The organism is Pseudomonas sp. 1912-s, assembly GCF_029269205.1.
In the GTDB taxonomy this organism is placed as follows: domain Bacteria; phylum Pseudomonadota; class Gammaproteobacteria; order Pseudomonadales; family Pseudomonadaceae; genus Aquipseudomonas.
In genome coordinates this window covers 57,672-108,302 of the sequence record NZ_JARIXR010000025.1, presented here as the reverse complement: position 1 = coordinate 108,302, position 50,631 = coordinate 57,672, and the positions used below count along the sequence as shown (strand labels likewise).

Sequence of the window (50,631 nt, the reverse complement as noted above, 5' to 3'; positions counted from 1 at the left end):
ATGAACCGAAAGTTCGATTCTTGCAAACACCGAAAGCTATCACATACCCAATTTGCTGAAGCGAGGCCAGCTGGCCACGACTCAGTACCCGAATTTCTTGACGACCATAGAGCATTGGAACCACCTGATCCCATCCCGAACTCAGCAGTGAAACGATGCATCGCCGATGGTAGTGTGGGGTTTCCCCATGTGAGAGTAGGTCATCGTCAAGATTAAATTCCAGAACCCCTGATTGCTAACGCAATCAGGGGTTTTGTTTTGGGCGGTCGAAAAGCATGGCAAGCGGCCCCAGGTGCTCCTCACTTGCAGCCTACGATTGCCTTCAATGCTAAAGTCCATCCCTCGATTTTGCTTTTCCCAAGGAAGCCGTTATGCCGGATGCGACGTCCCTCAGTGCTGGATTCATGGTGGTTCACGGAAACCGCCTGGATGAACTGCGCAGCCTGGTCGTCAGTTGGATGCGCCGTTATCCGCTGGCTCCCCTGGAAAACGAAATCGCCCTGGTACAAAGCAATGGCATTGCCCAATGGCTCAAACTGGCACTGGCCGCAGACCCTGAAGATGACGACATGGGCGGCTGTGGCATCGCCGCGGCAATCGACGTGCAACTTCCTGGCAGCTTCATGTGGCAGCTCTATCGCATGGTCCTGGGCAAAGATGAGATTCCCCCCAAGTCCCTGCTCGACAAAGCCCCACTGACCTGGCGCCTCATGCGCCTGCTTCCCGAGCTGATCGACCAGCCCCACTTCGAGCCCCTGCAGCGTTTCCTGACGGATGACACTGATCTGCGCAAACGCTACCAGCTGGCGGAACGTCTGGCTGACCTGTTCGACCAATACCAGGTTTACCGCGCTGACTGGCTGGAAGACTGGGCTGCGGGCCGCCATCAATTGCGCAATGGCCGAGGCGAATCCAAACCCCTGAGCCCGGCCAACTGCTGGCAAGCCGAACTATGGCGGGCGCTGCTGCTGGATGTCGGGGAGGAGGGCATGGCCCAGAGTCGCGCGGGTGTTCACCAGCGCTTTATCGAGCGCATCAACACCCTTGAACAAGCACCCGCTGGCCTGCCTTCCCGAGTAATCGTTTTTGGCATCTCTTCCTTGCCAGCCCAAGCCCTGGAAGCACTCGCCGGCCTCGCCCGTTTCAGCCAAGTCCTGCTGTGCGTGCACAACCCATGTCGCCACCATTGGTCCGACATCGTTGCCGACAAAGACCTGCTCCGAAACGAGTACAAGCGCCAGGCCCGCAAAGCCGGAATGCCCGTCACCATTGATCCGCAGACCCTGCACCAGCACGCCCATCCGCTGCTCGCTGCCTGGGGCAAACAAGGTCGCGACTACATCAACCTGCTGGACAGCTACGACGACCCCAACAGTTACCGCTCGGCATTCCGCGACGGTCGCATCGACCTGTTCAGTGAGAGCGAGCCCACCACCTTGCTCAACCAGCTCCAGGACGACATCCTCGAACTGCGCCCGCTCAACGAAACCCGCGAACGCTGGCCAGGCGTCGACGTGAAGCGCGACACCTCCATCCGCTTCCACATTGCCCACAGCGCCCAACGCGAAGTGGAAATCCTCCACGACCAACTGCTCCAGCGCTTCAGCGCCGACCCTACGCTGCGCCCGCGCGACATCATCGTCATGGTCCCCGACGTCGATAGCTACGCGCCGCACATTCGCGCCGTATTCGGCCAGCTTGAAAGAAGCGACCTACGCTTCATCCCCTTCACGCTGACAGACCAAGGCCAGCGCGGCCGTGACCCATTGCTGATTGCCGTCGAGCACCTGCTCAAGCTTCCCGACAGCCGCTTCCCGGTCAGTGAAATCCTCGACCTGCTCGACGTCCCGGCGCTGCGAGAACGCTTCGCCATCAAGGAGCGCGACCTGCCGACCCTGCACCGCTGGATCGAAGGCGCCGGCATCCGCTGGGGCCTCAATGCCGAACAGCGCGCCGGCCTTGGCTTGCCCAATGAGCTGGAGCAAAACAGCTGGCGTTTCGGCCTGCGCCGCATGCTCCTGGGTTACGCCGTCGGCACCGGTGCTGCCTGCGACGGCATTGAGCCCTACGATGAAATCGGCGGCCTCGACGCGGCACTGATCGGGCCGCTGGTTGCACTGCTCGACGCACTGCACGACGCCCACCAGGCTCTTTCACAACCCGCCGCGCCGAGAGAGTGGGGCGAGCGCCTGCAAAACCTCATGCAGCTGTTCTTCCTCCCGAGCAACGAACATGACGACTACCTGTTGGGTCAGCTTGAGCAACTGAGAGAAACCTGGCTGGAGACCTGCGAGTCCGTCGGCCTGCACGACGAGTTACCCCTCACCGTAGTCCGCGAGGCCTGGATGGTTGGCCTCGACCAGGGGCGATTGTCCCAACGCTTCCTTGCAGGGGCTGTCAATTTTTGCACCCTGATGCCCATGCGCGCGATCCCGTTCAAGCTGGTGTGCCTGCTGGGCATGAACGACGGCGACTACCCGCGCGCTCAACCGCCGCTGGACTTCGACCTGATGGGCAGCGACTACCGTCCAGGCGATCGTTCACGCCGCGAAGACGACCGCTACCTGTTGCTTGAAGCCCTGCTTTCGGCTCGCGACCAGCTCTACATCAGTTGGGTCGGCCGCAGTATCCGCGACAACAGTGATCGCCCGGCGTCGGTCCTGATCGGCCAACTGCGTGACCACATCGCCAGCGGCTGGCACACCACAAACGGTGAGCCGCTCCTGGAAGCCACCACCCAGGAACACCCGCTCCAACCCTTCAGCGCCCGCTACTTTCATGAAGGTGACGAGCTGTTCAGCTACGCCCGCGAATGGCAGTTGCTCCACGCAACCCCGGACAGCCTCCCCGATACCGGCAGCCTGGCACCCTACACCCAGGAAGAACCGCTGAGCCTCGGCCAGTTGCAGGACTTCCTGCGCAACCCGGTCAAACACTTCTTCAGTCAGCGCCTGAAAGTATTTTTCGAAGCCGCTGAAGTCCCGTTGGAAGATGAAGAACCCTTCGTCCTCGACGCACTGCAGCGCTATAGCCTGAGCGATAGCCTGCTCGCCGCCGCGCTGACCTGGCCTGACAATCCCGACGAAGCCCTCAACGCCCAAGCCCTGCGCCTGCAAGGCAGCGGCTTGTTGCCAATGGTCGGTTTCGGCGAATGCCTGCGCAAAGAGCTCATCGAGCCGTTGCCAGATCTGCTGCAGCGTTACCAGCAACTCCTGGCGCTCTGGCCCACGCCCTATGCCAGTGCTGAACCGATCAGTTTTGAGCATCACGGCATTCAGCTGGAAGGTTGGATCAGCGGCCTGCATCAACGTAGCGACGGCGGTTTTCTAAGTGTCACCGCCATCCCCAACAGCATTGGCTCGATCAAGACCCGCAAGTGGCACCGCCTGATTCGCCCGTGGGTGAACCACCTGGTGGCCTGTGCTTGCGGGCTGCCGTTAAGTACCGGCCTGGTCGCCAGCGACGACACCCTGCTATTGGGCCCGCTGGAGCAAGCCACCGCCCAGGAACTCCTCGGTAACCTGCTGCTCGCGTGGAAAACCGGCATGAGTGAACCACTGCCAATTGCTGTTAAAACGGCGTTCGCCTGGCTCTCTCAAACCGACCCGGTCAAGGCCCACACTGCCGCCAGCAAAGCCTACGAAGGCGACGGCCAAACCACCGACGGCGAGCGCCGTGAAAGCCCCGCGCTCACTCGCCAGTTTCCCGACTACGCCGCGCTGATGGCCAGCGAAGAGTTCGAAGGCTGGTGTGAAACCCTGTATCGACCGTTGGTCAACGCCTCCTGGCGATCACTCACCAGCGCGGAGGCCGGCGCATGAGCAGCACAAAACCCCTGGCCCTGGCATTCCCGCTCAAGGGCAGCCAACTGATCGAAGCCAGTGCTGGCACGGGCAAGACGTTCACTATCTCGGCGCTTTACCTACGCCTGGTGCTCGGCCACGGCGGGGACGAAGCGGGCTTCGGCCGCGAGTTGCTGCCGCCGCAAATCCTTGTGGTGACGTTCACCGACGCGGCCACCAAAGAGCTGCGTGAACGTATCCGTATCCGCCTGGCTGAAGCCGCGCGTTTTTTCCGCGAAGAAATCGAAGAACCCGACGCGCTGATCGCCGAACTGCGTGCCCAATACAGCCCCGAGCAATGGCCAGGTTGCGCGAATCGCCTGGACATCGCCGCCCAATGGATGGATGAGGCCGCCGTTTCGACTATCCACAGTTGGTGCCAGCGCATGCTGCGCGAACACGCGTTCGACAGCGGCAGTTTGTTCACCCAAACCCTGGAAACCGACCACAGCGACCTGCTCGGCGAAGTGCTGCGCGACTACTGGCGACTGTTCTGTTACCCGATGCATGACGATGCGTTGAATTGGGTGCGCAACAATTGGGGCGGCCCGGCAGCCCTGATGCCACGGGTACGCGCGCTGTTCGGCAGTGAGCGGCCCACGGATGAAACTCGTGACCCCGCTGAGCTGATCAACGAATGCCTGCAGGAACGCCGCCAAGCTCTTGTCGCGCTCAAGGCCCCCTGGCAACAATGGGCAGAAGAGTTGCGCACTATTTGCCTGCAAGCCGTCGCGGCTAAAGCCGTCGATGGTCGCAAGATGCAAGCCCGTTACTTCGAACCCTGGTTCGAAAAAATCAGCGCCTGGGCCGCTGACGAATCACTCGAACAACTGGACATCGGCACCGGCTTCACCCGCCTGACGCCCGACGGCATGGCCGAAGCCTGGAAAGGCGAGCCGCCGCACCATCCGGGTATCGATGCCATGGCCGGTCTCAAGGCCAGCCTCGACGCCTTGCCCACCCCCGATGCTGCCGTACTGCAACACGCCGCCGGCTGGGTGGGAAAACGCTTCGAAGAAGAAAAACGCCGACGCGCCGAAATGGGTTTCGACGACATGTTGATCCGCCTCAACGCTGCGCTCCAGGCCGACGGCGGCGAGCGTCTGGCGAGCGTGATCCGCGAGCAATTTCCGGTCGCCTTGATCGACGAATTCCAGGACACCGACCCGGTGCAATACAGCATCTTCGACAGCATCTACCGCATCGAAGAAAACCACCTCGACAGCGGCCTGTTCCTGATCGGCGATCCGAAGCAGGCGATCTACGCGTTCCGTGGCGCCGACATCTATACCTACCTGCGTGCACGGCAATCCACTACCGGCCGCCATCACACCCTGGGCACCAACTTCCGTTCGAGCCACGCCATGGTCGAGGCGGTAAACCATGTGTTCCAGCGCGCAGAAAAAGGCCGTGGCGCATTCCTGTTCCGTGAACCGGACGGGACAAATCCGGTGCCGTTCCAGTCGGTATTGTCCCAGGGCCGCAAGGAACAATTGCAGGTCAACGGTCAGACGTTGCCAGCGCTGAACCTCTGGCACCTGCCCACCGACCAGCCCATATCCGGCGTGCTCTACCGCCAACAGCTGGCCGCTTCCTGCGCCAGTCAAATCGTTGCATTGCTTAATGGCGGACAGCAGGGGACTGCCGGATTCCTGAGCAAAGACGGTAGCTTCAAAGGCGTACTGCCGTCAGACATCGCCATCCTCGTGCGCGACGGCAAGGAAGCCCAAGCCGTGCGCGGTGAGCTGGCGGCCCGTGGTGTGCGCAGCGTGTACTTGTCGGATAAAGACTCGGTGTTCGCCGCCCAGGAAGCCCACGACCTGCTGGCCTGGCTCAAGGCCTGCGCCGAGCCGGACGTCGAGCGCCCGCTGCGCGCCGCCCTGGCCTGCGTCACCTTGAACCTGTCGCTGCCGGAACTGGAGCGTCTGAACCAGGACGAACTGGCGTGGGAAAAGCGCGTAATGCAGTTCCGCGACTACCGCACGATCTGGCGCACTCAAGGCGTGCTGCCGATGCTGCGGCGCCTGCTGCACGACTTCAAATTGCCGCAAACCCTGATCACCCGCAGCGATGGCGAACGGGTACTGACCAACCTGCTGCACCTCTGCGAATTGCTGCAACAAGCGGCTGCGGAACTGGACGGTGAACAGGCGCTGATTCGCCACCTGGCCGAACATCTTGCGCTCTCCGGGCAGGCCGGTGAAGAGCAGATACTGCGGCTGGAAAGCGATGAGCAATTGGTCAAGGTGGTGACGATCCACAAGTCCAAGGGCCTGGAATACGACCTGGTCTTCCTGCCGTTTATCTGCTCGGCAAAACCGGTGGATGGCAGCCGCTTGCCGTTGCATTACCACGACGCAAACGGTAAATCCCAGGTCAGCCTCAGGCCCACCGCCGAGCTGATCGCCCAAGCCGACGACGAGCGCCTGGCCGAAGACCTGCGCCTGTTCTACGTGGCGCTGACCCGCGCCAAACACGCTTGCTGGCTAGGCATCGCCGACCTGAAGCGCGGCAATAACAACAGCTCGGTGTTGCATCTGTCGGCCCTGGGCTACTTGCTCGGCGGCGGTGCTTCACTGGGCGAATCCGCTGGCTTGGCGCGCTGGCTGCTCGACTTGCAGGAAGGTTGCCCGGCACTGCATTACGCACAAATGCCCGAAGCCGAAGCGGTGGTATTTCACCCGCCGCGCAACGAAGCCACCTTGCTTGCGCCCCTGATGCCAAGACGCAAGGCGGCGGAAAACTGGTGGATCGCGTCCTACAGCGCCCTGCGTATCGGCGAAAGCATGAGCGCGGCCAGTCTCGAAGCGCCGGAAAGCCCACAAGCGCAGAAGCTGTTTGACGACGAACGCCTCGACCCGGATGCTCCGCGTGAAGTGCCGGCTTCCGGTGGTGATATTCACCGTTTCCCACGCGGACCGAACCCCGGCACCTTCCTCCATGGCCTGCTGGAGTGGGCGGGCGGTGAAGGCTTCAACGTCACCCCCGAAGCCATCGAAGATGCGGTCGCCCGTCGCTGCAACCGACGTGGTTGGGAAGGCTGGATCGGCACGCTGTCCGGTTGGCTTGGGCACCTGTTGCAGGCGCGGCTGCCCCTGGGCAACGGGCAGATGGCCCTCAGCGAATTGCAGCAGTACCAGATCGAAATGGAATTCTGGTTCGCCAGCCACAAGGTCGATGTCCTCGCGCTCGACAAACTGGTGTGCCAGCACACGCACAATGGCGTGTCGCGGGTGGCCGCCGAGCCGGTGCTGCTCAACGGCATGTTCAAAGGCTTTATCGACCTGACGTTCGAACACGAGGGCCGCTACTACGTGGCCGACTACAAATCCAACTGGCTCGGCCCCGATGATTCGGCCTACACACAACAGGCCATGGAACTGTCGATCCTCGATCATCGTTACGACCTGCAATACGTGCTTTACCTGCTGGCCCTGCATCGTCAGCTCAAGGCACGGCTGCCGGACTACGACTACGACCGCCACGTCGGCGGGGCGTTGTACCTGTTCCTGCGCGGCACCCATTCCGCGAGCCAGGGCGCGTATTTCACCCGGCCACCCCGGGAATTGATCGAAAGCCTGGACCTGCTGTTCCAGGGCAAACCGCTACCACCCAAGGCCGAGCCCGCCTGGGAACAAGGAGTGCTGCTATGAGCCTGTCGCCGTTACCGCTAGAGGAACTTACGCCTCTGAGCCGCGCCGCCGACCTGGTGCAATTGCTCGATCTCTGGGTGCAGCGTGGCTGGCTGCGGGCACTGGACAAGGCGTTTGTGGGCTTCCTCCACGAACTCGATCCGCAGGCCGATCCCTTGGTGTTGCTGGCCGCTGCCCTGACCAGCCACCAACTCGGTCACGGCCATGTGTGTCTTGACCTGTTCGAAACCCTCAAGGCTCCGGATTTCGCCTTGTCGCTGCCGCCCGAAGGCGATGCACACACCGGCGCCATGCTGCTGCCCTCGCAGTTGCTCGATGGCCTGGACGGCGCCCACTGGTGCCACGCCCTGGCCGCGAGCCGCCTGGTGGCACTGGCCGTCGATGGCAGCGAAGACGCGCAAAGCCGGCCACTGGTGCTGTCGGGCAAACGCCTGTACTTGCGCCGTTACTGGACTTACGAACGGCGCATCGATACCGCACTGCGTCTGCGACTCGCCACCCGCGAAAGCGTCGCCGATGATCTGCCCGAACGCCTGAATCGCCTGTTCGACCAGGCCCCGCCGGACGGTGTTGTCGACTGGCAGAAACTCGCCTGCGCCTTGGCGACGCGCGGTGCATTCAGCATCGTCACTGGCGGCCCGGGCACCGGCAAGACCACGACGGTGGTGCGCTTGCTCGCGCTGTTGCAGGCGCCAGCGGTGGAAGCGGGCAGCGCATTGCGTATTCGTCTGGCCGCGCCCACCGGCAAGGCGGCCGCGCGCCTGACCGAGTCCATCAGCCAGCAAGTGCTGTCGCTGAAAGTGCCTGATGCGGTGAAGGACAAGATCCCGACCCAAGTCACCACTGTTCACCGTTTACTCGGCAGCCGGCCCGGAACCCGACACTTTCGGCATCACATTGGCAATCCGTTACCCCTGGATGTACTGGTAGTGGACGAAGCCTCAATGATCGACCTGGAAATGATGGCCAACCTGCTGGACGCCTTGCCGCCCCATGCCCGTTTGGTGCTGCTGGGTGACAAGGACCAGTTGGCCTCGGTTGAGGCCGGTGCGGTGCTGGGTGATTTATGCCGCGACGCCGAAGCTGGTTTCTACAGCCCGCAAACCCGCCAGTGGCTGCAACAGGTCAGCGGCGAAGACCTAGGCTCCAGCGGGCTGCAGGAAGACCTGGACGGTAGCCACCCCTTGGCGCAACAAGTAGTGATGCTGCGTTACTCGCGACGGTTTGGCGAAGGCAGCGGCATTGGCCAACTGGCCCGCTGGGTCAACCAGCAAAACGCCGAGCAGGCCCGCAAACTGCTGGCCGCCCGTAGCCACGCCGACCTGTTTTGCGTCAGCCTCAAGGGCGAGCACGACCATGCCCTGGAGCGCCTGGTGCTGGACGGGCACGGCGAGGGTGCCCACGGTTATCGCTATTACCTGAAGCTGCTGCAGACCGCGCGCCCGTCCCTCGACACGCCCCGCGACGACGAAGCCTGGACCCTCTGGGCGCAAAAGCTGCTGAAAGCCTTTGATGCGTTCCAGTTGCTCTGCGCCGTACGCAAGGGGCCTTGGGGTGTGGAGGGCTTGAACCAGCGCATCACCGCCGCGCTGCTTAGGGCCCGGCTGATCGACAGCGACCAGCAGTGGTACGAAGGCCGCCCGGTGTTGATGACCCGCAACGACTACGGCCTGGGCCTGATGAACGGCGATATCGGGATTGCCCTGAAACTGCCGGAAAGCGACGGCGGGCCGCAGGTACTGCGCGTGGCATTCCCGCGCAACGATGGCCAGGGCGGTGTGCGCTTTGTGCTGCCCAGCCGGCTCAACGATGTGGAAACCGTGTACGCGATGACGGTACACAAGTCCCAGGGTTCGGAGTTCACCCACACTGCACTGATCCTGCCGGATGCCTTGAACCCGGTGCTGACCAAAGAGCTGATCTACACCGGCATCACCCGCGCCAAGGATTGGTTCAGCCTGATCGAGCCCCGGGGCGGGGTGTTCGAAGAGGCGGTGCGCCGCAAGGTGAAGCGCTTGAGTGGGCTGATGCTGGAACTGGGCACTTGATCGCTGAATAAGCTGACCGATGGGTTATCTAAATTTTCTGATCCAAATGTGTGATTTTTCTTAATAAAATGTCGGAATCCTCCCTGGTGTCGCCTCGGGGGTTTTCCGCCGTTGTGCTATCGTTGCGGCATCATCCCGAGAAGATCAAAGAGAATCGCTGCATGAACGTGGCTGTCTCGCCCACAGAGCGAAGTTTGAGCTGGAGACGAATGCTGCTGTTGGCGCTTCTGTGGGTATGCACGCCTCTCGCTTTTGCCCAGCCGCCTGCCGGCATCGCCGATCAACGGGCCAAGTCGGTCACTCAGGTCGTCCTGGGTATTCTCAGTTATGCCCGCTGGCCGGTAGAACCCGCGCAACTGCGCCTGTGCATTGTCGGGCCGACCCAATACACCGATGACCTGGTCAAAGGCACGACTCAGGCCACCGGCCGTCCGGTGGTGGTGCAACGGTTGCTGGCCGACCACCCGGACATCGCCAATGCCTGTGACGCCGTGTACATCGGCCAATTGACCAGCGACGAGCGCAGCCGCCTGTTCGCGTCACTGATCGGCCATCCGGTGCTCAGCATCAGCGAAGGCGGCGACCAATGCACCGTGGGCAGCCTGTTCTGCCTGCGGGTGGCCGATGAACAGGTGTCGTTCGAGGTCAACCTCGACTCTGTTGCCCGCAGCGGTGTGCGCATTCATCCGAGCGTACTGCAATTGTCCCGCCGTCGAGCGTCAGGGTCATGAGGTTCGGTAAAGCGCCGGTGCGCCCAACCTTGCGTTCGGTGATCGGTCGCGGGCACCTGAGCCTGGCACTGATGGCGGTCAGCATGGCCAGTATCTCCCTGACGCTGCTTGGCGTGCTGGCGCTGCGGGTGTATGCCGACCACAACCTGCACCTGATCGCCCGTTCCATCAACTACACCGTGGAAGCGGCCGTGGTGTTCAACGACAGTGCCGCGGCGACTGAAGCCTTGGCCGTGATTGCCTCGGAGGAAGAAGTGGCCGAGGCAGAAGTCTTCAACGTTGAAGGCAAGCAGTTGGCGCATTGGGAGCGCCCGGAAACCGGGATGCTGTCCATGATTGAGCTGCACCTGGCGCACGCCCTGCTTGAACAACCCATCAGCCAGCCGATTTTGCACCAGGGCCAGGTCATCGGCAGCGTGCACCTGACCGGCCACGGCGGCAGCCTGCTGCGTTTTCTGCTCAGCGGGCTGGCCGGGATCCTGGTGTGCACCGCACTCAGCGCCTGGGTCGCGTTGTTCCTGGCGCGACGGCTGTTGCGCGGCATCACCGGGCCATTGCACAGCCTGGCCTCGGTGGCCCACGCCGCCCGCAGCGAGCGGGCGTTTGACCGGCGCGTGCCGCCGGCGCAAATCGCCGAGCTCGACAGCCTGGGCAATGACTTCAACGCCTTGCTCGATGAGATGGAAGCCTGGCAAACCCACCTGCAAAGTGAAAACGAAACCCTCGCCCACCAGGCCAGCCACGACAGCCTGACCGGGTTGCCCAACCGCGCGTTCTTCGAAGGACGATTGATCCGGGCCCTGCGCAGCGCCGCCAAACTCAACGAGAAAGTGGCGGTGCTGTTCCTCGACAGCGACCGCTTCAAAGACATCAACGACAACTTCGGGCACGCCGCCGGCGACGCGGTATTAGTGGCCGTGGCGGCGCGCGTGCGTGCACAGCTGCGCGAAGACGATCTGGTGGCCCGCCTGGGGGGCGATGAATTTGCGATCCTGCTGTCGCCCCTGCACAAGCTGGAGGACGCCCAGCGCATCGCCGACAAAATCATCGCCAGCATGGATGCACCGATTCCTCTGCCCGGCGACACCCAGGTATTGACCTCACTCAGTATCGGCATCGCCGTCTACCCTGATCATGGTGCCACCCCGGGCACCCTGCTCAACGCCGCCGACGCGGCGATGTACCAGGCCAAACGGCTTTCCCAAGGTGGCCAGCAAACGGCGGAGTCGGAGTCCCTCGCCGTCAACATTCAACACAGGAGTTGATCCCTTGTTTTCGACCGCACGCGTTTTGTTTATCACCTTGCTCGTGGCCTTGCTTGCCCTGACGGGCTGCCAGACCCCGCCGCCCAAAGGCCTGACGCCCGCGCAAATTGCCGTGCTCAAGCAACAGGGTTTTGAACTGACAGACGAGGGCTGGGCCTTCGGCCTGTCGGGCAAGGTGCTGTTTGGCAGCGACGTCGAAAGCCTGAATGGGCCCAGCACCGAGATCGTCCAGCGCATCGGCAAGGCGCTGTTGGGCGTGGGCATTGAGCGCGTGCGGGTCGACGGCCACACCGACGCCTCGGGCAAGGAAACCTACAACCAGCAACTGTCCCTGCGCCGGGCGAAAAGCGTCGCCAAGGTGCTGACCAGTATCGGGATGAAAGAAGAAAACGTGCAACTGCGCGGGCTGGGCAGCAGCGAGCCGGTGGCCTCCAACGCGACAGCGGCAGGGCGCACCGAGAATCGCCGGGTGTCGATTGTGGTGATTGCCGACTAAGCCGGCGGCCTCGTTCGCTCTATGGAATGCGTTCAAAAATGTGGGAGCGGGCTTGCTCGCGAAGGCGGTGGATCAGTTGATAAATTCGGCGACTGACACACTGCTATCGCGGGCAAGCCCGGCTCCCACATTTTATTTATGGTGTGTTTGATCGCTTAATCCGCAAACCTCATGTCGCGGGTTTCCCCCATCAACAACGGCTGATTTTGCTCCGTCACCTCGCGGATGTAGTCCCACAGCAGGGTGATCCGTTTCAACTTCCTCAGGTCCTCGCGGCAGTACATCCAGAACTGCCGCGTAATGTTGATCTCCTTGCCCAGCACCGGCAGCAATCGCGGGTCCTGCGCCGCCAAAAAGCACGGCAGAATCGCCAGAGACCGACCTTGCTGCGCCGCCACGTACTGCGCGATCACGCTGGTACTGCGCAAGCTGGCGCTGGCGCCGGGCACCACGTTGGCCAGGTACAGCAGCTCTGAACTGAACGCCAGGTCGTCCACGTAACTGATAAACGGATGTTCGGCCAAGTCAGCTGCCCGGCGGATGGGCGGGTGCTGGTCCAGATACTCCTGGGTCGCGTAAAGCTGCAGCTTGTAATCGCACAACTTGCAGCACACGTACGGCCCGTGTTCCGGGCGCTCCAGGGCGATGACGATATCCGCCTCGCGCTTGGACAGGCTGATGAAGTGGGGCAGGGGCAGGATATCCACCGAGATCGCCGGGTAGGTGTCGACAAAGTGGCTCAGTTGCGGGGTGACGAAGAAGCTGCCGAACCCTTCGGTGCAGCCCATGCGCACGTGGCCGGACAGCGCCACTCCAGAGCCCGAGACCTGTTCGCAGGCCATGTGCAGGGTGCTTTCTATCGACTCGGCGTAACCCAGCAAACGCTGGCCTTCGGTGGTCAGAACGAAGCCGTTGGTCCGGGACTTTTCAAACAGCAGGGTGCCCAACGATCCTTCAAGCGAACTGATGCGCCGCGACACGGTGGTGTAGTCCACCGCCAGGCGCTTGGCGGCGACGCTGGCCTTGCGGGTGCGGGCAACTTCGAGGAAAAACTTCAGGTCATCCCAGTTCAGGGAGCCTAGCGACGTGATGTTTTTTTGCATATTGGACCGGCTTTTATGTGCGTTCTTATTAGAAGTTTGCACATCTATACTCCAAAAACAGTCCGAACGCCTCATCATCAAGGCGATTCAACGCCTTGGTTCTCTGCATACCTATAAGAATTGGAGACCACATGAACGCATCTGCCGATATTTCCGTGCAACAGGTCAAGCTGCTGATCAACGGCGAGTGGGTCGAATCCAAGACCACCGAATGGCAAGACATCGTCAACCCGGCCACCCAGCAGGTGTTGGCCCGCGTACCGTTTTCCACCCCCGAAGAAGTCAACGCGGCCATCGATGCCGCCCATCGCGCCTTCCAGACCTGGAAGCTGACGCCGATCGGTGCGCGCATGCGCATCATGCTCAAGCTGCAAGCCTTGATCCGCGAGCACTCCAAGCGCATCGCCGTAGTGCTCAGCGCCGAGCAGGGCAAGACCATTGCCGACGCTGAAGGCGACATTTTCCGTGGCCTGGAAGTGGTCGAGCACGCCTGCTCCATCGGCACTTTGCAGATGGGCGAATTCGCTGAAAACGTCGCCGGCGGCGTCGATACCTACACCCTGCGCCAGCCAATCGGCGTGTGCGCCGGCATTACCCCGTTCAACTTCCCGGCGATGATTCCGCTGTGGATGTTCCCGATGGCCATCGCCTGCGGTAACACCTTCGTACTCAAGCCGTCGGAGCAGGATCCGCTGTCGACCGTGCTGCTGGTTGAGCTGGCGCTGGAAGCCGGCGTGCCAGCCGGTGTGTTGAACGTGGTTCACGGCGGCAAGGATGTGGTGGATGCGCTGTGCACCCACAAAGACATCAAGGCCGTGTCCTTCGTCGGTTCGACCGCTGTCGGTACCCACGTCTACGACCTGGCCGGCAAACACGGCAAGCGCGTGCAATCGATGATGGGCGCCAAGAACCACGCCGTGGTGCTGCCGGACGCCAACCGCGAACAAACCCTGAACGCCCTGGTAGGTGCCGGTTTCGGCGCGGCCGGCCAGCGTTGCATGGCGACGTCCGTGGTGGTGCTGGTGGGCGCGGCCAAGCAATGGCTGCCCGACCTCAAGGCCCTGGCGCAAAAACTCAAGGTGAACGCCGGCAGCGAAGCGGGCACCGATGTGGGGCCGGTGATCTCCAAGCGCGCCAAGGCACGCATCCTCGACCTGATCGAAAGCGGCGTGAAAGAAGGCGCCAAGCTGGAACTGGATGGCCGTGGCATCAAGGTGCCGGGTTTTGAAGACGGCAACTTCGTCGGCCCAACCCTGTTCTCCGGTGTGACCACCGACATGCAGATCTACACCCAGGAAATCTTCGGCCCTGTGCTGGTGGTGCTGGAAGTCGATACCCTCGATCAGGCCATCGCGCTGGTCAACGCCAACCCGTTCGGCAACGGCACCGGCCTGTTCACCCAGAGCGGTGCGGCGGCGCGTAAATTCCAGAGCGAAATCGATGTGGGCCAGGTCGGCATCAACATCCCGATCCCGGTGCCGGTGCCGTTCTTCAGCTTCACCGGTTCACGCGGCTCGAAACTCGGCGACCTGGGCCCGTACGGCAAGCAAGTGGTGCAGTTCTACACCCAGACCAAAACCGTCACCAGCCGCTGGTTCGACGATGACAGCGTCAACGATGGCGTCAACACCACCATCAACTTGCGCTGATCAAGGAGACGACCATGAAGATTGCATTTATTGGCCTGGGCAACATGGGCGCGCCGATGGCGCGCAACCTGATCAAGGCGGGCCATGCGCTGAACCTGTTTGACCTGAACCAGACCGTGCTCCAGGAACTGGCCGACCTGGGCGGTACCATCAGCGCCTCACCACGCGCGGCAGCAGAAGGCGCCGAGTTGGTGGTAACCATGCTTCCGGCTGCAGCCCACGTGCGCAGCGTATGGCTGGGTGAAGACGGCGTGCTGGCCGGCATCGGCAAAGGCGTGCCGGCGGTGGATTGCAGCACCATCGACCCGCAGACCGCCCGCGATGTAGCAGCGGCGGCAGCAAAACAAGGCGTGGTGATGGCCGATGCCCCGGTGTCCGGCGGCACCGGCGGCGCCCAGGCCGGGACACTGACCTTCATGGTCGGCGCCACCCCGGAACTGTTCGCCACCCTGCAACCGGTACTGGCGCAGATGGGCCGCAACATCGTGCATTGCGGCGAAGTCGGCACCGGGCAGATCGCCAAGATCTGCAACAACCTGCTGCTGGGCATCACCATGGTCGGCGTCAGCGAAGCCATGGCCCTGGGCGATGCGCTGGGCATCGACACCCAAGTGCTGGCGGGGATTATCAACAGCTCCACCGGGCGCTGCTGGAGCTCGGACACCTACAACCCGTGGCCCGGGATTATCGAAACGGCACCGTCGTCCCGGGGTTATACCGGCGGGTTTGGTGCGGAACTGATGCTCAAGGATCTGGGGCTGGCCACTGAAGCCGCACGCCAGGCGCACCAACCGGTGATCCTCGGTGCAGTGGCGCAGCAGTTGTATCAATCGATGAGCCAGCGTGGGGAAGGGGGCAAGGACTTCTCGGCGATCATCAACAGCTATCGCAAGCCCAAATAGGGCGTTTGTGGCGGGGGGGACAAGCCCCCTCACCACAACGGCTGTCAGGCAAACACAAAATACTTACGCACCGTCTCGACCACTTCCCACGTCCCCTTCATCCCCGGCTCCACCACAAAGATATCCCCAGCCCGCAAATGGATCGGCTCCAGGCCATCCGGGGTGATCACGCAGTAGCCTTCCTGGAAGTGGCAGTATTCCCACTTCACATACTCCACCCGCCATTTGCCCGGGGTGCAGATCCAGGTGCCCATGATCTTGCTGCCGTCTTCGCTGGTGTAGGCGTTGAGGTTGACGGTGTGCGGGTCGCCTTCGAGTTTTTCCCATTTGCAGGCGTCCAGCACCGGCAGTGGGTGGGTGTCGCGCAGTACGGTGATTGGCTTGGACATGATGATTCCGAGGCAGAGGAAGGGAAGTCCGAACCCTATCGCCTTGGGCCGCCCGCCAATGGTCTGAACTCGACATCGGGATGCCCGGAAGCGCCGATGCGCTGATTGAAACATCCAATCACCAATCAGCCATTTCCTCGCAGTAAGTGCGAAAGATTTCCCACTTTGCGCTGGAATTCGCAAGAATATTTACAGCTGGCCCTCGTATCATTCACCCCAGTAACGACCGAGAGCCTTGAAATGAATCCAATAAAAACGTGGTGGGACATCAGCCCGCCCTTGAGCACCGCGACCCCGACCTGGCCGGGTGATACGCCGTTTCAGGAAGAGCGTGTCTGGCAGTTCGGCCCCGAGTGCCCGGTGAATGTCGGGCGCATTACCCTGTCGCCCCACACCGGCGCCCATGTGGACGCGCCGTTGCACTACAGCGCTGACGGTGCGCCGATCGGCGAAGTGTCCCTGGAGGTGTACATGGGCCCGTGCCGGGTGCTGCACTGCCTGGGCAGCGGCGCGCTGGTGCAACCGCATCAGTTGGAAGGCCGCCTGGAAAACCTGCCTGAGCGGGTGCTGTTGCGCACTTATCAACAGGCACCGCTGGAAACCTGGGATTCGAATTTCACCGCCGTCGCCCCGCAAACCGTCGAACTGCTGGCCAGCCTCGGTGTGCGCCTGATCGGTATCGACACGCCGTCCCTCGACCCGCAACAGTCCAAGACCATGGACTCCCACAATGCCGTCGCCCGGCATGGCATGGCGATTCTCGAAGGCATCGTCCTCGACGACGTGCCGGAGGGCGATTATGAGTTGATCGCGCTGCCGCTGCGGTTTGCCAACCTCGATGCCAGCCCGGTACGAGCCATTCTCCGCCCGCTCAAGGAGCCCACGCGATGAGCCAGTGTCCTTTCTCCCCCGATTACCAGCCGCCGGAAGAATGGCATAACGCCGAGCTGAATTTTTCCGAGTCCATGAGCTATGGCGACTACCTGGACCTGGGCAAAGTGCTCAGCGCCCAGCACCCGTTGTCGCCGGACCACAACGAGATGCTGTTCATCATCCAGCACCAGACCTCGGAGCTGTGGATGAAGCTGATGCTCCACGAGCTCAAGGCCGCTCGCGAACACGTGCGCCAGGGTGAGTTGCCGCCAGCGTTCAAGATGCTGGCGCGGGTGTCGCGGATCTTTGACCAACTGGTGCACGCCTGGGCGGTGCTGGCGACCATGACGCCGTCGGAGTACAAGTCGATTCGTCCGTACCTGGGCCAGTCGTCAGGCTTCCAGTCGTTCCAGTACCGGGAAATCGAATTCATCCTCGGCAACAAAAGCGCGGCGCTGTTGCGGCCTCACGCCCATCGCCCGGAGTTATTGAACGAGTTGAAAGTGGCGATTGCCACGCCGTCGCTGTACGACGAGGCGGTCAACCTGATGGCCAAGGCCGGACTGACGATTGACCCCAAACGCGGCGAACGCGACCCCACGGCGCCGACGGTTCACGATGACTCCGTGGAAGCAGCGTGGCGCGAGGTTTATCGCGACCCGAGCCGGTATTGGGACCTGTACCAACTGGCCGAAAAGTTTATCGACCTGGAAGACTCCTTCCGTCAGTGGCGCTTCCGCCACGTGACCACGGTGGAGCGGATCATCGGCTTCCAGCCGGGCACCGGCGGCACCGAAGGCGTGGGTTACCTGCGCAAGATGCTCGACACCGTGCTGTTCCCCGAGCTGTGGCGAGTGCGTTCCACGCTGTAATCAAGGCCCAGCAAAAAGCCCCGGTACTCATCGAGTGCCGGGGCTTTTTTACAGCTCAAATACGCCACCTGTAGGAGCCGGCTTGCCGGCGATAGCGGCCTTGAGGCTAGCGCAAGGCTACGGTCCTCATCGCCGGCAAGCCGGCTCCTACAAGGGTTAGCGTGCGGCGGCCAAGGCTTTACCCTTGCTCAACCGCAACCGGTACGCCACATAGATAATCCCGACCCAAACCGGAATCGCATACACCGACGCCCGCACACCCGGAATCGCCAGCATCACGCAGATGATCATCAGCATGAACGCCAGGCACAGGTAGTTGCTGAACGGGAACCAGAAGGTCTTGAACGACGGCACCACGCCTTGCTCGCCCATGGCCTTGCGGAACTTGATGTGGGTCAGGCTGATCAGCGCCCAGTTGATCATCAGCGAAGCAACCACCAGCGCGAACAACAGCTCCAGCGCGTCATGCGGCGCGACGTAGTTGATCACCACGCACAGCAGCGTCACCAGAGCCGAAATGCCCAGGGCACGCAGGGGCACGCCTTGCTTGTTCAACTTCATCAGCGCTTTGGGCGCATCGCCTTGCTCGGCCAGGCCGAACAGCATGCGGCTGTTGCAGTACACGCCGCTGTTGTACACCGACAGCGCCGCGGTCAATACCACGAAGTTGAGGATGTGGGCGGCGGTGTCGTTACCGATCAAGGAAAAGATCTGCACAAACGGGCTGCCGCTGTAGGCATCGCCCGACGCGCCGAGGGTTTGCAGGAGTTGGTCCCATGGATACAGCGACAGCAGCACGGTGAGGGCGCCGACGTAGAAAATCAGGATCCGGTACACCACCTGGTTGATCGCCTTCGGGATCACCTTGCGTGGCTCGCTGGCTTCAGCGGCGGTAATGCCCACCAGCTCCAGGCCGCCGAACGAGAACATGATGAACGCCATGGACATCAACAGCCCCATGCCGCCATTGGGGAAGAACCCGCCGTGGCTCCACAGGTTGCTCACCGAGGCTTGCGGGCCGCCGGTGCCGCTGAACAGCAGGTAGCAGCCGAGCACGATCATGCCGACAATCGCCACCACCTTGATGATCGCAAACCAGAACTCGGTCTCACCGAAGAACTTCACGTTGAGGGTGTTGATCAGGTTGACCAGCACAAAGAACACCACCGCGCTGACCCAGGTCGGAATCTCCGGCCACCAGAACTGGATGTACTTGCCCACCGCCGTCAGTTCGGCCATGCCCACCAGCACATAGAGTACCCAGTAGTTCCAGCCGGCGAGGAAGCCTGCGTAACCGCCCCAGTATTTGTGAGCGAAGTGGCTGAAGGAGCCGGCCACCGGTTCCTCGACGATCATCTCGCCCAGCTGGCGCATGATCAGGAACGCGATGAAACCGGCTACCGCATAGCCCAGGATCATCGAGGGGCCAGCCGACTTGAGCACGCCCGCCGAGCCGAGGAACAGCCCGGTCCCGATCGCCCCTCCCAAGGCAATCAGCTGAATATGCCGGTTCTTCAGGCCACGCTTGAGGCCCACCGGGTTAACCATGTCATCCGCCATTAACATTCCCTTCTACTTGTTTTTTTCAGGGTTGATCGCACACCGAACCAGCCCCTCATACCGCTGAGGGGTCAGATATTACTCTCGGTAAACTTTTCGTAATACAGCTGAACGTCATCAAGTGCCTGATCCAGCAGCCATTGTTTGATGGATTCGACCATCGGCGGCGGCCCGCACACGTACATATCTGCCGATTGATCCCGCAATTCGGCCAGGTCGAAATGCTCGGTGAGGTAGCCGCGTTTGCCGGGCCAGTCGGAGGGCGGGTCGCTGAGGACTTCGGTGTAGCGAAACCCCGGGATTTTTTCGGCGTAGGCTTTTATGCGTGCGGCCTCACATAAATCTGCCGCACCGCGTACGCCGTAATACAGGTGCACCGGCTGCTGGCAACCGTTGGCGGCCAGCTCATCGAGCATGCCCAGCAGCGCCGACAGTCCGGTGCCGCCAGCCACCAGCACCAGCGGTTGGGTGACGTGCCGCAGGTAAAAAGCGCCGAGTGGCGCTTCCAGCAGCAGCTCATCGCCGACCTGGCAGCGTTCGCGGATGTAGTTGCTCATGACGCCATCGGGCAGCAGGCGGATCAGGAACTGCAACCGGTTGCCCGGGCGGTTGGCGAAGGAGTAGGAGCGCCAACTGTCGGTGCCGGGAATCGACAGGCGGGCGTACTGGCCGGGCAGGAAGTCCAGCGGGGCTTCAAGCTGCACATGCAGGATCGCCGTGCTGGCCGAGACCTGCTGCACCTGGCTCACGGTGCTGCGGATCTGCACCGGCCCCGGCGCGTTGCAGAGGCTGGAATCGAAGTCGAAGTAAAACGCCGCGTCGGATTGGACCCGGGTCTGGCAGCTGAGCATTTTGCGTTGTTGCAGGTCGAGGCTGGAGAGGGCTTCCTCGTCCACGTAGTCCTGAGTGAACTCGCCCGACTCGCACCGGCCCTGGCAAGTGCCACACACACCTTCGCGGCAGTCGAGCGGGATCTTGATGCCGTTGCGCAACGCCGCGTCCAGCAGGATCTCATTGGCGCCCACCGGGAAAAACAGGGTCTTGCCGTCGGCAAAACTGAAGGCCACTTTGTGATTCATTCGCAGAGCTCCGCGAGTTTGATTGTTATGCCTGACGAGCAAGCTTTTGTGGTGAGGGGACAAGCCCCCTCACCACAGGATCGCGCTCGCCACAAAAGCGCGTTGTCACAGGTGATAGAAATCCAGCACCGAGTTGATGGTGTCGTTGAGCAACAACGCATGCTTGCGGGTGATCAGCCAACTGTCGCCATCGGGCTTGAGGCTGTAAGTGGCGCTCCCGTAGAACTGCTCCGACATCGCCAGCCGATAGAACAGCGTGTGCCAGTTCAGCTTCACTTCCAGCAGCCCGTCCGGTTGCTCGGCAATCCGCACGTTATTGATCAAATGCAGGGTTCTCGGCATCGGCGTGGCCGACGCCGCCTTGCCCGTGCGCAGGCGAAACACCCGATCCTCCAGCCCGGAACGGTTGGCGTAGTAGATCAGCGACATCTCGCGCTTCGGGTCGCGGGTGTAGACATGTTCCGAGTCCCATTGCGGCAGGTGGAACTCACTCTGCGGGTCGAACAGCTGCACGTAGGCGTCCCAATCCTGGGCATCGCACAGCTCGGATTTACGGTAAAAGAACTGCTCGATCCGGTACTGCAATTGCGCATTCATCATTCCACCTCCCGCAGTTTCAGGGCTTGGGCATCAAGCCCGTCCAGCAGGAACTTCTGCCAGTTGCGATGCTGGTTGACGTACAGCCCTTCGTGGGTGAATTCGGTGCCGGTCATTGCCGGCTGGATACCGATGGCTTCGCTGTTGGGCGTCGGCCCGGTTTCCCAGCGATGGCTGCCGCGGGAGATATCGCTCCAGCGTTCCAGGCGGCCCTGGAAGCCACGCTGGGCTTCGCGAAACTCCACCAGGTCATCCGGCGTGCCCATGCCCGAGACGTTGAAGAAATCCTCGAACTGGCGGATGCGGTTTTCACGGTCGGCGTCAGACTCGCCCTTCACCCCCAGGCACTGGCTGATGATCTCGGTCTTGTTCCAGGCGATAGGGCGGATGATCCGCAGCTGCGAGCTGATCTGGTCGAGAAAGAACAGGCTTGGGTAGATGTTCAGGTTGCGCAGGCGGTGCATCATCCACTCGGCTTTTTGCTGGCCGTGTTCTTCGACCAGGCGCGGCATGATGGTGGCGTAGCCCGAACGCACGGTGGGGTTGGGCATGTCGCTGAACAACAGGCTGTGGCCATTGTTGAAGGCGAACCAGCCGTCGTCGGTGTTGGCATCACCGGCGCCGAGCTTGCTGTAGTCCAGGGTCGTGCCGGAACCCGTGCCGTTCTCGGTATTGACCTGCTGGCGATGCTGCACCGTGGCCACGTAGTTGTAGTGCACGGTGCTGACGTGATAACCGTCCAGGCCGTTTTCGTTTTGCAGTTTCCAGTTGCCGTCGTAGGTGTAGGCGGATTTGCCCGGCAGTACTTCCAGCTCACCGGTGGCCGACTGGGCGACCATCATGTCGAAGAACACCTTGGCGTCGCCCAGGAAGTCTTCCAGGCGGTTAGTGCCGTTCACGTCCAGGCTGATGAACACGAAGCCCTTGTAGCTCTCGATCCGCGCCTTTTTCAGGCCGCGAGTGGCCTTGTCGAAGCCTTCCGGGTATTCCCCCGGCGCCTTGACCTTCACCAGCCGGCCGTCGCTCTTGTAGCACCAGGCGTGGAACGGGCAGGTGAACGTGGACTGGTTGCCCTTGCCGACCCGCGTCAGGGTGGTGCCGCGATGCTGGCAGGCGTTGATCAGTGCGTTGAGCTGGCCTTCGCCGTCGCGGGTGATGATCATCGGCTGGCGCCCGGCACGCATCGTCACGAAGTCATGCTTGTTGGCCAATTCGCTTTCGTGACAGGCGTAGATCCAGTTCTTTTCGAAGATCAGTTCCATCTCCAGATCAAACAGTTCCGGCTCGGTGAACATGTCCCGGGCGATGCGGAACACCTCATCCACCGGACGAAAGTCCAGGCAGCCTTCGATAAAACTTTTCCACTGCTCGACGCTTCTTGCACCACTCATGGGAGGCACCTTTTGGATAATGGCTAAACGGGTAGGCCATTAAGAGGCTGCGGCGGGGCGGCGGGCTATCCGGTTAATGGGGGAAGGTGGGCCACTTAGTTGGGCACGAAATACCCACGGCGGTGCAGGGTGGTGGCGGAATGGGCTACTGTCTTGCGAGGTGATTGTCGGAAAAGTCTGCTTGTTATCCACTTAGTCGACGGTTGCTATCCACCCAGTGGCGATCCCGCTGGCGTGGCGCAAAACTTGCTGTTGCTCTACCAGGACGCGCCGTCAGAGCGCGCCGGCCACAATTGCCGTGGGTGCCCCGTGATGAGTAGCAATAAACGCGATATACGTATCGAGCGCTTCGACCTTGAAGGCGCCTGCAGCTGGATGTCCGGCATTTGCGGGCCGCACCGGCTGCAAACCGCGACGCCGGAGCGCATCCGTTTTCACCACAGTGCCAATGTGTTCAAGTCCCGCGCCACGACGCTGGGGATTATCGAGTACGGCACCGACGTCACCATCGATATCGAAGACGCCGAGCACTTCAGCAGCTACAGCCTGACCCTGCCTCTGGTGGGTGAGCAGGAGCTGAGCAAAAACGGCGTGCGGCTCAGCTCCAACCGCGACCAGGGCGTGATCATCTCGCCCAACGAGCATCAGGTACTGGAGATCTCGGGTGACTGCCGCAAGCTGCAAGTGGTGATCACCCGGGCGGCCATGAGCGAATCCCTGGAAGGCTTGCTGCAGCGGCCGATTGAAGCGCCGCTGCGCTTTGAGTCGGCGATGGACGCGGTGGACGGCGCCTCTGCGTCGTGGTGGCGCATGGCGCGGTATTTCATCGCCGAGCTGGAACGCAGCAGCGAGCTGTATGACCAGGTGGCGTTTACCCGGGACCTGGAAAGCTCGCTGATCAAGGGCCTGATCCTGGCCCAGCCGAACAACTATTCCGAAGAACTGCGGGACGTATTGGGGGTGAAGCTGCCGCACTATCTGATCCGTGCCCGGCAGTACATCCACGACAACGCCCGGGAAGCGGTGCACCTGGAGGACTTGGAGGCGGCGGCAGGCGTGTCGCGGTTCAAGCTGTTCGATGCCTTCCGCAAATACTTCGCCCTGTCGCCCATGGCCTATCTGAAGAAATATCGCCTGGGTGCCGTGCGCCAGCAAATCCTCGAACACGGCTCAACCCGCACCATCTCCGAGATCGCCCTGGGCTGGGGCTTTACCCACCTGGGGCGATTCTCGGCCGAGTACCGCAAGCTGTTCGACGAGTCTCCCAGCCAGACCCTTCAGCGCAACGATGCCCGGCGCATGCGTGGCTGAACACATTACTCAAAAACAACGGAGATCAACTGTAGGAGCTGGCTTGCCTGCGATAGCGGTGGATCAGCTTGCATTTTCTTTTCTGAATCACCGCTATCGCAGGCAAGCCAGCTCCCACAGGGGATTTGTGGTGGTTGTGAGATCTCAGATCAACTCTTCGACCAGTTGCAGGCAATGACTGAGCCCCGGCGACTGGTCATTGATCCGCCGGCTGAGAATGATCGGCGAAGTGGCGGTGGCTTCCACCACCGGCGTGTAGCCGATGTCGGCGCGGTGCAGCACTTGCACCGAGGCTGGCACCAGCGTCACGCCCATGCCCGCACCGACCAGGCCGATGGCGGTCTGCAATTCGTTGGTCCATTGCGCAACCTTGAGGCTCAAGCCGTGGGCGTCGAACAACGCGATCACATGGTCGGCGTAGCTGGGGCGCGGGTTGCCGGGGTACAGCACGAAGGGCTCTGCGGCCAACTGCGCCAGGGTGGCCGGAGCACCCAGCAAGGGATGCCCGGCCGGCAGCACCGCCACCAGCCGGTCCTCCACCAACACCCGCTGCACGATGGCCGGGTCGTCGATGCGAATCCGCCCGAAGCCCACGTCAATCCGCCCGGCCTTGAGGGCTTCGACTTGTTGCAGGGTGGTCATCTCGGAAAGCCCCAACTCCAGCTCCAGGCCATCGTGGCTGCGCAGCCGGCGAATCAGTTCGGGCAGCACGCCATACAGCGTCGACGGCGCAAAACCGATGCCCAGCCAGGTCTTTTGGCCAAGGCCGATGCGCCGGGTGTTGTCGCACACCTTGCCCAGTTGTTCCAGCAGCACATTGGCGTGCTCATAGAAAAAACGCCCGGCCTCGGTCAGGCGCAACGGCCGCCCGCGCTCCAGCAGGACCACGCCCAGTTCGTCTTCCAATTGCTGGATCTGCCGACTCAACGGCGGCTGGGCAATGTGCAGGCGTTCGGCGGCGCGGGTGAAGTTGAGGGTTTCACCCAGCACCTGGAAGTAACGCAGATGGCGCAGTTCCATAAAGACTCCATTCATACCTTAAGGGTATTGTTCGAGACCCATTCTATATTGGAAGCCAGCAGAGATCCGGAACAGAATCAGGCCAAATCTATAAAGAACCCAACGGGTATTGCCATGCCGATTTGTGCCATCGAGTCGATCGAGACCATCATCGTCGACCTTCCTACCATCCGCCCGCACAAGCTGGCGATGCACACGATGCAGAACCAAACCCTGGTGATCATCCGCGTGCGCTGCGCCGACGGCATCGAAGGCATTGGTGAATCCACCACCATCGGCGGCCTGAGCTACGGCAATGAAAGCCCCGACAGCATCAAAATCAACATCGACCGGCACTTCGCGCCGCTACTGCTAGGCCAGGACGCGAGCAATATCAACGCGGCCATGTTGCGCCTGGAGCGCAGCATTCGGGGCAACACCTTTGCCAAGTCGGGCATCGAAAGCGCGTTGCTCGATGCACTTGGCAAGCGCCTGAACCTGCCGGTCAGCGAATTGCTCGGCGGCCGTGTGCGGGACGCCCTGCCGGTGGCCTGGACCCTGGCCAGCGGCAACACCGAAAAAGACATCGCCGAAGCCGAGAAGATGCTCGACCTGCGTCGCCACCGCATCTTCAAATTGAAGATCGGCGCCGGTGAAGTCAGCCAGGACCTGGCGCATGTAATCGCGATCAAAAAAGCCCTGGGCGACCGCGCCAGCGTGCGGGTCGACGTCAACCAGGCGTGGGACGAAGCCGTGGCCCTGCGCGCCTGCAAGGTGCTGGGCGACAACGGTATCGACCTGATCGAACAACCGATTTCGCGCAACAACCGTGGCGGCATGGTGCGGCTCAACCTGTCGAGCCCGGCGCCGATCATGGCCGACGAATCCATCGAATGTGTGGAAGACGCCTTCAACCTGGCCCGCGAAGGTGCGGCCTCGGTGTTCGCCCTGAAGATCGCCAAAAACGGCGGCCCGCGTGCGGTGTTGCGTACCGCAGCGATTGCCGAGGCGGCGGGTATCGGCCTGTACGGCGGCACCATGCTCGAAGGCGGTATCGGCACCCTGGCCTCGGCCCATGCCTTTCTCACCTTGAACAAACTGGCGTGGGACACCGAGCTGTTCGGCCCGCTGCTGCTCACCGAAGACATCCTGGCCGAGCCGCTGGTGTACCGCGATTTCCACCTGCATGTCTCCACCGCTCCGGGCCTGGGCCTGGCCATCGATGAAGAGCGCCTGGCGTTCTTCCGTCGCGACCAATAACAAGAGGACACCTGCGATGTTGTTCCACGTAAAAATGACCGTGAACCTGCCCGTCGACATGAACCCCGAGCGCGCTGCTGCCCTCAAGGCTGAAGAAAAAGCCTTCTCGCAGCGGCTGCAAGAGCAAGGCAAATGGCGCCACCTGTGGCGCATCGCCGGGCTGTATGCCAACTACAGCGTGTTCGATGTCGACAGCGTGCAGGAACTGCATGACCTGCTGATGCAACTGCCGCTTTATCCTTACATGGCCATCGAAGTGAATGCCCTGTGCCGGCATCCGTCGTCGATCCGTGAGGATGATCGCTGAGTCTGTTTTTTCACCTAATAATTACAAGATGAGGATTGCACCATGTCCATCCGACTTTCCCAGACTGCTCACGCCCAACAGTTTCTCGAAGAAGCCAGCGGCAACCTTAACGACGGCGGCAACCCACGGGCCAAGGCGCTGATCTACCGGATCCTGCGGGACACGGTGAACATCATCGAAGACCTGGAAGTGACCCCGGAAGAGTTCTGGAAGGCGGTCAACTACCTCAACGAACTGGGCAAGAACCAGGAAGCCGGGTTGCTCGCGGCAGGCCTGGGCCTGGAGCATTACCTGGACATGCTGATGGACGCGGCGGACGAGGAAGCCGGCAAATCCGGCGGCACCCCGCGCACCATCGAAGGCCCGCTGTATGTGGCCGGCGCGCCGCTGTCCAAATACGAGGCGCGGCTGGATGACGGGCTGGATCCGGGTGTGCCGCTGTTCATGCAGGGCCAGGTGCGCGACACCCACGGCAAGCCGCTGGCGGGGGCGATTGTCGATGTGTGGCAGGCCAACACGGGCGGCACGTATTCGTGGTTTGACGGCACGCAGTCGGAGTTCAACCTGCGCCGTCGGATCGAGACCGATGCCCAGGGCAACTATCGTTTTCGCAGCATCGTGCCGTCCGGGTACGGCTGCCCGCCGACCGGTCCGACTCAGCAATTGCTCGACCAGTTGGGGCGCCACGGGCAGCGGCCGGCGCATATCCACTTCTTCATCTCGGCACCGGGCCACCGGCACCTGACCACGCAGATCAACCTGTCGGACGATCCATACCTGCATGATGATTTTGCCTATGCGACGCGGGATGAGTTGATCGCCGAAATTCGCTTCAGCGAGGATGCGAACCTGGCGAAGGAATTTGGCGTGGAAGGGCAGTTTGCGCAGATTGATTTTGACTTTGAGTTGCAGTCGGCGGCGGCGCCGGTAGAGCAGAAGCGCATGCAGCGGGTGCGCGCTCTCGAAGACTGATCCCGATCCCTGTAGGAGCCGGCTTGCCGGCGATGACGGTGGTGACTGAACGACCGCTATCGCTGGCAAGCCAGCTCCTACAGGGGGTTGTAGTGTTCGTGCTATTTGCGAACAACCAGATCCAGCAAATCATCCCGATCCTTGATCTTCTGCAACACGATCTCCGAGCGAATATCCATCACCCCCGCCGTGCGGTTCAGGTGGTTCACGATAAAGTCCGAAAAGTGCTTGAGGTTGCGCGCCTGCACCCGCAACACATAGTTGCTCGCCCCGGTAATCACATACGCACTGGCCACCTCCGGCCAACCCTGCACCTTCTTGATAAACGTCTCGTGCCAATCCTCCACATCCTGGCGCAATGACAGGTGGACGATCGCCTCCAGCTCGATCCCCAGTTGCTCCGCGTTCAACACCGCCCGATACCCACTGATGATTCCCTCGCTCTCCAGCAGGCGCAAACGCCGCAGGCAGGCCGATGGCGACAGGGCGACTTTCTCCGCCAGTTCCTGGTTGCTGATACGGCCATCCTGTTGCAGGAAATGCAGAAGGCGCAGGTCGGTGGCGTCGAGCATCATGGTTAGAATAAATCCGCGTGTTTGGGGGTTAAATTCGAATTTCCTACAGCTTAATTAGCCTGTTGCCCACCACTTTGCACGAAAATTCTCTAAAGCTTCGTTCATTATTTGGCTCATTGTTACTACAAGAACAGGACTGACCATGACCACCCGCACCCATTGCCTGACCCTCGACGCCCAGGATCCGCTGGCGCCGCTGCGCAACCAATTCGCCTTGCCTGCCGGGGTGATCTACCTCGACGGCAACTCCCTCGGCGCACGCCCGGTGGCAGCGCTGGAGCGGGCGCACGCGGTGATAGCCGAGGAGTGGGGCAACGGGCTGATTCGCAGCTGGAACAGCGCCGGCTGGGCCGATTTGTCCCAGCGTCTGGGCAATCGCCTGGCGCCGCTGATCGGGGCCCGCGACGGTGAAGTGGTGATCACCGATACCACCTCCATCAACCTGTTCAAAGTGCTCAGCGCCGCGTTGACCGTGCAGCGCGAGCGGGCGCCAAGCCGCAAGGTGATCGTCAGCGAAGCGAGCAATTTCCCCACCGACCTGTACATCGCCGAAGGCCTGACCGAACTGCTGCAACAGGGCTACTCCCTGCGCCTGGTCAACAGCCCGGACGAACTGCCCCAGGCCATCGACCAGGACACCGCCGTGGTGATGCTTACCCACGTCAACTACAAGACCGGCTACATGTACGACATGCAGGCCCAGACCGCGTTGAGCCATGAATGTGGCGCGCTGGCGATCTGGGACCTTGCGCATTCGGCGGGCGCAGTGCCGATCGACCTGCATCAGGCCGCGGCCGATTATGCGATTGGCTGCACCTACAAATACCTCAACGGCGGGCCCGGCTCCCAGGCGTTTGTGTGGGTCAACCCGGCGCTGGTGGATGTGGTCACACAGCCGCTCTCGGGCTGGTTCGGGCATACCCGGCAGTTCGCCATGGAATCGCGTTATGCGCCGAGCCAGGGCATTGCGCGCTACCTGTGCGGCACCCAGCCGATTACTTCGCTGGCGATGGTGGAATGTGGCCTGGATATTTTTGCCCAGACCGACATGGCCAGCCTTCGTACCAAATCCCTGGCGTTGACTGACCTGTTTATTGCGTTGGTGGAGTCCCGTTGCGCCGCCCACGAATTGACCCTGATCACTCCGCGTGAACATGCCCGGCGCGGCAGCCACGTCAGCTTTGAACACCCGCAAGGCTATGCGGTTATCCAGGCCTTGATCGCCCGTGGCGTGATTGGTGATTATCGCGAGCCGCGCATCATGCGGTTCGGGTTTACCCCGTTGTACACCAGCTTTGTTGAGGTGTGGGATGCGGTGGAAATCCTCGGCGAAATTCTCGACCAGAAAACCTGGGACCAGCCGCAATTCAAAGTGCGCCATAGCGTTACCTGATACAACACAAAACCCTTGTGGGAGCTGGCTTGCCTGCGATGGCATCACTTTGGTTTAACTGACATACCGAGGTGTCTGCATCGCAGGCAAGCCAGCTCCCACAAGGTTCGGGGCAAGCAACAAACAGTGCAATCACAATAATAAAGGGGCACGCCACGTGACCACGCCAGACCAAGGCTTTGCCGAAATTACCAATCGCGAGTTGGGCCTCAGGCGCCAGCTCACTTCCGGCCAGATGAGCATGATCGCCATCGGTGGCGCCATCGGCACCGGGCTGTTCATGGGCAGCGCCTACGCCATCGGTTATGCCGGGCCCAGCGTGCTGGTCAGCTATGCCATTGGCGCGCTGATCACCTTGCTGTTGATGGGGTGCCTGGCGGAGATGACCGTGGCGCATTCCACCTCGGGCTCGTTCGGCGCGTATGCCGAGTTTTACGTCAGCCCGCTGGCGGGCTTCCTGGTGCGGTATGCGTACTGGGCGGCGATTGTGCTGGCGGTGGGCGCCGAGGTCACGGCGGTGGCGATGTACATGAAGTACTGGTTCGCCAACGTGCCGGAGTGGGTGTGGATCGTGTCGTTTTCCAGCGTGCTGATCGTGCTCAACGCTATCAGCGTCAAGACTTTCGGCAACTTCGAGTACTGGTTCTCCACGATCAAGATCAGCGCCATCGTCGGCTTCATCATCCTCGCGGTGTATGTGGTGTTCGGCTCCGGCAACCCGGATTACGGTGTGCAGCATTACACCGCCCACGGCGGCTTTTTCCCGAATGGGTTGAGCGGCATGTGGATCGCGGTGATCGTCTCGATCTTCAGCTACCTGAGCGTGGAAATGATCGCGGTGGCCGCCGGTGAAGCAGCCGACCCGGAGCAGGCGGTGAAGAAAGCTTTCCGCGCAACCATCGTGCGGCTGGTGGTGTTCTACCTGCTGACCCTGGCGCTGATGTTGGCCATCGTGCCGTGGAACCAGGCCGGGCATGCCCAGAGCCCGTTCGTCACAGTGATGCAGACCATCGGCATTCCTGGCGCCACCGGGGTGATGAACTTCGTGATCCTGATCGCCGCCTTGTCGGCGATGAACAGCCAGCTCTACATCACCACCCGCATGATGTTCAGCCTGTCCCGCGCCGGTTTTGCGCCCAAGTCCATGGGCGCCTTGAGCAAGAGCGGGATCCCCTTGAACGCCTTGCTGCTGTCCAGTTCGGGCATCGCCCTGGCGACGCTGCTGAACGTGGTGTACCCGGAAAGCTCGTTCACCCTGATGATGGCAATCTCGATGTTTGGCGCGATCTTCACCTGGTTCATGATCTTCCTTACGCACCTGTTTTTCCGCCGCTACCGCCAGCGTCATGGCGGGGCGAAGTTGTCGTTCCAGCTGGCGCTGTTTCCCTACAGCACCCTGCTGGGCCTGGTGTTGATGGGGGCGGTGATGATCACCACGTTCTTCACCGACGCGTTCAAGATGACGCTGGTGTTCGGCGTGCCGTTCCTGCTGATTCTGTCGCTGGTGTACTACGTATTTTTCCGCAAGGGCGCGGCCAAGGCGTCGAACAAGGCCCTGGCGTAACCCGGCAATCGCTCGAACTCGCGGGCGCATAACAGCAGCTTGCGACAGGCCCACTCCTCGGTCAGGGGTTGGGCCTTGAAGCGCCGCTCCAACGGCCAGCGCTCCAGCGCCGCCTGAGGCACGATCCCCAGCCCGGCGCCCCGGGCGACCATGCGAATCAACCCGTCAAAGCCGTCCGCGCGGATGCGTGTCTGCAAGCGAAAGCCGGCGTGCAGCGCCTGTTCTTCCAGGTACACCGCCAGCGCGCTGCCGGCGGCCAGGCCCACGTAGTCGTGCTGCAAGCTGTCGATAAAACTCACGGTGCGTTCGGCCAAGGGATGATCCAGCGGCATGATCAGCACCAGCGGGTCGTCGCGAAAGGGCAGGGTTTGCAGGCCGTGGGTGTCCACCGCATCGGAAATAATCCCGAGGTCTGCTGTGCCCTGGCGCAAGGCTTGGGTGATGCGCAGGCTCGGCAGTTCCTGCAGGTCGATGTCGAGGTTGGGGTGCTCGTGCAGAAAATCCGCCAGCAGTTCCGGCAGGTATTCGCTCAGGGCGGTGGTGTTGCACAGCAGGCGCACCTGGCCTTTGACGCCGTTGGCGTATTCCGCCAGGTCTTGCTGCAGGTGCTCGGCTTGCTGCAACAGCAGGCGGGCGTGACGGGCCAGGGCTTTGCCTGCCGGTGTCGGGGTGACGCCTCGGCGGCCACGCTCCAGGAACTCAATGCCCAGTGAAGCTTCCATCGCCCGGATCCGCGCGCTGGCGGCAGCCAGGGACAAATGGCTGCGGCCGGCGCCGGCGGTGATATTGCCGGTGTCGAGGATGTGCAGGTACAGGCGCAGGTCGATCAGGTCAAAGTGCATGGCGAGTTTCCAGGGTGGCTGTGCCGGCCTCATCGCGGCAAGCCCGCTCCCACTTTGGAATGCGATCACTGTGGGAGCTGGCTTGCCTGCGATGGGGCCATCAGCCTCAAACAAAACAAGAGGCAAGCTCAGTATATGGCGAATTTCAAATCCCACGGCAAGCCCGCAAAATCAACCCATGAATACTTTTCTCGCGTTCTACCAAAACCTCGGTCCGGCCCTGACATTACTGGTGATCGGCACGTTTATGCTGGCCGGCACGGTCAAGGGCGTGATCGGCCTGGGCCTGCCCACCGTCGCCATGGGCATGCTCGGCCTGGCTATGTTGCCGGCGCAGGCTGCCGCGCTACTGATCATTCCGTCCACCGTCACTAACCTCTGGCAACTGGCCTTCGGCGGTCACCTGGGCGCCTTGATCAAACGCCTGTGGCCGATGCTCCTGCTGATTTTCCTTGGCACCGGGCTGGGCTCGTTGTGGCTGGGCATGGACGGCGGGCATTGGGTGGTGCGGGCGTTGGGCGGGGCGTTGCTGGTGTATGCCTTGAGCGGGCTGTTGCTGCCGACGTTCAACGTGGGCCCGGCCACCGAGCGCTGGCTGGGGCCGCTGTGCGGGGTGCTGACCGGGGTCATCACCTCGGCCACCGGGGTGTTTGTGATCCCGGCGGTACCGTATCTGCAAGCGTTGGGCTTGAACCGCGACCAACTGGTGCAGGCGCTGGGGCTTTCGTTCACCGTATCGACCCTGGCGCTGGCGGCCGGGCTGTTCTGGCGCGGTAGCCTGGGCGGCGGCGAGTTGAATGCCTCGCTATTGGCGCTGGTACCCGCGCTGCTCGGCATGTGGCTGGGCCAGGCCCTGCGCCAGCGCATCAGCGCGGTGTTGTTCAAGCGCGTATTTTTTATCGGCATGGCCGCGTTGGGTGGGCATCTGCTGATCAGTGGTTAAGAATCTATTGTTGATTCGTGCTTTCCGGTCAAATGTATTTTGCCTGCCCGGCGCTTATTCCAAAGCCCCGACCTCTTTACCCTGCCTTCAGACATTTTTAATCTTTAGGCACCCCCATGAAGAAAGTTCTCCTGCTCAACGGCGGCAAGAAGTTCGCCCATTCCGACGGTCGCTACAACAGCACCCTGCATGAAGCCGCCCTGGCCGTGCTGGACCGTGGCGGCGTCGACGTCAAGGAAACCCACATCGACGCCGGCTACGACGTGGCCGAAGAAGTCGCCAAGTTCCTCTGGGCCGACGTGATCATTTACCAGATGCCCGGCTGGTGGATGGGCGCCCCGTGGATCGTCAAAAAGTACATCGACGAAGTCTTCACCGAAGGCCACGGCAGCCTGTACGCCAGCGACGGCCGCACCCGCTCCGACTCTTCGCAGAAATACGGCAGCGGCGGCCTGATCCAGGGCAAGCAATACATGTTGTCGCTGACCTGGAACGCCCCGCAGCAAGCCTTCGACGACCCTACCGACTTCTTCGAAGCCAAGGGCGTGGACGCGGTGTATTTCCCGTTCCACAAGGCCAACGAATTCCTTGGCATGACCGGCCTGCCGACCTTCCTCTGCGTGGACGTGATGAAGCGCCCGGCCATCGAAGCCGACGTGGCGCGTTATGAGCAGCATCTGGCGCAGGTGTTTAACCTGAGTCTGTAATGCGGCTAGTATCCGTGCAGCCGCTATAAAGAGGATTCACGTTGAAAGCCCGATCCGATGAGCTACAGATCTTTGTCTGCGTGATTGAATGCGGGTCGATTTCCGCCGCAGCCGAACAGGTCGGGCAGACGCCTTCGGCGGTCAGCCGCACCTTGTCGCGCCTGGAAGCCAAGCTCGACACCACCTTGATCAACCGCACCACCCGGCGCATGGACCTGACCGAAGAGGGCAAGTATTTCTTCGAGCGGGCCAAGGTGATCCTCGAACAGATGGACGACCTCGAAGAGCGCCTGTCGTCGCGCCAGCAAACCCCGTCGGGGCGCCTGCGGATCAACGCGGCGTCGCCGTTCATGCTGCACGCGATCGTGCCGTACATCGCCGAGTTTCGTGGCCTGTACCCGGATATCCAGCTGGAGCTGAACAGCAACGACCTGATCATCGACCTGCTGGAGCAGAGCACCGACATCGCGATCCGCATTGGTGCCCTGGCCGACTCGACCCTGCACGCCCGCTCACTGGGTTGCAGCCCGCTGCATATCCTCGCCAGCCCGGCTTACCTGGAACAGCACGGCACCCCCGGCACTGTTGCCGAACTGGCCGAACACACCTTGCTCAGCTTCACCCAGACCGAAACCCTCAACCACTGGCCATTGCGCCATGTGCACGGGGATCGCTGGCAGATCCAGCCGGGCGTCGCCGCCTCCAGCGGCGAAACCTTGCGCCAGCTGGCGCTGGAAGGGCAGGGCATCACCTGTCTGTCGGACTTCATGACCGCCCAGGACATCAAGACCGGGCGCCTGATACCGGTGCTGGCCGAGTTCAACAGCGGCTATCGCCAGCCGATCAACGCCGTGTACTACCGCAACTCGCAATTGGCCTTGCGCATCCAGTGCTTCCTGGACTTTATCCAGGGCAAGCTGGCCAGCTACGCCAGCTGATTCGTGACCCCTGCGCAAGATTGAATTGGGCAATACGGACTTATTCCGCATGGATAGGTCCGCAATACTGACGCCATCAATTACTCACGCAGGGAGACACCTCCATGAACGTATTCATTACCGGCGCTGCCGGTTTTATCGGCGGCTCCATCGCCACGGGCCTGGTCAAGGCCGGCCATAACGTCACCGGGTTGGTGCGCAGTGCCGAGCAAGCTGCCGAAATGACTGCATTGGGCATCACGCCGGTGACCGGCACGCTGGATGACAGCGCGCTGCTGACCGAGCAAGCGAAGAAGGCTGACGCGGTCATCAACGCCGCCAGCAGCGACCATCGCGGTGCTGTGGAAACCTTGCTGGCCGCCTTGCGCGGTTCCAACAAGCCGTTCCTGCACACCAGCGGTTCGAGCATCGTCGGTGATGCGTCCGGCGGTAAGTCGAGCGACGTCATCTACGTCGAAGACAACCTGCCGGAGCCGACCGTCGACAAGGCCGCCCGCGTGGCCATTGATAACCTGATCCTGGCTGCCGCCCAAGACGGCGTGAACTCGGCGGTGATCTGCAACACCCTGATCTACGGCCACAGCCTGGGCGTGAAGCGCGACAGCGTGCAATTGCCGCGCTTGCTCAAGCAGGCGGGCAAGAGCGGCGTAGTGCGTCATGTGGGCACTGGCCAGAACATCTGGTCCAACGTGCACATCGAAGACGTGGTGGCGCTGTACCTGCTGGCGCTGGAAAAGAATGTGCCGGGTACGTTCTACTTTGTGGAGAGTGGCGAAGCGGCGTTTGTCGACATGACCACCGCGATTGCCGAAGCGCTGAAACTGGGCAAGCCACAGGATTGGCCATTGGCGGATTCCGAGGCCGAGTGGGGCTATGAAATGGCCAACTATGGCCTGGGCTCCAACAGCCGGGTGCGTGGCAAGCATGCGCGGGAATTGCTCGGGTGGGCGCCGAAGCGGACCTCTGTAGTCGAGTGGATTCGCAACGAGATGGTGTGATGTTCGCTTGAAACCGAGTTGAGCCCATCGCGGGCAAGCCCGCTCCCACATTTGACCGCATTCCAAAGTTGGAACTCGGTTAAGTGTGGGAGCGGGCTTGCTCGCGAAAGGGGCGACTCGGTCCCATTGTCTTACCCAACACTAGCCCCACCTCGCCCAATTCCGTACCATCCCCAGCCTTATCCCCGCGACTCCCCGGTACTTCAATGAACCTCACCCGTCTGCGCGCCGACACCCTGGCCGGACTCACCACGTCTTTTGCCTTGCTGCCCGAATGCATCGCCTTCGCCCTGGTCGCCCACCTCAACCCGCTGATGGGCCTTTACGGCGCGTTCATCATCTGCACCCTCACCGCGCTGTTCGGCGGCCGGCCGGGGATGGTCTCCGGTGCCGCCGGCTCGATGGCGGTGGTGATCGTTGCACTGGTGGTGCAGCACGGCGTGCAGTACTTGCTGGCCACTGTGTTGCTGGGCGGCTTGATCATGGTCGCCTTTGGCCTGTTGCGCCTGGGCAAGCTGGTGCGCATGGTGCCGCACTCGGTAATGCTCGGGTTCGTTAACGGCCTGGCGATCATCATTGCCCTGGCGCAGCTGGAGCACTTCAAGAGCGGTGACACCTGGCTCAGCGGCACGCCGCTGTACGTGATGACCGGGCTGGTTGCGGCAACCATGGCCATCGTCTACCTGCTGCCGCGCCTGACCCGCGCCGTGCCGCCAGCCCTGGTGGCGATCCTCGGCGTGGGCCTGGCGGTGTATCTGCTCGGCCTGCCGACCCGCACCCTGGGCGACATGGCCCACATCGCCGGCGGCCTGCCGACCTTCGCGCTGCCGCAGATTCCCTGGACCCTCGAAACCCTGCACATCATCGCGCCCTACGCGATCCTGATGGCCATGGTCGGCCTGCTGGAAACCCTGCTGACCCTCAACCTCACCGACGAAATCACCGAAACCCGGGGCTACCCCGACCGCGAAAGCGTGGCCCTGGGCGCGGCGAATATGGTCTCGGGCCTGTTCGGCGGCATGGGCGGCTGCGCGATGATCGGGCAAACCGTGATCAACCTCAGCTCCGGCGGACGCGGGCGCTTCTCCGGGGTATTTGCCGGGGTGATGATCCTGTTGTTCATTCTGTTTCTGTCACCGCTGATCGAGCGCATTCCGCTGGCGGCGCTGGTGGGCGTGATGTTCGTGGTGTCCCAGCAGACGTTTGCCTGGGCTTCGTTGCGGGTGATCAACAAGGTGCCGCTCAACGACGTGCTGGTGATCATGGCGGTGACGGTGATTACCGTGTTCACCGACCTGGCGACGGCGGTGCTCTGCGGGATTGTGATTGCGGCGCTGAACTTCGCCTGGCAGCAAGCGCGTGAGCTGTATGCCGATGAGCATATGGAGCCGGACGGCAGCAAACTCTATCGGGTGCACGGCACGCTGTTCTTTGCCTCGACCACGACGTTTCTCAACCGGTTCGACCCGGCCAACGACCCGGTCCAGGTGACGCTGGATTGCCGTCACTTGAGCTTTGTCGACTATTCAGCGATTGCCGCCTTGATGACCCTGCGGGAGCGGTACACCAAGGCCGGCAAGCATCTGCGGGTGCTGCACCTGTCCGAACGCTGCCGCAAACTGCTCAAGCGCGCCCGGGTACAGCACGACTAGTATCACGGCCCGACCAGGTTTTCCAATTCCTGGGCGCGGGTCTGGGTCATGTCCAGCACGCAGCCGGAGCCGTTGACCTGGTCGATGGTGCCGCCGGTTGCCGAGCCGATGAAGCCGCAATTGGCATCGCGAAACTTGATCCACTGGCGCTGCACATCCTGCAATTGCTGCTTGCGGTTGCCTTCCATCGCCGTCATCGCGGTTTTGTAGGCGGTGTTCAGGCGCGCGTCCTGAACCTTAGTTTCCCTGGCATTGCAATCGACCATGTCGGCGGTGGTGTTGGCGCCGTCCATGCATTTTTTCAGCGCCGGGTTCTCGTCGGCCGAGGCCGTGCCGCACAGGGCGAGCAGCAGGGCGCCGGCGGCGAAGGGAACAAGCAGGTGTTGACGATTCATTCTGGGTTTTCCTGGTCATGAGTCGGTGTGCAGTCTAAGACTCGGCCTGCGCAGTTGAGTTTCCAGCCCCGGCAATCTTCATGTAAGAACGCCCCCCGAATTTTCATCCACTGACCCTGGGCATATCCCTGCGCGACAGGGCTTATCCGTGGGCGAAAATTACTTTCATAAAAATTGAAAATCCACCTCGGTAATGATTTATGAGTTTCACAACCTATTCGACGTGACCCTTTCCGAGGAGTACCGCATGGCCGCATCACCGGGGTATTGGCTGTTGATCTACGCCGCCATCGCCATCATTGCATTGATCGTATTGATCGCGCGTTACCGGCTCAACCCGTTTATCGTCATCACCCTGGTGTCCATCGGCCTGGCCCTGTTGGCCGGGATGCCGGCGGACACGATCATGGGCTCCTACGAGGCGGGCGTCGGCAAGACGCTGGGGCATATTGCGCTGGTGGTCGCGCTGGGGACGATGCTCGGCAAGATGATGGCCGAATCCGGCGGCGCCGAGCAGGTGGCGCGCACGCTGATCAACCGCTTCGGCGAGCGTAATGCCCACTGGGCAATGGTGTGCATTGCCTTCCTGGTGGGGCTGCCGCTGTTTTTCGAGGTCGGTTTTGTGTTGCTGGTGCCGATCGCCTTTACCGTGGCACGGCGAGTGGGCGTGTCGATCCTGATGGTCGGTTTGCCGATGGTGGCGGGCTTGTCGGTGGTGCATGCGCTGGTGCCGCCCCATCCGGCGGCCATGATGGCGGTGCTGGCCTATAACGCGTCGGTCGGTCAAACCGTGCTGTATGCGATTCTGGTGGGTATCCCGACGGCAATCATTGCCGGCCCCCTGTACGCCAGGTTCATCGTGCCGCACATTCACCTGCCGGCGGAAAACCCGCTGGAACGCCAGTTCATCGACCGCGAACCGCGCATCCGTTTGCCGAGTTTCGCCCTGACCATGGGCACCATCCTGTTGCCGGTGGTGCTGATGATGATCGGCGGCTGGGCCAACCTGATTTCCACGCCGGGCACCGCGTTCAACCAGTTCCTGTTGTTTATCGGCAACTCGGTGATCGCGCTGCTGGTGGCCACTTTAGTGAGCTTCTGGACCCTGGGCCTGGCCCAGGGCTTCAACCGTGAATCGATCCTCAAGTTCACCAACGAATGCCTGGCACCGACGGCCAGCATCACCTTGCTGGTGGGCGCGGGCGGCGGCTTGAACCGGATTTTGGTGGACGCTGGCGTCACCAATGAAATCCTTGGCCTGGCGCATGCCTTCAACTTGTCGCCGCTGGTGATGGGTTGGCTGTTCGCCGCGTTGATGCGCATCGCCACCGGCTCGGCTACGGTGGCCATGACCACTGCGTCGGGCGTGGTTGCGCCGGTGGCGATGGGCCTGGGTTATCCCCATCCGGAATTGCTGGTGCTGGCCACCGGTGCGGGGTCGGTCATCTTTTCCCACGTGAACGACGGCGGCTTCTGGCTGATCAAGGAATACTTCAATATGACGGTGATCCAGACCTTCAAGACCTGGACCGTGCTGGAGACCCTGATTTCGGTGGTCGCCTTCGGTCTGACTTATGGCCTGTCCTGCATTTTGTAACCCGGAGCCGAACCGATGGACATCCTCTACCAGATCCGCGCCCGCCAGGATTCCTTCAGCGCCGGCGAAGGGCGTATCGCCAAGCTGATGCTCGAGGATGTCGGCTTTGCAGCGTCCGCCAGCCTGGAAGAATTGTCCCAGCGGGCCGAGGTCAGCACCGCGACCTTGTCGCGTTTCGCCCGCAGCGTCGGGTGCCGCGACCTGCGTGACCTGCGCCTGCAACTGGCCCAGGCCAGCGGCGTCGGCAGCCGTTTTCTTGACCCGGCGGGCCTGCCGGAGCAGTCGGCGTTTCACCGGCAGATTCTCAGCGATATCGAGGCGACGTTGCGCCGGCACCTGTCCGGTTTCAACCAGCGCAGTTTTGTCGACGCTGTGAGCCTGCTGGGCCATGCGCGGATGATCCACGCGTTCGGCATGGGCGGGCCGTCGAGCCTGTGCAGTGACGAGTTGCAAGTGCGCCTGGTGCGCCTGGGCTACTCGATCACCGCCTGCCACGACCCGGTGATGATGCGCGTGACGGCCGCCACCTTGGGCCCGGAGCATGCGCTGATCGTCTGCTCGCTGACCGGCATCACCCCGGAGGTGTTGGGCGTGGTGGCGCTGGCGCGTAACTACGGCGCAAAAATCATCGCCATCACTCTGCCGGACTCCCCGCTGGCGCAGCTGGCCGATGTGTTGCTACCGCTGCAACCGGCGGAAACCAGTTTTATCTACAAGCCAACGGCGGCGCGCTACGGAATGCTGTTGGCCATCGACGTGCTCGCCACCGAGCTGGCCCTGGCCATGCCGGACGACAACCAGGAACGCCTGCGACGGATCAAGCTGGCCCTGGACGATTATCGCGGCGGCCCCGACAGCCTGCCGCTTGGAGATTGAGATGAAGTACCACACGCTGATCCGCCAGGCTTTGATCATTGATGGCAGCAACACCCCCGGCTATGTCGCCGATGTGGCGTTGCGCGAAGGGCGTATCGAGAAAATCGGCGACCTGTCCCTGGACACTGCCGAGCATGAAATCGACGCCACCGGGCGCGTGCTGGCGCCGGGGTTTATCGACGTGCACACCCACGATGACACCGTGGTGATTCGTCACCCGCAGATGCTGCCCAAGCTCAGCCAGGGCGTGACCACGGTGATCGTCGGCAATTGCGGCATCAGCGCTTCGCCGGTGAGCCTGCGGGCCGATCCGCCGGACCCGATGAACCTGTTGGGCAAGCGTGAGGCCTTCGCCTATCCGCGTTTTGCCGATTACCGAGCGGCGGTGGAAAACGCCCACCCGGCGGTGAACGTGGCGGCGCTGATCGGCCACACGGCGCTGCGCAGCAACCATATGGACGACCTGCACCGCACCGCCACGCCCGGCGAAATCGCCGCCATGCGCGTGCAGTTGCAGGAGAGTCTTGCGGACGGTGCCCTGGGTTTGTCCACCGGCCTTGCGTACGCCAGCGCGTTCAACGCCGAGACCGATGAAGTGCTGCAACTGAGTGAAGAGCTCACGGCGTTCGGCGCGGTGTACACCACCCATTTGCGCAGCGAATTCGAGCCTGTGCTGGAGGCCATGGACGAGGCGTTTCAGATTGGTCGTCACGCCAGGGCACCGGTGATTATTTCCCACCTCAAGTGCGCGGGCGCCGGCAACTGGGGGCGTAGCCCGCAATTGTTGGCTTCACTGGAACACGCAGCGAAGACTCATCCGGTGGGCTGCGATTGCTATCCCTATGCGGCCAGCTCTTCGACCCTGGACCTCAAGCAAGTCACCGATGCGTTTCGTATCACCATCACCTGGTCGACGCCGCACCCGGAAATGGGCGGGCGGGACCTGCAAGACATTGCCGCTGAGTGGGCGGTGCCGCTGATGGACGCCGCCCGTCGCCTGCAACCTGCCGGCGCGGTGTATTACGGGATGGATGAAGCCGATGTGCAGCGCATCATGGCGCATCCGTTGTCGATGATCGGTTCGGATGGTTTGCCGGAAGATCCGTTCCCGCATCCACGGTTGTGGGGCGCGTTTCCACGGGTGCTGGGGCATTTCAGCCGGGACCTTGGTTTGTTCCCGCTGCACACCGCGGTGCACAAGATGACCGGCTTGTCGGCCGCGCGCTTTGGCTTGGCCGAGCGCGGCGAAATTCGCGAAGGGCACTGGGCGGACCTGGTGTTGTTCGACCCGTTGCGGGTGCGGGATGTGGCGGATTTCAAGGCGCCCCAGCGCGCGGCGGAAGGGATTGACGGGGTGTGGGTCAACGGCGTGTTGAGCTACAGCGACGGCCAGCCCAACGGCCAGCGGCCCGGACGATTCCTGGCGCGCAGCGGGGATTTGCGTAAAGGGTTCGCGGCTTTATAGTGGCCGCTCTCAAACACGGAGCAATCACCATGCACTTAGGAAAAGTCACCCCCATTCTGCGCAGTTTCGACGAGGCCAGGACGCTGGAGTTCTACGTCGACTTCCTGGGGTTCAAGGTCGATTGGCAGCACCGGTTCGAAGACAATTTCCCGCTGTACCTGCAGGTGTCGCTGGGGGAATGCGTGCTGCACCTGTCCGAGCACCATGGCGATTGCACGCCGGGTGCGGCGGTGCGGATTCAAACCCAGGGGCTGGAGGCGTATCAGCGGCAGTTGCTGGCCAAAAACTACCGCAACGCCAAGCCCGGGATTGAAGACACGCCGTGGGGCAGTCGCGAAATGAGCATCAGCGACCCGTCGGGGAACCGGTTGGTGTTTGTCGAAGAAGTAGCGGTTTGAACCCGTTCTAATGTGGCGAGGGAGCTTGCTCCCGTTGGGCGGCGCAGCAGCCCCAAAACCAGGCGCCGGGTTTACCTGAACGGTCTCAGTTGTTTGGACTGGGGCCGCTTCGCGGCCCAACGGGAGCAAGCTCCCTCGCCACAGTATGAAGGTGCTTGCGTTGAAGGTGTGTTTACACCCGGAAATGGCTGACCATCTGCTGCAATTGCCCGCCCAGGCGCGCCAGTTCCACACTCGACTTGGCCGTCTCGTCACTGGCCGCCGCCGTCTGTTCCGACACGTCCCGCACGTTCACAATGCTGCGGCTGATCTCTTCGGCCACGGCACTCTGTTGTTCGGCGGCGGCGGCAATCTGCTGGTTCATCGACTGGATGTTCGACACCGTACGGGTGATGTTTTCCAGTGATACACCGGCCTTGCGGGTCAGTTCGACGCTGCTGTCGGTGAGGCTGCGGCTGTTGTTCATCACGGCGGCCACTTGCTGGGTGCCGTTCTGCAAACCGGCCACCAGGCCTTCGATTTCTTCGGTGGATTTCTGGGTGCGCTGGGCCAGGCCCCGGACTTCATCGGCAACCACCGCAAAACCGCGACCGGCTTCACCGGCACGGGCGGCTTCGATGGCGGCGTTGAGTGCCAGCAGGTTGGTCTGCTCGGCCACGGCCTTGATCACGTCCATCACGCTGCCGATCTTGTTGCTCTCTTGTTGCAGGTGCGTCATGGCGTCGGTGGAGCGCGCCACTTCGGCAGCCAGACGTTCGATCTGGGCGATGGCTTCGGCCACCACCTTGTCACCGGCGCGGGCTTCGCCGTCGGCGGCCGAGGCGGCCTGGGAGGCTTGTTCGGCGTTGCGTGCGACTTCCTGCACCGTGGCCGTCATTTCGTGCATGGCGGTGGCCACTTGATCGGTCTCGATCTTCTGGCTGTTGACCCCGGCGCTGGTCTGTTCGGTCACGGCCGACAACTCTTCGGCGGCGCTGGCGATCTGGGTCACGCCGTCACGGATGCCGGTGATCAGTTCGCGCAGCGTCACGCCCATCCGCTGGATGCCTTGTTGCAGTACGCCCAGTTCATCACGGCGGGTAACCTGCAGGTTGTGGCTCAGGTCGCCGGAAGCGATGCGCTCCACCACGGCCAGGGTCTCGCGCAATGGGCGGGTGATCTGGCGGGTGATGATCACGGCGGCCACGATGCCCACCAGCAAAGCCAGCAACGTGCTGATCAGTTGCAGGCTGCGGGCCTGGGCGCTCTCGGCGTCACGGCGTTGCAGCTGGATGTCGTACAGCTTGTCGCTGATGGTGACGATATCGGTGCCCTGGGTGGTCATTTCTGCCCGGGCCGAGACGATGTTGGCGTTGGCCGCCTTGTAGTTCTGCACCGCACTGCGATAAGCGCCGAGGGCGGTTTCCAGTGAGCCGAGGGCGGTCTGTTGGCTGGCGCCGAATACGGCATGCAGGCCTTTCAAACCGTCGATGGCTTTCTCGATCTGCGCCGCCGCGCGGGCTTCGGTTTCGGCGTTGACGTTGCCGGTGTAGCCGCGCACTTCGTAGCGGGCCAACTGGAACTGTTCCTTGGCGGAGGCCACCGCTTCGAACTGGGCGAAGCGTTCGGCGCTGTCGGACATCTGGCGCACGCTGGCGTCCAGGGCGCTGATCTGCGCGTTGGCGATGTCGGCCTTGTCACCCATGACTTGGCGTGAGGCGTTGCCGTTGCGATAAGCCTCGCGCATTTTGTTCAAGGACTGCTGGTAGGCGGTGATGATCGCCTTTTGCTCGTTGAGCAGCTTGAGGTTGTCCGGGCTCTTGAAGCTGTCCAGCAGCTTCTGTTGCTGGGCCGCAAAACTGTCGAGGTTGGTCTGTACGTTTTGCGCTACGGCTTCGTCACCGTTGGCCAGCATGTATTGCAGGCGCACGATCCGCAGTTTGGTCAGCGACGCGTTGAGCTGGGTGATGTCGCTCATCCAGTTGCTGCGGTCGATCAGGCCGCCCAGGCTGGTCCAGCCGGTGAGCGCGAGGATTCCGGTGAGCACCAGCACCAGGCCGAAGCCCAGGCCCAGTTTCATATTGACGCTGATATTGCCGAACCAACTATTCATCGAATTCCTCCAGGAACAGATTTGCGTGTGTGTGCTGGAAGAGCGCCCAGCGATGGGTTAGTACGGGTGTATCGGCAGCCCGGGCGAGAGCTGAAACGGTTTTTTCGTGGAGGCAGGATTCACTGATCGTGGCTGACGGACGGTCATTTTTTCGACGAGGGCACCCCCTCCAAGGAAGGGGTGCCCGAGGAGCATCAGTCGATTTTTCGCATTTGTTTGTGGGTTTCGATAAAGGTCATCAGGTGTTCCTGGGTGGCGAAGCGCAAGTTGTCGAAATGCCAGCGATTGACGTAATACCCTTTGACGTCGCGGCGTAGCGGGGTGTGGATCAATACGCGGTTGCGGTCCATGTGGACGATCTCCTTCGCGTCGTCCGTGGCGCCCTGTATCAGGTAATCGCCAGGGCGCCTCAGGCGCTGTTGCAAGCCGCTCAGCGGGGTGGCTGCTGCGCCGGCTTCGACTGTTTTCCTGAAGTCATAGCGCACCAGCGGCCACTTCTGCTCGGGCGGCAATGTCGCGACGTTGGCGGGCTCCGGCGCAAACCCTTTGCCCGAGCCGGGCGGTACATCCGCAAGCAGCAGGCTGATGCCTTTGTTGAGGTCGGCGACCCCCGGCACACCGTGGTAGGTGTGAAGGTGTGTCTCGCCCACCAGCGCCAGCCACTTGTGCGGGCCGGCGCGCAACTGATCGGCTTTGATCACTTGCGTCGCAAAGTAGTTGAACATTGAGGTTCGAGTCGGGCGCACCCCGTCCACCCGCAAACTGGCGATGCAGTCCAGGGCGCGGATGCGTACTTTGTGCTTGATGGCCACTTGCACCAGGCTGGAGAAGTTATGAGGGCTGCTGGCGGGCACGCCGTGGCCGGTGTCCAGTGCGTGCAGATAGGCCCTCAGCTCGTTCGTCAGGATCCCGGTGCTGTGGGCAATATCCAGGTCGGCCTGATGCAGCTCGGTGGTGAGTTGCTCCAGGTACAGCGTCTTGACGTTGCGTTGGCCCGTCATGTGCTCCATGTGATTGCTCAGGAACGCTTTGCTCGATGTCGCACCGTGGGACTCACCCACCACCAGGCCGTCGGCGCTCTCCAGTACCTGATCAATAAAGGCTTTTTCGTCGAGGGTTTCGGCGATCTCGGGCAGGGCGACGCGGGCAGGCGGGGTGTGCTCGCTGAAGAACTGCTGTGCGTCGTCCCGCAGTTTTTTGCGGGTGGTTTCGAAGGTCCTCTGTGCGTTTCGGCGTACGGCGGCAAGTTCGGGATAGGCGGTATTGAACATCGCTTCCTTGCTGCCCAGTGGCAGTGTGATCTCTTGGGCAAACAGTGGGAGGTGTTCCTCGGGCAAGTCAAAGCGATTGAAATGGCTGTGCTCCGCCGCCGGCCCGGGGCGCGGCGACGGCGGTTCCAGTGCTTGCACGGAGGTGCGTAGCGACAGTTTCAGATCACCCTTGGCCAACGAGTCTCCGGGAATGGCGCCGGCCACGTCGGTGACCAATCGCGTGGGCTGACCGAAGGCGTCATCGACCCGCAACGCAATGCTTTTTTGCAGGTCGGCCATACCCGGCGTGCCCCGGAAGGTGCTCATGCGTTTGTGTTCCACCAGTGCGATCCAGCGCTCACCGGGAGCCTTTTCGATATCGGCGTTGAGCACGGTGTGGGAGTAGTAATTCATCACCGATACGGGACGCGTCGCAGCGGGCCGCGAGTCGATCAGGCCGAGGACGTTTTCCAGGTCGTAGCAGCTGGAGGCATTCAGCGACCTGATCTCGATGCCGTTCTGCATTGCGGCCTCCACCAACTTCCAATAGCCATGCTCACTCTCAGGGTCCATGAAGTGGGCTCGGTCGGTGGACTTGAGATGTTTTTTGGCCTGTTTGGAAATGCCTTTGGAAAACCGCGAGTGGGTTTGCAGATGATGCACGTCGCGCCACAGGTGTTCGATGTAGATCGCCTTGACTTGCAACTCCTTGAGCAGCGGCATGTGTTCGATCAGCAGCTGTTTGCTGGCGATGGAAAAGTACGTTTCGCCAATCACCAGGCTCTGCGCATCGTCGAGCAGCCGTCGCAGGAGGTCGGCGGGGAGAATGTCTTGTGCCAGGTCCAGGGTCTCGACCCGCTTGACCAGGGGCGGCAGTTTTGCAAAAAAATCATCGGCATCACGGGTCAACAGCTGTACCTGGTTCAGGTGCGATTCGAGGGCGGGATGCAACTCGCGCCGCATTGACCAGATCATGTGGGTATTCATCGAGTCGTCCAGGTTTTGTGCCAGGAGGAACATCGCCGTGCGGTCTTCGGACGCCAGGACGCCGGCGACGTTCTCCCCCAGTTTTTCCGGTAGCTCGTAGGGTGTGCGGAGTTTTTCATACTTGGGCGCACCGCCGGCGACCCCGGCGCGCAGCCATTGCCCGTCGGCCTTTTTGCTCACCAGTTTGCCGGTGGAGCGCAGTTGGTCCTGGACGGCGTCATACCGAAACAGCAGGAACCGCCCAAGGCTGTCGGGCGTTTGCGCGGCCCACAACGCATCGCCGCCAAACGCCACCGGCTGCATGCCGCGCAGCGCTGTTGGTTCGGGCGGCAACTGTTGGATCAGTGCCATCGCCTTTTGCTCCCGGGGCAGGCGGGCGATATGGCGCAAGGGTTTGTTGGCGAGCTTGCTGGCCGACAACAGCACCGGCCTAAGGTCGGTCAGGACCGCGCCGCCCGCGTTGAGCAGCGCACTCAGATAGTGGTTCAGGGCCGCTTGGGTGTCGCCGCGATTGTAGGCATGCAGGGCCAGCATGGCGTCCTTGAAAACCAGCAGCGTACCCAGCGCCAGGCTCAGGACCGGAAACGGAATTGTGGCGATGGCTATGGTCAGTTCGGCGATCAGGATAACCAGCTCCATGATCATTTCGAGCCGGCTGGTGGTGGTGCTCCTGACGTCGTCGAGCACGTGCCGCAGAGGCTTGTCGTATACGTAGAAACGCAGGTCACGCAGGGGTTCGAAGGGGCGGGGTACGTCGAAGACCGGTTTTGAGTAAACGCCGCGCCGTTGGGGCTCCAGGCGGTTCAGCAGGTCGCGCAAGGTTGACTCGAATGCCCTGCGCTCAAGGCTTGCCACGCGCTTGGTGTAGTAGCTGGCCATGCCTCCGACGTTTTTCAGACGCTCGTTGAATTCTTTTTGCGCGCGAAAATCGATGCCGTCCGGTGATTGCGGGGTGTACAGCAAGGGCACGTCATTCAGGTGATGGAAGCGGTAGCAGCCGTCGATGACCTGCCCGCACAGCTCCAGCGGATATACCTGGTACAGCGCGCGCGTGGCAAGACGGCTGTCCCCCAGGCTGTCGATGCTCCTGATCAGCCAGGCCAGGTCGCTGCGCGCAAGATGACCTTGCAGGCAGCTGACCCAGGCGGCCTTTTTCATGCGCAATTGCGTCAGTTCCAGTGCCAGGTTGCGGCGCCACGGGTAGTGAGGCGCCAGGGGATCCAGCAGGGTTTTTTCCACCTGCATGATGTAGCGCGACCCGATCCAGGTACCTCTGACGGATTTGCTCACGGCCTCCGCGTTCAGCCGGCTCAGGTCTACGCCTGGGGGGCCCTTGAACTGCGCCATGGTGTCGGCGGCGGGGTTGAGGAAGCCAAGGCTGTAGTCATAACCGTTGCGGTAAAGGATGGTGTAGGAGACATGCTCGCGGGGCGTGATGACTTGTACCTGATTGGGATCGACCGCCGGTGTGGGGTTGCCGAGCAACGTGTTGAGCGCCTTGTGCGCCGCTTCATACAGGTAGCTGTCGAAGTCCGGAAACTGCTCCGGGCTGCCAGGGCTGGCGCTATAGGCCTGGGCCGCGCCGGCGGCGTCTTCATCGAGGTCGGCGAGTGTCTGGCGATCAATTTTCGGCGCGCGGCTCAACCAGTCCGGGGTGCGGTGCAGGTGTTCATCCGCTTGCATGGCCAGCAGGTTCTCGCTCATTTCCAGCAAACAATCCTGATAGCTGGAGGCCGGGCTGAGGATGATCATCTGATGCTCCAGGGTGTCCGGCCTGAAGCCCAGGGTCGATAGCATGAGGTTGTAGGTGGGGCGGATGCGGCTGACCAGTTGTTCAAGCAGGTACGTCTTCATCGTCACCGGCCGGGTGGGCGACGGCACCTCCTGGCTCCAGCCCAGAATGTGCGCCTGCAATTCCCGCTCGCTGCCAAAGGCCTGGAACTGCTCGGCGCGCGGCGCCTGGGGTGTACACAACAGCAAGCGTTGGGTGGCGCCCTGTTCGTCAAGGTGACGCATCACCCACAGGTCCTTGAGCGGCGCTTCGTGCAGCGCTACGCAACTGGCCTTCAGGGTGGCGGACGGGGTTGCCTTGAGGCTTTCAAACAGCTGGTAATCCGTGGGGCTGATGTGGTTTTGCAGCAGGGCACTGTAGGCCAGCGCCTGTAGCCGAGTGTCGACCATGTCTCGCATCGCGCGCTTGACCACTGTGGAACCGAGGGCGCTGGCCTGCTCGTCGGCAAAGTCAAAGCGTGGTTGCAGGGTGTCGAGCAGTTCGGCCAGGTACTGCGGGGTGACTGCGCTGAACTCGGGCGGCAGTGGCTGGCCGGCGTAGGTCAGCCGGGTGTGCTTGAGGAACGCTGAGCCTGGCTGTGTATCGCCGACATGCAGGCCGCGCACTGCCAGTGCCGTCAGGGTGTGCTGTTGTTGATAGGCGTTGCCGGACATCAACGGCCGTTCGGTGCTGATCAGCAACTGCTCGGGCACCAGCGCCTGAATGTCCAGCTCCTGATCGAGGCGTTCGAGCAACTGCGCCCGCGCCAGGTGCTCGGGGGACGCCGCCGGCCCCAGCAGCGCCACCAGGTCCTCGCGCGCCTGTTCGTAGGCCTGCGTATGTCGCACCAGGGTCTGGTGTTGCGCGTGGGTGGCGCGGCGAAACCAGTCCGGTGCGGCAGCGTGCAGCAGCTTGTCCAGCAGCTGCTGCGCACGCAGTTCCAGGCGTGTATCGAGGTTCCAGAGCGTGCAGCAGATCGCCTGGTCCATTTCGGCGGTGAGTTGGGCCACGCTGTGTGGCGGTGGGTTGCCGTTCAAGCCCAGCGCAAAGTCGATGTCCAGGCGCTGTTTGGCCTGCAGGGCGTTATAGGTGTGTTCGGCCAGGGGCATGGAGTCGATGACGTTCAGTTGCAAAGGCCAGATGCCCGCTGCGCGCAGATGCTGGTCGCGGCGGGGTAGGTGTTGCAGCAACTCCTGGCGCCAGGCGGGATGGTCCATGCGCTCACGCAGGGCGCGGTCCAGCAGGTTGAGCGAGGCGAAGGCCTCCAGGCCACGGGACGGCGTGAACAGCAGCACGCTGCCGACGTTGGTGTCTCCCGTCAGTAGGGTGACGGGTGTCTGCAAGGCGGTCAGGACAAACGCCCCGGCAAACTCGATGGTGCGTTCGCGGTGGCTGAAGCTCAGCGCATACATCGCGGGACGCAAGGGTGGGCTGCCGGGAATGTTCAGCACCAGGTCACGGTCGCTGGGCAATAGCAGTTGGTCCTCCACCTTGAGGTGGGCCTCGGCTTCCAGCGCGGCCTGATGTTGATCGAGTATCCAGCGCTTGAGTACTCGGCCGTCGGGCACACGTTCCGTCTCCAGTGCCTCGAGTTTTTTACGCACGGCGAGATTGATGCGGTTGCGGTTCAACAGGCCTTGGTCGCCATCGAGGACCCACTTGGCAGGCAGGGTGTAGGGCACTTTGGCCTGCTGGAGCAGGCGCTGCGCTTCGTCGGTCAGTTGGGTGTTGAGCTGCTCCATGGCCTGGAACAGCGCAGAGGGCTTTGTCGCCGGTAGCTGGTCGAGTGACTGGCTGGGGGAATCGGGGGGTAGGGTGCTCACGGGGGAAACCTCGGGTGTTGGATAAAACCCGAGGTTGCGGGGTTTGAGCGCCCGGCTGGGGGTACTTAGTTAATCCGCTGCCGGCGCCGGCAAAGCCTGGGCGGGCAGCACGGTGAGGATCAGGCGCGAGGCATGGTCGCGGCTCATATGCACGGTGTTGCGGGCCACCCGCAGATGCTGCGCCTGGCCCTGAGCCTCGCCGCTGTTGGGGTTGACGTCAAAGTGCGGGAAGTTGCTGCTGGCAATGTCCAGGCGCAGGCGATGGCCACGCTTGAACAGGTTGCAGGTGGCGAAGGGCTCGATCACGACCTTGACCCGCTCACCGGGTGTGAGCAGTGTCGGCTGCTCCCAAGAGTCGCGGTAGCGGGCGCGGCGGATTCCGTCGGTGATGTTCATGGCATAGCCGTCGGGATAGACGTCTACCAGTTTTGCGGTGAAGTCGGTATCCGGCGCGTCGCTGTCGATCCACAGCTCGATTTGCAACGGGCCGGCGGCGACCAGGTCTTCGGCCAGGGGCGGCGTCTGAAAACTCAGAATGTCCTCGCGCTCGTTCAGCGGGCGGTTATCACCCCGCGTGCCGAAAAAATCAGCGCGCTCGCGTTGGTCGAATGCGCCGCCGACGAACACCGGGCTACCCGAGGTCAGTGCGCCACCGAGGGTCGGCACGGGGTTGGCGGGGTCGGCGTGGTAACTCAGTTGCCCCTCATCGTTACGTGGGTTGGTGTCTGTCAGCCGGCGGTCTTCCTGTAAATAGAGGGTCAACGCTTGGCTGCCGGGCAGCGGCCACTGGCGGCTTTCGAGCCAGCGGCCACCGTGTTGCAGGCGGCCCTGTTCGTCCCGCGCGCCGGTGCCGCCACCCATCAAAAACACCTTCACGGGCGCCGGAGCCGGCAGCGAGGCGTCCTTGAGGGCGCGTTCGAACCAGTCCAGGCGACAGCTCAGCCAGTCCCTGGCGACCTGGCCATCGAAGGCGCCCAAGGCGCCGAATTCAACTTCGCCGCTGTGGGTGATATTACGATCGCCGTGCAGCCACGGGCCCATAATCAGTTGGTGCCGTGCCTGTGTC

Annotated in this window: 38 protein-coding genes and 1 rRNA gene (1 of these 39 cut by a window edge); 26 read left to right on the top strand and 13 right to left on the bottom strand. The window is 62.2% G+C overall.

What is annotated here, in order from left to right:
• The first annotated feature begins 96 nt into the window (after positions 1–96).
• The 7 genes from rrf to P3C29_RS25285 all read left to right on the top strand — a co-directional run bounded on the left by rrf (position 97) and on the right by P3C29_RS25285 (position 12,035).
• Positions 97–212 (top strand): 5S ribosomal RNA (gene rrf / locus P3C29_RS25315).
• A gap of 159 nt (positions 213–371) precedes the next feature.
• Positions 372–3,821, top strand: coding sequence for an exodeoxyribonuclease V subunit gamma (gene recC / locus P3C29_RS25310; RefSeq protein ID WP_275965771.1), 3,450 nt, complete (start codon positions 372–374; stop codon positions 3,819–3,821).
• Positions 3,818–7,495, top strand: a complete 3,678-nt coding sequence (gene recB / locus P3C29_RS25305) for an exodeoxyribonuclease V subunit beta (protein ID WP_275965770.1) — start codon at positions 3,818–3,820, stop codon at positions 7,493–7,495. Before recC ends, recB begins: the two co-directional genes overlap by 4 nt.
• On the top strand, positions 7,492–9,543 hold the full coding sequence (gene recD / locus P3C29_RS25300; RefSeq protein WP_275965769.1) for an exodeoxyribonuclease V subunit alpha: 2,052 nt from the start codon (positions 7,492–7,494) through the stop codon (positions 9,541–9,543). The genes recB and recD overlap by 4 nt, the downstream gene beginning before the upstream one ends.
• Positions 9,544–9,704: 161 nt before the next feature.
• Positions 9,705–10,274: a YfiR family protein gene (locus tag P3C29_RS25295; protein ID WP_029616047.1), complete on the top strand. Its 570-nt coding sequence runs from the start codon at positions 9,705–9,707 to the stop codon at positions 10,272–10,274.
• The gene (locus P3C29_RS25290) at positions 10,271–11,539 is read left to right on the top strand and encodes a diguanylate cyclase (protein ID WP_275965768.1); all 1,269 of its coding nucleotides are present in this window, start codon (positions 10,271–10,273) and stop codon (positions 11,537–11,539) included. The genes P3C29_RS25295 and P3C29_RS25290 overlap by 4 nt, the downstream gene beginning before the upstream one ends.
• A 4-nt stretch (positions 11,540–11,543) precedes the next feature.
• Positions 11,544–12,035: an OmpA family protein gene (locus P3C29_RS25285; RefSeq protein ID WP_010174161.1), complete on the top strand. Its 492-nt coding sequence runs from the start codon at positions 11,544–11,546 to the stop codon at positions 12,033–12,035.
• 155 nt (positions 12,036–12,190) lie between these two features.
• On the opposite strand, the gene P3C29_RS25280 is transcribed toward P3C29_RS25285, so the two are convergent.
• The gene (locus tag P3C29_RS25280; RefSeq protein WP_010174163.1) at positions 12,191–13,138 is read right to left on the bottom strand and encodes a LysR family transcriptional regulator; all 948 of its coding nucleotides are present in this window, start codon (positions 13,136–13,138) and stop codon (positions 12,191–12,193) included.
• Positions 13,139–13,269: 131 nt separating this feature from the next.
• On the opposite strand from P3C29_RS25280, the gene P3C29_RS25275 reads away from it, so the two are divergent.
• A complete protein-coding gene (locus tag P3C29_RS25275) occupies positions 13,270–14,787 on the top strand; it encodes a CoA-acylating methylmalonate-semialdehyde dehydrogenase (RefSeq protein WP_010174165.1) in 1,518 nt (505 codons plus the stop codon).
• A 14-nt stretch (positions 14,788–14,801) separates the two neighbouring features.
• Positions 14,802–15,689, top strand: a complete 888-nt coding sequence (mmsB, locus tag P3C29_RS25270) for a 3-hydroxyisobutyrate dehydrogenase (RefSeq protein ID WP_275965767.1) — start codon at positions 14,802–14,804, stop codon at positions 15,687–15,689.
• Between the two features lie 44 nt (positions 15,690–15,733).
• Here the strand turns inward: mmsB and P3C29_RS25265 are convergent, their stop codons facing one another.
• Positions 15,734–16,078, bottom strand: coding sequence for a cupin domain-containing protein (locus P3C29_RS25265; RefSeq protein ID WP_003212331.1), 345 nt, complete (start codon positions 16,076–16,078; stop codon positions 15,734–15,736).
• Between the two features lie 240 nt (positions 16,079–16,318).
• Between P3C29_RS25265 and kynB the strand changes: the two genes are divergently transcribed.
• Positions 16,319–16,969: an arylformamidase gene (gene kynB / locus P3C29_RS25260; protein WP_201126090.1), complete on the top strand. Its 651-nt coding sequence runs from the start codon at positions 16,319–16,321 to the stop codon at positions 16,967–16,969.
• Positions 16,966–17,823, top strand: coding sequence for a tryptophan 2,3-dioxygenase (kynA, locus tag P3C29_RS25255; protein WP_275965766.1), 858 nt, complete (start codon positions 16,966–16,968; stop codon positions 17,821–17,823). Before kynB ends, kynA begins: the two co-directional genes overlap by 4 nt.
• A gap of 156 nt (positions 17,824–17,979) precedes the next feature.
• Here the strand turns inward: kynA and P3C29_RS25250 are convergent, their stop codons facing one another.
• The 4 genes from P3C29_RS25250 to antA form a co-directional block, all read right to left on the bottom strand.
• A complete protein-coding gene (locus P3C29_RS25250) occupies positions 17,980–19,383 on the bottom strand; it encodes an amino acid permease (protein ID WP_010174183.1) in 1,404 nt (467 codons plus the stop codon).
• A 71-nt stretch (positions 19,384–19,454) separates the two neighbouring features.
• Positions 19,455–20,462, bottom strand: coding sequence for an anthranilate 1,2-dioxygenase electron transfer component AntC (antC, locus tag P3C29_RS25245; protein WP_275965765.1), 1,008 nt, complete (start codon positions 20,460–20,462; stop codon positions 19,455–19,457).
• Between the two features lie 105 nt (positions 20,463–20,567).
• Positions 20,568–21,059 carry an anthranilate 1,2-dioxygenase small subunit gene (antB, locus tag P3C29_RS25240; protein ID WP_275965764.1) on the bottom strand — a complete coding sequence of 164 codons (492 nt, stop codon included), beginning with the start codon at positions 21,057–21,059 and terminating at the stop codon, positions 20,568–20,570.
• Positions 21,059–22,450 carry an anthranilate 1,2-dioxygenase large subunit gene (antA, locus tag P3C29_RS25235; protein ID WP_010174190.1) on the bottom strand — a complete coding sequence of 464 codons (1,392 nt, stop codon included), beginning with the start codon at positions 22,448–22,450 and terminating at the stop codon, positions 21,059–21,061. The genes antB and antA overlap by 1 nt, the downstream gene beginning before the upstream one ends.
• Positions 22,451–22,762: 312 nt before the next feature.
• Between antA and P3C29_RS25230 the strand changes: the two genes are divergently transcribed.
• Positions 22,763–23,761, top strand: a complete 999-nt coding sequence (locus tag P3C29_RS25230) for a helix-turn-helix domain-containing protein (RefSeq protein ID WP_275965763.1) — start codon at positions 22,763–22,765, stop codon at positions 23,759–23,761.
• Positions 23,762–23,905: 144 nt separating this feature from the next.
• Here the strand turns inward: P3C29_RS25230 and P3C29_RS25225 are convergent, their stop codons facing one another.
• Positions 23,906–24,781 carry a LysR family transcriptional regulator gene (locus P3C29_RS25225; protein ID WP_201126094.1) on the bottom strand — a complete coding sequence of 292 codons (876 nt, stop codon included), beginning with the start codon at positions 24,779–24,781 and terminating at the stop codon, positions 23,906–23,908.
• Positions 24,782–24,895: 114 nt separating this feature from the next.
• Between P3C29_RS25225 and P3C29_RS25220 the strand changes: the two genes are divergently transcribed.
• Genes P3C29_RS25220 through catA form a run of 3 tightly spaced genes read left to right on the top strand, consistent with a single transcriptional unit; the run spans position 24,896 to position 27,299 of the window.
• Positions 24,896–26,020, top strand: a complete 1,125-nt coding sequence (locus P3C29_RS25220) for a muconate cycloisomerase family protein (protein WP_275965762.1) — start codon at positions 24,896–24,898, stop codon at positions 26,018–26,020.
• A gap of 16 nt (positions 26,021–26,036) precedes the next feature.
• Positions 26,037–26,327: a muconolactone Delta-isomerase gene (gene catC / locus P3C29_RS25215; protein ID WP_010165520.1), complete on the top strand. Its 291-nt coding sequence runs from the start codon at positions 26,037–26,039 to the stop codon at positions 26,325–26,327.
• Between the two features lie 42 nt (positions 26,328–26,369).
• Positions 26,370–27,299 (top strand): catechol 1,2-dioxygenase, encoded by a 930-nt coding sequence (gene catA / locus P3C29_RS25210; protein ID WP_010165519.1) that lies wholly within the window; start codon positions 26,370–26,372, stop codon positions 27,297–27,299.
• 101 nt (positions 27,300–27,400) lie between these two features.
• Here catA and P3C29_RS25205 read toward each other — a convergent pair whose 3' ends face one another.
• Complete coding sequence (locus tag P3C29_RS25205) at positions 27,401–27,874, bottom strand: Lrp/AsnC family transcriptional regulator (RefSeq protein WP_177129985.1); 474 nt, start codon at positions 27,872–27,874, stop codon at positions 27,401–27,403.
• A gap of 142 nt (positions 27,875–28,016) precedes the next feature.
• Here P3C29_RS25205 and kynU point away from each other — a divergent pair, with 142 nt between their 5' ends.
• Both kynU and P3C29_RS25195 read left to right on the top strand, forming a co-directional pair.
• On the top strand, positions 28,017–29,267 hold the full coding sequence (gene kynU, locus P3C29_RS25200; RefSeq protein ID WP_275965761.1) for a kynureninase: 1,251 nt from the start codon (positions 28,017–28,019) through the stop codon (positions 29,265–29,267).
• A gap of 157 nt (positions 29,268–29,424) precedes the next feature.
• Complete coding sequence (locus tag P3C29_RS25195; RefSeq protein ID WP_010174204.1) at positions 29,425–30,831, top strand: amino acid permease; 1,407 nt, start codon at positions 29,425–29,427, stop codon at positions 30,829–30,831.
• Here the strand turns inward: P3C29_RS25195 and P3C29_RS25190 are convergent.
• On the bottom strand, positions 30,777–31,673 hold the full coding sequence (locus P3C29_RS25190) for a LysR substrate-binding domain-containing protein (protein ID WP_201126100.1): 897 nt from the start codon (positions 31,671–31,673) through the stop codon (positions 30,777–30,779). The two genes, P3C29_RS25195 and P3C29_RS25190, sit on opposite strands and share 55 nt — an antisense overlap.
• 178 nt (positions 31,674–31,851) lie before the next feature.
• On the opposite strand from P3C29_RS25190, the gene P3C29_RS25185 reads away from it, so the two are divergent.
• The 5 genes from P3C29_RS25185 to P3C29_RS25165 all read left to right on the top strand — a co-directional run bounded on the left by P3C29_RS25185 (position 31,852) and on the right by P3C29_RS25165 (position 36,911).
• Complete coding sequence (locus P3C29_RS25185) at positions 31,852–32,616, top strand: sulfite exporter TauE/SafE family protein (protein ID WP_275965760.1); 765 nt, start codon at positions 31,852–31,854, stop codon at positions 32,614–32,616.
• 116 nt (positions 32,617–32,732) lie between these two features.
• A complete protein-coding gene (locus tag P3C29_RS25180) occupies positions 32,733–33,323 on the top strand; it encodes an NAD(P)H-dependent oxidoreductase (protein WP_201126102.1) in 591 nt (196 codons plus the stop codon).
• 41 nt (positions 33,324–33,364) lie between these two features.
• Complete coding sequence (locus P3C29_RS25175) at positions 33,365–34,261, top strand: LysR family transcriptional regulator (RefSeq protein WP_275965759.1); 897 nt, start codon at positions 33,365–33,367, stop codon at positions 34,259–34,261.
• 104 nt (positions 34,262–34,365) lie between these two features.
• A complete protein-coding gene (locus P3C29_RS25170; RefSeq protein ID WP_275965758.1) occupies positions 34,366–35,259 on the top strand; it encodes an NAD-dependent epimerase/dehydratase family protein in 894 nt (297 codons plus the stop codon).
• A gap of 206 nt (positions 35,260–35,465) precedes the next feature.
• Positions 35,466–36,911 (top strand): SulP family inorganic anion transporter, encoded by a 1,446-nt coding sequence (locus tag P3C29_RS25165; RefSeq protein WP_275965757.1) that lies wholly within the window; start codon positions 35,466–35,468, stop codon positions 36,909–36,911.
• A 2-nt stretch (positions 36,912–36,913) separates the two neighbouring features.
• On the opposite strand, the gene P3C29_RS25160 is transcribed toward P3C29_RS25165, so the two are convergent.
• The gene (locus P3C29_RS25160) at positions 36,914–37,306 is read right to left on the bottom strand and encodes a lysozyme inhibitor LprI family protein (RefSeq protein ID WP_169387030.1); all 393 of its coding nucleotides are present in this window, start codon (positions 37,304–37,306) and stop codon (positions 36,914–36,916) included.
• A 193-nt stretch (positions 37,307–37,499) separates the two neighbouring features.
• Here P3C29_RS25160 and P3C29_RS25155 point away from each other — a divergent pair, with 193 nt between their 5' ends.
• Genes P3C29_RS25155 through P3C29_RS25140 form a run of 4 tightly spaced genes read left to right on the top strand, consistent with a single transcriptional unit; the run spans position 37,500 to position 41,642 of the window.
• Positions 37,500–38,903: a gluconate:H+ symporter gene (locus tag P3C29_RS25155; protein ID WP_275965756.1), complete on the top strand. Its 1,404-nt coding sequence runs from the start codon at positions 37,500–37,502 to the stop codon at positions 38,901–38,903.
• Positions 38,904–38,918: 15 nt separating this feature from the next.
• Positions 38,919–39,779 carry a MurR/RpiR family transcriptional regulator gene (locus tag P3C29_RS25150; protein WP_275965755.1) on the top strand — a complete coding sequence of 287 codons (861 nt, stop codon included), beginning with the start codon at positions 38,919–38,921 and terminating at the stop codon, positions 39,777–39,779.
• Between the two features lies 1 nt (position 39,780).
• Positions 39,781–41,244: a D-aminoacylase gene (locus tag P3C29_RS25145; protein ID WP_275965754.1), complete on the top strand. Its 1,464-nt coding sequence runs from the start codon at positions 39,781–39,783 to the stop codon at positions 41,242–41,244.
• A 29-nt stretch (positions 41,245–41,273) separates the two neighbouring features.
• A complete protein-coding gene (locus P3C29_RS25140) occupies positions 41,274–41,642 on the top strand; it encodes a glyoxalase superfamily protein (protein WP_275965753.1) in 369 nt (122 codons plus the stop codon).
• 172 nt (positions 41,643–41,814) lie between these two features.
• Here the strand turns inward: P3C29_RS25140 and P3C29_RS25135 are convergent, their stop codons facing one another.
• From P3C29_RS25135 to P3C29_RS25125, 3 genes are all read right to left on the bottom strand, one after another.
• Positions 41,815–43,734 (bottom strand): methyl-accepting chemotaxis protein, encoded by a 1,920-nt coding sequence (locus tag P3C29_RS25135; protein WP_275965752.1) that lies wholly within the window; start codon positions 43,732–43,734, stop codon positions 41,815–41,817.
• Between the two features lie 194 nt (positions 43,735–43,928).
• On the bottom strand, positions 43,929–49,565 hold the full coding sequence (locus P3C29_RS25130) for a membrane-targeted effector domain-containing toxin (protein ID WP_275965751.1): 5,637 nt from the start codon (positions 49,563–49,565) through the stop codon (positions 43,929–43,931).
• 69 nt (positions 49,566–49,634) lie between these two features.
• Positions 49,635–50,631, bottom strand: partial view of a CocE/NonD family hydrolase gene (locus P3C29_RS25125; RefSeq protein WP_275965773.1) — the 3' portion only. 827 nt of this gene lie beyond the right edge of the window; 997 of the gene's 1,824 nt are visible here — the last part of the coding sequence; its start codon lies beyond the right edge, outside the window — the gene reads right to left on this strand; it ends in the stop codon at positions 49,635–49,637.

Bases quoted from the DNA above. Each gene is read 5' to 3' on its own strand.
- recC (WP_275965771.1), top strand. From the start codon at position 372: ATGCCGGATGCGACGTCCCTCAGTGCTGGATTCATGGTGGTTCACGGA.
- recB (WP_275965770.1), top strand. From the start codon at position 3,818: ATGAGCAGCACAAAACCCCTGGCCCTGGCATTCCCGCTCAAGGGCAGC.
- recD (WP_275965769.1), top strand. From the start codon at position 7,492: ATGAGCCTGTCGCCGTTACCGCTAGAGGAACTTACGCCTCTGAGCCGC.
- P3C29_RS25295 (WP_029616047.1), top strand. From the start codon at position 9,705: ATGAACGTGGCTGTCTCGCCCACAGAGCGAAGTTTGAGCTGGAGACGA.
- P3C29_RS25290 (WP_275965768.1), top strand. From the start codon at position 10,271: ATGAGGTTCGGTAAAGCGCCGGTGCGCCCAACCTTGCGTTCGGTGATC.
- P3C29_RS25280 (WP_010174163.1), bottom strand. From the start codon at position 13,138: ATGCAAAAAAACATCACGTCGCTAGGCTCCCTGAACTGGGATGACCTG.
- P3C29_RS25275 (WP_010174165.1), top strand. From the start codon at position 13,270: ATGAACGCATCTGCCGATATTTCCGTGCAACAGGTCAAGCTGCTGATC.
- mmsB (WP_275965767.1), top strand. From the start codon at position 14,802: ATGAAGATTGCATTTATTGGCCTGGGCAACATGGGCGCGCCGATGGCG.
- P3C29_RS25265 (WP_003212331.1), bottom strand. From the start codon at position 16,078: ATGTCCAAGCCAATCACCGTACTGCGCGACACCCACCCACTGCCGGTG.
- kynB (WP_201126090.1), top strand. From the start codon at position 16,319: ATGAATCCAATAAAAACGTGGTGGGACATCAGCCCGCCCTTGAGCACC.
- kynA (WP_275965766.1), top strand. From the start codon at position 16,966: ATGAGCCAGTGTCCTTTCTCCCCCGATTACCAGCCGCCGGAAGAATGG.
- P3C29_RS25250 (WP_010174183.1), bottom strand. From the start codon at position 19,383: ATGGCGGATGACATGGTTAACCCGGTGGGCCTCAAGCGTGGCCTGAAG.
- antC (WP_275965765.1), bottom strand. From the start codon at position 20,462: ATGAATCACAAAGTGGCCTTCAGTTTTGCCGACGGCAAGACCCTGTTT.
- antB (WP_275965764.1), bottom strand. From the start codon at position 21,059: ATGAATGCGCAATTGCAGTACCGGATCGAGCAGTTCTTTTACCGTAAA.
- antA (WP_010174190.1), bottom strand. From the start codon at position 22,450: ATGAGTGGTGCAAGAAGCGTCGAGCAGTGGAAAAGTTTTATCGAAGGC.
- P3C29_RS25230 (WP_275965763.1), top strand. From the start codon at position 22,763: ATGAGTAGCAATAAACGCGATATACGTATCGAGCGCTTCGACCTTGAA.
- P3C29_RS25225 (WP_201126094.1), bottom strand. From the start codon at position 24,781: ATGGAACTGCGCCATCTGCGTTACTTCCAGGTGCTGGGTGAAACCCTC.
- P3C29_RS25220 (WP_275965762.1), top strand. From the start codon at position 24,896: ATGCCGATTTGTGCCATCGAGTCGATCGAGACCATCATCGTCGACCTT.
- catC (WP_010165520.1), top strand. From the start codon at position 26,037: ATGTTGTTCCACGTAAAAATGACCGTGAACCTGCCCGTCGACATGAAC.
- catA (WP_010165519.1), top strand. From the start codon at position 26,370: ATGTCCATCCGACTTTCCCAGACTGCTCACGCCCAACAGTTTCTCGAA.
- P3C29_RS25205 (WP_177129985.1), bottom strand. From the start codon at position 27,874: ATGATGCTCGACGCCACCGACCTGCGCCTTCTGCATTTCCTGCAACAG.
- kynU (WP_275965761.1), top strand. From the start codon at position 28,017: ATGACCACCCGCACCCATTGCCTGACCCTCGACGCCCAGGATCCGCTG.
- P3C29_RS25190 (WP_201126100.1), bottom strand. From the start codon at position 31,673: ATGCACTTTGACCTGATCGACCTGCGCCTGTACCTGCACATCCTCGAC.
- P3C29_RS25185 (WP_275965760.1), top strand. From the start codon at position 31,852: ATGAATACTTTTCTCGCGTTCTACCAAAACCTCGGTCCGGCCCTGACA.
- P3C29_RS25180 (WP_201126102.1), top strand. From the start codon at position 32,733: ATGAAGAAAGTTCTCCTGCTCAACGGCGGCAAGAAGTTCGCCCATTCC.
- P3C29_RS25170 (WP_275965758.1), top strand. From the start codon at position 34,366: ATGAACGTATTCATTACCGGCGCTGCCGGTTTTATCGGCGGCTCCATC.
- P3C29_RS25165 (WP_275965757.1), top strand. From the start codon at position 35,466: ATGAACCTCACCCGTCTGCGCGCCGACACCCTGGCCGGACTCACCACG.
- P3C29_RS25160 (WP_169387030.1), bottom strand. From the start codon at position 37,306: ATGAATCGTCAACACCTGCTTGTTCCCTTCGCCGCCGGCGCCCTGCTG.
- P3C29_RS25155 (WP_275965756.1), top strand. From the start codon at position 37,500: ATGATTTATGAGTTTCACAACCTATTCGACGTGACCCTTTCCGAGGAG.
- P3C29_RS25150 (WP_275965755.1), top strand. From the start codon at position 38,919: ATGGACATCCTCTACCAGATCCGCGCCCGCCAGGATTCCTTCAGCGCC.
- P3C29_RS25145 (WP_275965754.1), top strand. From the start codon at position 39,781: ATGAAGTACCACACGCTGATCCGCCAGGCTTTGATCATTGATGGCAGC.
- P3C29_RS25140 (WP_275965753.1), top strand. From the start codon at position 41,274: ATGCACTTAGGAAAAGTCACCCCCATTCTGCGCAGTTTCGACGAGGCC.
- P3C29_RS25135 (WP_275965752.1), bottom strand. From the start codon at position 43,734: ATGAATAGTTGGTTCGGCAATATCAGCGTCAATATGAAACTGGGCCTG.